The organism is Chromobacterium phragmitis (assembly GCF_003325475.1).
Taxonomy (GTDB): domain Bacteria; phylum Pseudomonadota; class Gammaproteobacteria; order Burkholderiales; family Chromobacteriaceae; genus Chromobacterium; species Chromobacterium phragmitis.
On sequence record NZ_CP029495.1, the window covers coordinates 4730758 to 4787335 of the forward strand.

56 protein-coding genes and 1 pseudogene (1 of these 57 cut by a window edge) are annotated in these 56578 nt (G+C 61.4%); 37 read left to right on the forward strand and 20 right to left on the reverse strand.

What is annotated here, in order from left to right; all coding sequences use genetic code 11:
* From dnaX to hrcA, 3 genes are all read right to left on the reverse strand, one after another.
* On the reverse strand, positions 1-222 hold the beginning of the coding sequence (dnaX, locus tag DK842_RS22450; RefSeq protein ID WP_114063486.1) for a DNA polymerase III subunit gamma/tau. It extends 1716 nt beyond the left edge of the window; the window shows 222 of its 1938 coding nt (coding positions 1-222); its start codon is at positions 220-222; the stop codon falls past the left edge of the window.
* 83 nt (positions 223-305) lie between these two features.
* Entirely contained in the window at positions 306-1346 is a 1041-nt protein-coding gene (mltB, locus tag DK842_RS22455; RefSeq protein ID WP_114063856.1) for a lytic murein transglycosylase B, read from the reverse strand.
* A 35-nt stretch (positions 1347-1381) separates the two neighbouring features.
* On the reverse strand, positions 1382-2401 hold the full coding sequence (gene hrcA, locus DK842_RS22460) for a heat-inducible transcriptional repressor HrcA (protein ID WP_232538560.1): 1020 nt from the start codon (positions 2399-2401) through the stop codon (positions 1382-1384).
* Between the two features lie 161 nt (positions 2402-2562).
* On the opposite strand from hrcA, the gene recA reads away from it, so the two are divergent.
* The 6 genes from recA (at position 2563) to DK842_RS22490 (ending at position 8786) form a co-directional block, all read left to right on the forward strand.
* Complete coding sequence (recA, locus tag DK842_RS22465; protein ID WP_076225772.1) at positions 2563-3615, forward strand: recombinase RecA; 1053 nt, start codon at positions 2563-2565, stop codon at positions 3613-3615.
* Positions 3615-4070, forward strand: a complete 456-nt coding sequence (gene recX / locus DK842_RS22470) for a recombination regulator RecX (RefSeq protein WP_076225771.1) — start codon at positions 3615-3617, stop codon at positions 4068-4070. The genes recA and recX overlap by 1 nt, the downstream gene beginning before the upstream one ends.
* A gap of 3 nt (positions 4071-4073) precedes the next feature.
* Positions 4074-4535 carry an SRPBCC domain-containing protein gene (locus DK842_RS22475; RefSeq protein ID WP_114063487.1) on the forward strand — a complete coding sequence of 154 codons (462 nt, stop codon included), beginning with the start codon at positions 4074-4076 and terminating at the stop codon, positions 4533-4535.
* 63 nt (positions 4536-4598) lie between these two features.
* Entirely contained in the window at positions 4599-7232 is a 2634-nt protein-coding gene (gene alaS, locus DK842_RS22480) for an alanine--tRNA ligase (protein WP_114063488.1), read from the forward strand.
* 111 nt (positions 7233-7343) lie between these two features.
* Positions 7344-7826, forward strand: coding sequence for a GNAT family N-acetyltransferase (locus DK842_RS22485; RefSeq protein WP_131825716.1), 483 nt, complete (start codon positions 7344-7346; stop codon positions 7824-7826).
* 210 nt (positions 7827-8036) lie between these two features.
* Positions 8037-8786, forward strand: a complete 750-nt coding sequence (locus DK842_RS22490) for a substrate-binding periplasmic protein (protein WP_114063489.1) — start codon at positions 8037-8039, stop codon at positions 8784-8786.
* Between the two features lie 50 nt (positions 8787-8836).
* Here DK842_RS22490 and DK842_RS22495 read toward each other — a convergent pair whose 3' ends face one another.
* Positions 8837-9604 carry a sulfite exporter TauE/SafE family protein gene (locus tag DK842_RS22495; RefSeq protein WP_076225766.1) on the reverse strand — a complete coding sequence of 256 codons (768 nt, stop codon included), beginning with the start codon at positions 9602-9604 and terminating at the stop codon, positions 8837-8839.
* A 349-nt stretch (positions 9605-9953) separates the two neighbouring features.
* Here DK842_RS22495 and DK842_RS23230 point away from each other — a divergent pair, with 349 nt between their 5' ends.
* The 11 genes from DK842_RS23230 to DK842_RS22555 all read left to right on the forward strand — a co-directional run bounded on the left by DK842_RS23230 (position 9954) and on the right by DK842_RS22555 (position 22377).
* Positions 9954-10142, forward strand: a complete 189-nt coding sequence (locus tag DK842_RS23230) for a hypothetical protein (protein ID WP_011135152.1) — start codon at positions 9954-9956, stop codon at positions 10140-10142.
* A 407-nt stretch (positions 10143-10549) separates the two neighbouring features.
* A complete protein-coding gene (kdpF, locus tag DK842_RS22510; protein WP_076225764.1) occupies positions 10550-10639 on the forward strand; it encodes a K(+)-transporting ATPase subunit F in 90 nt (29 codons plus the stop codon).
* A gap of 2 nt (positions 10640-10641) precedes the next feature.
* Positions 10642-12450, forward strand: coding sequence for a potassium-transporting ATPase subunit KdpA (gene kdpA / locus DK842_RS22515; RefSeq protein ID WP_114063491.1), 1809 nt, complete (start codon positions 10642-10644; stop codon positions 12448-12450).
* Between the two features lie 22 nt (positions 12451-12472).
* On the forward strand, positions 12473-14587 hold the full coding sequence (gene kdpB / locus DK842_RS22520; protein ID WP_114063492.1) for a potassium-transporting ATPase subunit KdpB: 2115 nt from the start codon (positions 12473-12475) through the stop codon (positions 14585-14587).
* Positions 14588-14615: 28 nt separating this feature from the next.
* Positions 14616-15194 carry a potassium-transporting ATPase subunit KdpC gene (gene kdpC / locus DK842_RS22525; protein ID WP_076225762.1) on the forward strand — a complete coding sequence of 193 codons (579 nt, stop codon included), beginning with the start codon at positions 14616-14618 and terminating at the stop codon, positions 15192-15194.
* A gap of 6 nt (positions 15195-15200) precedes the next feature.
* Positions 15201-17888, forward strand: a complete 2688-nt coding sequence (locus tag DK842_RS22530; RefSeq protein ID WP_114063493.1) for a DUF4118 domain-containing protein — start codon at positions 15201-15203, stop codon at positions 17886-17888.
* Positions 17889-17908: 20 nt separating this feature from the next.
* Complete coding sequence (gene kdpE / locus DK842_RS22535; protein ID WP_114063494.1) at positions 17909-18622, forward strand: two-component system response regulator KdpE; 714 nt, start codon at positions 17909-17911, stop codon at positions 18620-18622.
* A 307-nt stretch (positions 18623-18929) separates the two neighbouring features.
* Positions 18930-19229: a hypothetical protein gene (locus DK842_RS22540; RefSeq protein ID WP_114063495.1), complete on the forward strand. Its 300-nt coding sequence runs from the start codon at positions 18930-18932 to the stop codon at positions 19227-19229.
* An 87-nt stretch (positions 19230-19316) separates the two neighbouring features.
* Positions 19317-20714, forward strand: coding sequence for an MATE family efflux transporter (locus tag DK842_RS22545; RefSeq protein ID WP_114063496.1), 1398 nt, complete (start codon positions 19317-19319; stop codon positions 20712-20714).
* Entirely contained in the window at positions 20711-21736 is a 1026-nt protein-coding gene (gene murB, locus DK842_RS22550; RefSeq protein WP_114063497.1) for a UDP-N-acetylmuramate dehydrogenase, read from the forward strand. The genes DK842_RS22545 and murB overlap by 4 nt, the downstream gene beginning before the upstream one ends.
* 32 nt (positions 21737-21768) lie before the next feature.
* A complete protein-coding gene (locus tag DK842_RS22555) occupies positions 21769-22377 on the forward strand; it encodes an HAD family hydrolase (protein ID WP_168194959.1) in 609 nt (202 codons plus the stop codon).
* Here the strand turns inward: DK842_RS22555 and DK842_RS22560 are convergent.
* Both DK842_RS22560 and DK842_RS22565 read right to left on the reverse strand, forming a co-directional pair.
* Entirely contained in the window at positions 22372-22758 is a 387-nt protein-coding gene (locus tag DK842_RS22560) for an MAPEG family protein (RefSeq protein ID WP_114063499.1), read from the reverse strand. The two genes, DK842_RS22555 and DK842_RS22560, sit on opposite strands and share 6 nt — an antisense overlap.
* A 14-nt stretch (positions 22759-22772) precedes the next feature.
* On the reverse strand, positions 22773-23447 hold the full coding sequence (locus tag DK842_RS22565) for an energy-coupling factor ABC transporter permease (protein ID WP_114063500.1): 675 nt from the start codon (positions 23445-23447) through the stop codon (positions 22773-22775).
* A gap of 129 nt (positions 23448-23576) precedes the next feature.
* On the opposite strand from DK842_RS22565, the gene nadC reads away from it, so the two are divergent.
* Together nadC and DK842_RS22575 are read left to right on the forward strand one after the other, a co-directional pair.
* On the forward strand, positions 23577-24416 hold the full coding sequence (nadC, locus tag DK842_RS22570; RefSeq protein ID WP_114063501.1) for a carboxylating nicotinate-nucleotide diphosphorylase: 840 nt from the start codon (positions 23577-23579) through the stop codon (positions 24414-24416).
* Between the two features lie 60 nt (positions 24417-24476).
* Positions 24477-26369, forward strand: a complete 1893-nt coding sequence (locus tag DK842_RS22575; RefSeq protein ID WP_145964124.1) for a sensor domain-containing diguanylate cyclase — start codon at positions 24477-24479, stop codon at positions 26367-26369.
* Positions 26370-26378: 9 nt separating this feature from the next.
* Here the strand turns inward: DK842_RS22575 and DK842_RS22580 are convergent, their stop codons facing one another.
* The 3 genes from DK842_RS22580 to trxA form a co-directional block, all read right to left on the reverse strand.
* Positions 26379-26990: a CoA pyrophosphatase gene (locus DK842_RS22580; RefSeq protein ID WP_114063503.1), complete on the reverse strand. Its 612-nt coding sequence runs from the start codon at positions 26988-26990 to the stop codon at positions 26379-26381.
* Positions 26991-27107: 117 nt separating this feature from the next.
* Positions 27108-28364 (reverse strand): transcription termination factor Rho, encoded by a 1257-nt coding sequence (rho, locus tag DK842_RS22585; RefSeq protein ID WP_021476377.1) that lies wholly within the window; start codon positions 28362-28364, stop codon positions 27108-27110.
* A 128-nt stretch (positions 28365-28492) separates the two neighbouring features.
* Positions 28493-28819 carry a thioredoxin TrxA gene (gene trxA, locus DK842_RS22590; RefSeq protein ID WP_114063504.1) on the reverse strand — a complete coding sequence of 109 codons (327 nt, stop codon included), beginning with the start codon at positions 28817-28819 and terminating at the stop codon, positions 28493-28495.
* A gap of 204 nt (positions 28820-29023) precedes the next feature.
* On the opposite strand from trxA, the gene fabI reads away from it, so the two are divergent.
* On the forward strand, positions 29024-29812 hold the full coding sequence (fabI, locus tag DK842_RS22595; RefSeq protein WP_114063505.1) for an enoyl-ACP reductase FabI: 789 nt from the start codon (positions 29024-29026) through the stop codon (positions 29810-29812).
* A 75-nt stretch (positions 29813-29887) separates the two neighbouring features.
* On the opposite strand, the gene DK842_RS22600 is transcribed toward fabI, so the two are convergent.
* Positions 29888-30265: a hypothetical protein gene (locus DK842_RS22600; RefSeq protein WP_145964125.1), complete on the reverse strand. Its 378-nt coding sequence runs from the start codon at positions 30263-30265 to the stop codon at positions 29888-29890.
* Between the two features lie 302 nt (positions 30266-30567).
* On the opposite strand from DK842_RS22600, the gene DK842_RS22605 reads away from it, so the two are divergent.
* Together DK842_RS22605 and DK842_RS22610 are read left to right on the forward strand one after the other, a co-directional pair.
* Positions 30568-31089 (forward strand): hypothetical protein, encoded by a 522-nt coding sequence (locus DK842_RS22605; protein WP_145964126.1) that lies wholly within the window; start codon positions 30568-30570, stop codon positions 31087-31089.
* Positions 31090-31203: 114 nt separating this feature from the next.
* A complete protein-coding gene (locus DK842_RS22610) occupies positions 31204-31587 on the forward strand; it encodes a hypothetical protein (protein WP_145964127.1) in 384 nt (127 codons plus the stop codon).
* A 140-nt stretch (positions 31588-31727) separates the two neighbouring features.
* Here DK842_RS22610 and DK842_RS22615 read toward each other — a convergent pair whose 3' ends face one another.
* The 5 genes from DK842_RS22615 to DK842_RS22635 form a co-directional block, all read right to left on the reverse strand.
* Entirely contained in the window at positions 31728-34292 is a 2565-nt protein-coding gene (locus DK842_RS22615) for a TraM recognition domain-containing protein (protein WP_114063509.1), read from the reverse strand.
* A 53-nt stretch (positions 34293-34345) separates the two neighbouring features.
* A complete protein-coding gene (locus DK842_RS22620; protein WP_145964128.1) occupies positions 34346-34771 on the reverse strand; it encodes a hypothetical protein in 426 nt (141 codons plus the stop codon).
* 113 nt (positions 34772-34884) lie between these two features.
* Positions 34885-35655 carry a hypothetical protein gene (locus tag DK842_RS22625; protein WP_145964129.1) on the reverse strand — a complete coding sequence of 257 codons (771 nt, stop codon included), beginning with the start codon at positions 35653-35655 and terminating at the stop codon, positions 34885-34887.
* Between the two features lie 165 nt (positions 35656-35820).
* Positions 35821-36318: a lytic transglycosylase domain-containing protein gene (locus DK842_RS22630; protein ID WP_114063512.1), complete on the reverse strand. Its 498-nt coding sequence runs from the start codon at positions 36316-36318 to the stop codon at positions 35821-35823.
* Between the two features lie 68 nt (positions 36319-36386).
* On the reverse strand, positions 36387-37070 hold the full coding sequence (locus tag DK842_RS22635; protein ID WP_114063513.1) for a hypothetical protein: 684 nt from the start codon (positions 37068-37070) through the stop codon (positions 36387-36389).
* A 92-nt stretch (positions 37071-37162) separates the two neighbouring features.
* Here DK842_RS22635 and DK842_RS22640 point away from each other — a divergent pair, with 92 nt between their 5' ends.
* From DK842_RS22640 to DK842_RS22695, 13 genes and pseudogenes are all read left to right on the forward strand, one after another.
* The gene (locus DK842_RS22640; RefSeq protein ID WP_114063514.1) at positions 37163-38119 is read left to right on the forward strand and encodes a flagellar biosynthesis protein FlhF; all 957 of its coding nucleotides are present in this window, start codon (positions 37163-37165) and stop codon (positions 38117-38119) included.
* A 70-nt stretch (positions 38120-38189) separates the two neighbouring features.
* Positions 38190-38936 (forward strand): bactofilin family protein, encoded by a 747-nt coding sequence (locus DK842_RS22645; RefSeq protein ID WP_114063515.1) that lies wholly within the window; start codon positions 38190-38192, stop codon positions 38934-38936.
* A gap of 27 nt (positions 38937-38963) precedes the next feature.
* Positions 38964-39503, forward strand: coding sequence for a hypothetical protein (locus tag DK842_RS22650; protein WP_145964130.1), 540 nt, complete (start codon positions 38964-38966; stop codon positions 39501-39503).
* A 17-nt stretch (positions 39504-39520) separates the two neighbouring features.
* Positions 39521-39733, forward strand: a pseudogene (locus DK842_RS24320) (ArdC family protein); the annotation flags it as partial.
* 449 nt (positions 39734-40182) lie between these two features.
* Positions 40183-41439, forward strand: a complete 1257-nt coding sequence (locus tag DK842_RS24035) for a hypothetical protein (RefSeq protein WP_232538561.1) — start codon at positions 40183-40185, stop codon at positions 41437-41439.
* Between the two features lie 210 nt (positions 41440-41649).
* Positions 41650-41844, forward strand: a complete 195-nt coding sequence (locus DK842_RS22665) for a hypothetical protein (protein WP_114063519.1) — start codon at positions 41650-41652, stop codon at positions 41842-41844.
* A 139-nt stretch (positions 41845-41983) separates the two neighbouring features.
* A complete protein-coding gene (locus DK842_RS22670; protein WP_114063520.1) occupies positions 41984-42496 on the forward strand; it encodes a hypothetical protein in 513 nt (170 codons plus the stop codon).
* 31 nt (positions 42497-42527) lie between these two features.
* The gene (locus DK842_RS22675) at positions 42528-43232 is read left to right on the forward strand and encodes a hypothetical protein (protein ID WP_145964131.1); all 705 of its coding nucleotides are present in this window, start codon (positions 42528-42530) and stop codon (positions 43230-43232) included.
* Between the two features lie 2 nt (positions 43233-43234).
* Positions 43235-43831, forward strand: a complete 597-nt coding sequence (locus tag DK842_RS22680) for a YcbK family protein (RefSeq protein ID WP_114063522.1) — start codon at positions 43235-43237, stop codon at positions 43829-43831.
* Positions 43832-44089: 258 nt separating this feature from the next.
* On the forward strand, positions 44090-44578 hold the full coding sequence (locus DK842_RS23235) for a hypothetical protein (protein WP_145964132.1): 489 nt from the start codon (positions 44090-44092) through the stop codon (positions 44576-44578).
* Positions 44579-44848: 270 nt separating this feature from the next.
* Positions 44849-45163 (forward strand): hypothetical protein, encoded by a 315-nt coding sequence (locus DK842_RS22685; RefSeq protein WP_114063523.1) that lies wholly within the window; start codon positions 44849-44851, stop codon positions 45161-45163.
* Between the two features lie 50 nt (positions 45164-45213).
* On the forward strand, positions 45214-46179 hold the full coding sequence (locus DK842_RS22690; RefSeq protein ID WP_114063524.1) for a prepilin peptidase: 966 nt from the start codon (positions 45214-45216) through the stop codon (positions 46177-46179).
* A gap of 186 nt (positions 46180-46365) precedes the next feature.
* Positions 46366-46716 (forward strand): H-NS histone family protein, encoded by a 351-nt coding sequence (locus DK842_RS22695; protein WP_168194961.1) that lies wholly within the window; start codon positions 46366-46368, stop codon positions 46714-46716.
* Positions 46717-46788: 72 nt separating this feature from the next.
* Here the strand turns inward: DK842_RS22695 and DK842_RS22700 are convergent, their stop codons facing one another.
* From DK842_RS22700 to DK842_RS22720, 5 genes are read right to left on the reverse strand one after another with little or no spacing between them, the layout of a single operon-like run.
* Positions 46789-48891, reverse strand: coding sequence for a DotA/TraY family protein (locus DK842_RS22700; protein ID WP_114063526.1), 2103 nt, complete (start codon positions 48889-48891; stop codon positions 46789-46791).
* Between the two features lie 8 nt (positions 48892-48899).
* The gene (locus tag DK842_RS22705) at positions 48900-50495 is read right to left on the reverse strand and encodes a hypothetical protein (protein ID WP_114063527.1); all 1596 of its coding nucleotides are present in this window, start codon (positions 50493-50495) and stop codon (positions 48900-48902) included.
* Positions 50496-50505: 10 nt separating this feature from the next.
* Complete coding sequence (locus DK842_RS22710; RefSeq protein ID WP_145964133.1) at positions 50506-51492, reverse strand: hypothetical protein; 987 nt, start codon at positions 51490-51492, stop codon at positions 50506-50508.
* Between the two features lie 16 nt (positions 51493-51508).
* The gene (locus DK842_RS22715; RefSeq protein WP_114063529.1) at positions 51509-52243 is read right to left on the reverse strand and encodes a M23 family metallopeptidase; all 735 of its coding nucleotides are present in this window, start codon (positions 52241-52243) and stop codon (positions 51509-51511) included.
* Complete coding sequence (locus tag DK842_RS22720; protein ID WP_145964134.1) at positions 52240-52917, reverse strand: hypothetical protein; 678 nt, start codon at positions 52915-52917, stop codon at positions 52240-52242. Before DK842_RS22720 ends, DK842_RS22715 begins: the two co-directional genes overlap by 4 nt.
* 375 nt (positions 52918-53292) lie before the next feature.
* On the opposite strand from DK842_RS22720, the gene DK842_RS22725 reads away from it, so the two are divergent.
* Together DK842_RS22725 and DK842_RS22730 are read left to right on the forward strand one after the other, a co-directional pair.
* A complete protein-coding gene (locus DK842_RS22725; protein ID WP_168194962.1) occupies positions 53293-54267 on the forward strand; it encodes an EAL domain-containing protein in 975 nt (324 codons plus the stop codon).
* 648 nt (positions 54268-54915) lie between these two features.
* On the forward strand, positions 54916-56049 hold the full coding sequence (locus DK842_RS22730) for a site-specific integrase (RefSeq protein WP_114063532.1): 1134 nt from the start codon (positions 54916-54918) through the stop codon (positions 56047-56049).
* Positions 56050-56578: the final 529 nt, after the last annotated feature.

Genomic DNA, 56578 nt, shown 5'->3' on the forward strand with positions numbered 1-56578 from the left:
GCCGCAGGGCTCGGCCGTGGTGCCGGTCTCGCAGTTCAGGCTCTTGGCCAGAATGCGGGCGATGGTGGTCTTGCCTACGCCCCGGGTGCCGGTCAGCAGGTAGGCGTGATGGAGCCGCTGCTCTTTCAGCGCGTTGGAGAGGGCGCGGACCACGTGCTCCTGGCCGACCAGGTCGGCGAAGCGCTTGGGCCGCCACTTGCGGGCAAGGACTTGATAGCTCATGGGGGCGGATTTTAATGGCAATTGCCGCGCAAGGCGACAGGTTTCGCCGGCGCGCGCCGGCATTCAAGCGGTGCGCCGCGGGCTTACCAGGCGGCGGAAGCCGGCTCCTGGCGCTGCGCCAGCGTCGCGTAGTAGCGGGAGCGCAGTTGCTCGGCGATTTCCTGCACCGCCTTGGCATACAGCGTGCTGCGGTTATAGCGGGTAATGGCGTAGAAATTATTCAGGCCCAGCCAATATTCGGTGACCCCGGGCGAGCTCTCCAGCGCGAACAGCACCGCAGGCACGTCGTCGGCCAGCGGCGACTGCGGCGCCACGCCCATCTTGCGCAGCTCGCCCACGGTGTAATGCAGGTTGAATTTGTCGGCCAGCAGCTTGTCGACTCGGGCTTCCGGCGCCACGCTGGCCGGCGCCACCACGTCGTCGCCGTGCTTCCAGCCGTGCAGTTGGAAGTAATGGCCCACGCTGCCGATGGCGTCGTGCGGATTGTTCCAGATGTCGCGATGGCCGCTGCCGTCGAAATCCACCGCCCACTTGCGGTAGCTGGATGGCATGAATTGCGGCAAGCCCATCGCGCCCGCGTAAGAGCCTCTCAAGGTCAGCGGGTCCTTGCCCTCCTCCTTGGCCAGCAGCAGGAACTGGGTCAGCTCGCCGCGAAAATACTGGGCGCGGCGCGGATAATCAAAGCCAATGGTGGACAGCGAGTCCACCAGCCGGAAGCTGCCGGTATTGCGGCCATAGTGCGTCTCCACGCCCAGAATGGCGACGATCACCTCCGGCGCCACGCCGTACTGGCGCTCGGCGCGGGCCAGCGCGTCGGCATTGGCTTGCCAGAACGAGACGCCGTCGGCGATCAGCTTGTCGCTGACGGTGGACGCGCGGAACTGGTACCACGGCCGCGAGGTGGACGGCTTGTCCAGAATCCGGATGATGTTGGGCTTGAGCTCGACATTGGCGAACACCGCCTCCAGCTCCGGGCGGTTGAACTGGCCGCTGGCCACTTGTTCGTCGATATAGCGCTGCACGTCTGGACGCGCCAGGAAGGCCGCGTCGGCCTGCGCCGGGGCGGAGGTGAAGGCCGCGGCGGCCAGGGCGGCGGCGATGGCCAGTTTCAACATCGATTTCATGGTTTTGCTTTCTTGCATTGAGCGTAGGCGCGTCGTCACTCGCGGAAGGACAGGGCGTTGCCGACCAGGCGGGCGGTGATGTCTACGATGGGAATCACCCGCTCGTAAGCCATGCGGGTAGGCCCGACCACGCCCAGCGTGCCCACCACCTGGCCGTTGATGCAGTAGGGCGCGGTCACCACCGAGCATTCGTCCAGCGTCATCACTCCAGACTCTTCGCCGATGAAAATGTTCACCCCCTGCGCCTCCCTGCCCTGCGACAGCAGCTTCAACAATTCGGTCTTGCGCTCGAACACGCCGAACAACTCCCTCAGCCGCGACAAATCGTCGGACAAATCATGCACCTGCAGCAGGCGCGATCCGCCGCTGACCACCACATCCTCGTTGCGCTTGGCCAGCGTTTGCTGCCCCAGCTTCACCGCGGCGGCCATCAATTCGGCGATGTCGCCCTGCAGCTGCGCGAGCTCGCTCTCCACCCGCGAAGTGACCGCGTTCAGGCCCTGGCCGGAATAATGCTGGTTGATGAAGTTGCCTGCCTCCACCAGCTCGGACAGCGTGTAGTCGCGTTCGGTCGCCAGCAAGTGGTTCTGCACGTCGCCGTCCAGCGTCACCAGTATCATCAGCACCCGCCGCTCGGACAGGCGCAGGAATTCGATCTGGCGAAAGGCGACGTCGCTGCGCTGCGGCGTCAGCACCACGCCGGCGAAGCTGGTCAGCTCCGACAGCAGCGACGACGCCGCCTGGGCGATGCGCTGCGGGCTGTCCGGCTGCAGCGTGTGCTCCAGCTCGTGCATCGACACCTCGTCCAGCGGCCGTATCGTCAGCAGCCGGTCGACGAACAGCCGGTAGCCGCGCGCGGTGGGAATCCGCCCCGCCGAGGTGTGGGGCGAAGCGATCAGCCCCATGCTTTCCAGATCGGCCAGCACATTGCGCACCGTGGCCGACGACAGCTCCACGCCGGGCAGCAGCGACAGCGTCTTGGAGGCGACCGGCTGACCGTCGGCGATGTACCGTTCGATCAGCGCCTTCAGCAAATGTTGGGCGCGTTCGTTCATCATGCCTCCCATTGTACACATCCTGCACCGAGCCAGAAGGCCCTGGGCGGGGCTTTGCGCGACCGGCATGCGAACGACGGCCGGCAAGCTGCTGTTCGCCCTCTGGTTTTCTGCGATAATCGCCCCCATCATTGGTCCGACCAACCCCATTTGGAGACAGCATGGCTTCCGAAGACAAGAGCAAAGCGCTGGCCGCAGCCCTCGCCCAGATTGAAAAGCAGTTCGGCAAGGGCTCGATCATGCGCATGAGCGACAACCAGATCACCGAAAACCTGCAAGTGATCTCCACCGGCTCGCTGAGCCTGGACCTGGCGCTGGGCGTCGGCGGCCTGCCGCGCGGCCGCGTGGTCGAAATCTACGGCCCGGAATCGTCCGGCAAGACCACCCTGTGTCTGCAGGTGGTGGCCGAGGCGCAAAAACTGGGCGGCACCTGCGCCTACATCGACGCCGAAAACGCGCTGGACCCGGTCTACGCGCAAAAGCTGGGCGTCAACGTGGAAGACCTGCTGATCTCGCAGCCTGACACCGGCGAACAGGCGCTGGAAATCTGCGACATGCTGGTGCGCTCCAGCGGCGTGGACGTGATCGTGGTCGATTCCGTCGCCGCCCTGGTGCCGAAAGCGGAAATCGAAGGCGAGATGGGCGACAGCCACGTCGGCCTGCAAGCCCGCCTGATGAGCCAGGCGCTGCGCAAGCTGACCGGCAACATCAAGCGCACCAACACCCTGGTGATCTTCATCAACCAGATCCGCATGAAGATCGGCGTGATGTTCGGCAACCCGGAAACCACCACCGGCGGCAACGCGCTGAAGTTCTACGCCTCCGTGCGCCTGGACATCCGCCGCACCGGCGGCATCAAGAAGGGCGAGGAGGTGGTCGGCAACGACACCCGCGTCAAAGTGGTGAAGAACAAGGTGTCCCCGCCGTTCCGCCAGGCCGATTTCGAAATCCTATACGGCGAAGGCATCTCCCGTCCGGGCGAAATCATCGAGCTGGGCGTCAAGCACGGCTTCATCGACAAGTCCGGCGCCTGGTACGCCTACAACGGCCAGAAAATCGGCCAGGGCAAGGACAACACCCGCGAATGGCTGAAGGCCAACCCGGCCATCGCCGACGAGGTCGAGCGCAAGATCCGCGAAGCGGTGGGCGTGAAGGTCGAAATCAACGAAGCCCAGGGCGACGAAGAGTTCGCCGACGACGCCTTCGACGCCTGATGGCGGAGCAAGGCAAAAGCCTGAAGGCGCGGGCCGCCGAGCTGCTGTCCCGCCGGGAATACACCCGGCGGGAACTGGTTCGGCGGCTCGCGCCTTTTGCCGACAGCCCGGAACAGCTGGAAGCCGCGCTGGACGAGCTGGCCGCCGCCGACTGGCAATCGGACGGCCGCTTCGCCCAGCAATTCGCGGCCAGCAAGGGCGCCAAGTTCGGCAGCCGCCGTCTGGCGCAGGAAATGCGCCAGCGCGGCGTCGACGACGACACCATACGCGAGGCGCTGTCCGGCCAGGACGACCTCGCCAGCGCGCGCGCGCAGTGGCGCAAGAAATTCGGCCGCCCGCCCGCCGACGCGGCGGAGAAGGCCAAGCAATACCGCTTCCTGGCGCAGCGCGGCTTTCCGGCCGACGTGATCCGGCAAGTGATTGCCGGCGCCGACGACGATTTCCACGAGGACTGAGCCATGGCCACGACGCGCAGCATCGCCACCGAGATCGACATCGCCGCCAGCCTCGAGCAGGTATGGCAGGTGCTGACCGACTGGCGCCGCTACCCGGAATGGAACCCCTTCATCGTCGGCCTGCACGGCCGCCACGAAGCCGGCGCCCGGCTCGTGGCCACCTTGCATCCGCCCGGCGGCCGCCACACGACCTTCCGTCCGCGACTGACCGCGTTCGACGTCCAAACGCGGCTGGCCTGGCGCGGAAAGCTGCTGGTGCCGGGCCTGCTGGACGGCGCGCACCACTTCCAACTGGAACCGCTGGACGGCGGCGGCACCCGTCTGCATCACGGCGAGGATTTCAGCGGCATCCTGCTGCCGCTGTGCGGAGACGGCATGCTGGAACGCGCCCGCCAGGGCATCCTGCAAATGAACCAGGCCCTTAAGCGGCGCTGCGAAGCGCTTGCCAGCCAGGCTTCGGCTTGACACAATCGATGGATTCGTCCCGGCACGGCGCCCGGACCAGATTTTAAAAATTGACCGAAAATCATGAAAACTTCTGAAATTCGCAAGAAATTCCTGGATTTCTTCGCCTCCAAAGGCCACCAGGTCGTTCCCTCCAGCAGCCTGATCCCCGGCAACGATCCGACGCTGATGTTCACCGTCGCCGGCATGGTGCAGTTCAAGGACGTGTTCCTGGGCTTCGAGAAGCGCGACTACACCCGCGCCACCACCAGCCAGAAATGCCTGCGCGCGGGCGGCAAGCACAACGACCTGGAAAACGTCGGCTACACCGCGCGCCACCATACCTTCTTTGAAATGCTGGGCAACTTCAGTTTCGGCGACTACTTCAAGCGCGACGCCATCACCTTCGCCTGGGAATTCCTGACCGGCGAACAATGGCTGGCGCTGCCCAAAGACAAGCTGATGGTGACGGTGTACGCGTCCGACGACGAAGCCTACGACATCTGGCACAAGACCGTCGGCGTGCCGGCCGACAAGATCGTCCGCATCGGCGACAACAAGGGCGCGCCGTACGCGTCCGACAACTTCTGGACCATGGGCGACACCGGCCCCTGCGGCCCGTGCACCGAGATCTTCTACGACCACGGCCCGTCCGTCGCCGGCGGCCCTCCGGGCAGCCCGGACGAAGACGGCGACCGCTTCATGGAGATCTGGAACAACGTCTTCATGCAGTTCAACCGCGACGAAGCCGGCGTATTGCACCCGCTGCCCAAGCCGTCGGTCGACACCGGCATGGGCCTGGAGCGCCTGTCCACCGTGCTGCAGCACGTGAAGTCCAACTACGAGACCGACGCGCTGGCCTGCCTGGTGCGCGCCGCCGCCCGCGAAACCGGCGTGGCCTACAGCCAGGACGTGCCGTCGCTGAAAGTGATCGCCGACCACATCCGCGCCTGTTGCTTCATGATCGCCGACGGCATCCTGCCGTCCAACGAAGGCCGCGGCTACGTGCTGCGCCGCATCGCCCGCCGCGCCATCCGCCACGGCTACAAACTGGGCCAGAAGGGCCTGTTCTTCCACAAGATCGTGGCCGACCTGGCCGCCGAAATGGGCGAAGCCTATCCGGACCTTCTGGAGAAGCAGGCCCAGATCGAAGACGCCATCCGCGCCGAGGAAATCAAGTTCGCCGAAACGCTGGAAAACGGCATGGCCCTGGTGGACGCCGCGCTGGACGGCGGCAAGACCGCGCTGGATGGCGACACCATCTTCAAGCTGTACGACACCTTCGGCTTCCCGGTAGACCTGACCGCCGACATCTGCCGCGAACGCGGCATCCACGCCGACCTGGAAGGCTTCGAGCGCGCGATGGAGGCCCAGCGCGAGCGCGGCCGCGCCGGCTCCAACTTCAAGATGAGCGGCAAGCTCAGCTACAGCGGCGACGACACCCGCTTCCACGGTTACGACAAGTCCAGCGTGGAAGCCAAGGTGCTGGCGCTGTACAAGGGCACCGAGCCGGTTGAATCGCTGGCCGCCGGCGACGAAGGCATCGTGGTGCTGGACAACACCGCCTTCTACGCCGAGGGCGGCGGCCAGGTGGGCGACGTGGGCGAAGTCTCCGCCACCGGCGGCCTGGACGCGCTGTTCGACGTGGCCGACACCCAGAAAATCCAGGGCGCGGTCTTCGGCCACAAGGGCCGGCTTGCCCGCGGCGCGCTGAAGGTGGGCGACGCGGTCACCGCCACCATCGACCTGCACCAGCGCCTGGCCAGCGCCCGCAACCACTCCGCCACTCACCTGCTGCACGCGGCGCTGCGCCATGTGCTGGGCAGCCACGTGGCGCAGAAGGGTTCGCTGGTCAACCCGGAACGCACCCGCTTCGACTTCGCCCACGGCGAGGCCGTGACGGCTGAGCAGATCGCCGAGCTGGAACGCGTGGTCAACCACGTGATCGCCGCCAACTACGAAGTGAAGGCCGAGCTGATGAGCATGGCCGACGCGCAGAAGTCCGGCGCGATGATGCTGTTCGGCGAGAAATACGGCGAAGAAGTGCGCGTGCTGACTATGGGCGATTTCTCCGCCGAGCTGTGCGGCGGCACCCATGTCAAACGCACCGGCGACATCGGCCTGTTCAAGATCGTGGCCGAAGGCGGCGTGGCCGCCGGCGTGCGCCGCATCGAAGCCGTGACCGGCGCGGGCGCGCTGGCTTATATCCAGGCTCAGGACGCGCTGATCAAGGAAGCCGCTGGCGCGCTGAAGGCGCAAACCAGCGAGGAAGTGCTGGCCAAGATCGCCGCGCTGCAGGACAACGCCAAAGCGCTGGAGAAGGAGCTGGCCAAGCTGAAGGGCCAGCTGGCCGCGTCCGCCGGCGACAGCCTGGCCGACCGCGCCGCCGTGGTGAACGGCGTCAAGGTGCTGGCCGCCGAACTGCCGGGCGCCGACAACACCGCGCTGCGCGAAACGCTGGACAAGCTGAAGGACAAGCTGGGTTCGGCCGCCATCGTGCTGGCCGCCAAGGGCGATGGCAAAGTGGCGCTGGTGGCCGGCGTCACCGCCGACCTGACCGGCAAGGTCAAGGCCGGCGAGCTGGTCAACTTCGTCGCCCAGCAGGTGGGCGGCAAGGGCGGCGGCCGTCCGGACATGGCCCAGGCCGGCGGCACTCAGCCGGAAAACCTGGACGCCGCGCTCTCGGGCGTGGAAGCCTGGGTGGCGGGCAAGCTGTAACATCCCCGCTGTTGCAAAGAATGAACGGCCGCATGGAATCCATGCGGCCGTTTTTCATAGGTTCATCATTTTTCATTACACTCGACGGCAGCCCATCCTCAGGAGCACGCCGTGAGCGACACCGCATTCCGCCTTGCCGACTGGAATGATCTCCCCGCCGTCTGCCTATTGCTGCAGCAATCCTTCGGTCCGCTGCAAGCCATGCTGCCAAGCCGTCCCACCGCGCTGGACGAAACCGTCGCCAGCCTCACCGGCCACCTGGCCAGCGGCAGCCAGATTTTCCTGGCCGAGCGCGGCGGCTCTCCCCTCGCCTGCCTGCTGGTGCTCCCGCCCGACGACGGCTGCGCCGAAGTCAAGCGCGTCTGCACCCACCCGGATTGGCAGGGAAGCGGCCTGGGCTCGGCGCTGATGAGCCATGCCGAAGCTCAGCTCAGCCGCCAGGGTGTACGCAGGCTCAAGCTGTCCACCCGGCGCCGACTTCCCGAAAACCTGCGCTTTTATCAGCGGCTGGGATATAGCCAGAGCGCGGTTCAACCCTATCCGGCCGGCGTGGACGACGAGCGCATTGAGCTGAGCAAAACGCTGGCTGCTTAAAATTTGTAAGGAGAAAAACATTCCACACATGGAAAATTTGTAAGTTTGTTTCAAATCAAAGCATGTGAAATCATAAATTACTAATATGTTCATGCTTCTTATGGCTTCTCCTTTGTTGTTTGCTTCGACGCCCCGGTTTCCCCGGGGCTCTTTTTTTATCCCTCGCGCTTATAGTGGGGAGTAAGCAAATGCTCCGCTCGGGAGAAGCCCATGCGCGCAGTCCTCGCCGCCCTTCTGCTTGGTCTTATCTCGCATCCGGCCCGCGCGGAAGCCCCTCCGCCCGAGCTTTACGCGCTGACCGAGACCCTGCCGCCGCTCAGCTACGAGGAGAACGGCGTTCCCAAAGGCTTCGCCAATGAATTGCTGCAGATGATGCTGCGAGACAGCGGGCTGCGCGCGGTGAGGGAAATCAAGCCATGGAGCCGGGCGCTGCGCGAAGCGCAACAAACGCCAAATACCCTGCTGTATCTGACCGTCAGAACGCCTGAACGGGAAACGTGGTTCAAATGGATAGGCCCGGCGCTGCCGCTGCCGATCGAACTCTTTCGCCTGGATGGACCTCACCCCGCCCCCTTCGCGTCGCTGGAGGATGCGCGCCGATCCAAGGTGGCCGTGGCGAAAGACACGCCTGGACAGAAAATGCTGGAAGATCTCGGTTTCAAAGACAACCAGAACCTGGTGCTGACCAATGACGAGGCGCAATCGGCCAGACTGCTGTACGCCCGCCGCGTGGCATTCAGCGCCGGCGTGGCCCTGTTCCAACGCTATGCCGCGCGCCAGCAAGGCCAGGATCCGGAACGGCTGGAGTCGGTTCAGACGCTGGACGACCGCACCCAGTTTTATTTCGCGCTGCAAAAAGACAGCCATCCGGAATACGCCGCCAGACTGCAGGCCGCCTTGGACAAAATCAAGCAGGACGGCCGATACGCCGCTCTGCTGAAACGCTATCACCATCCTTGACGGCTGCCAGCCGAACGCAAGCAGCGAGCGGAACACAAGCAGGAGAACGGTTACAACACGAGCTTGCCTCCAACCAGCGCCAGCATCACCGCCAATGCGGGACGCAGCCAATGATCCGACAAGCGGCCAGCAAGCCTGCTGCCCAGCCAGATGCCTGGCAGCGAGCCGCTTAGCAGCTTCAGCAACAGCACCCAATCCAGATGCCCCATTCCGGCATGGCCAAGGCCGGCCACCAGCGTCAATGGCACCGCATGGGCAATCTCTGTCCCGACCAGACGGGAAGTGGACAAGGCGGGATACAACATGAACAGCGCCAGCGTGCCCAGCGCGCCGGCGCCGATGGAGCTCAGCGTCACCAACACGCCCAGCACCGCGCCCACCAGCGCGGTCGGCCACCAGCGGCCATCGGCGCCCAGCTGGGCCACATGACGTCCAGCCACCTTCAACAGCCAGGGTTTAAGCAGAATCGCCAGCGCGGTCAGGATCAAGGCCAGGCCCAACACGAAGCGGAACAAGGCATCCATCACCTGGGACGGCACATGCATCCAGGACAGCAGGCCCAGCGTCAACAGCGCCGCGGGCACGCTGCCCAAGGCCAGATGCCAGGTGATGCGCCAATCAATATGGCGCTGACGATGATGCACCACCACCCCGCCGGCCTTGGTCAGCGCGGCATACATCAGATCGGTGCCGACGGCGGTAGCCGGCGAGATGCCGAACCACAACAGGATGGGCGTCATCAGCGAACCTCCGCCGACTCCGGTCAGGCCGACGATGAAACCCACGGCCAGCCCCGCCACTGTATATCCCAAATCCATCGGAATCCCCATTCATACTGCAAGATGTCCTTGATGCTACGCGCTTTGCTTATAACAATTTAGACCTATTAGCTACAACAATATGATGAATCAAGCTAAAACCCGTCTTCCATACAGGTTTCATCGACCCGTCAAGCCCACGTAACACGGCCCGGCTATGTTTTCATGTGAACAAAACGACAAGGAACACCACACCCGGCGCCTCATTTACGCCCAAGCGCTTTACAAACCGGAAAATTCGCGTCACCTTGGCATTGTCAGGGCGTTGCCTGACCGCTTGCGACAAACCCATGATTGTCAGCCGCCAGGCCCCCTGAGAAGTCCACGTTTCGAGATCGAAAGGTGCAGGATGATTTCTCGTATCCCCCTGAGCGTTCGCAGAAAACAAGCCCGAGACCAGCATGAAAGCTTCCTCTACGCGGTGGCCAAGCCACAATTGAGCGACGAGGAAAGATCACGCCAGCAAAAAGTCCGCCAGCGCGCGCACGACCGCGACGACGCCCGTTTCCTGGCGGACCGCTGCGACGATCTGTTCTGATCCCACCCCAGGGGCTCGCGGGCCCCGCCGACTCTCCTCTCCCCGAGGCCGGGTCTTTCGTTTTTTCTTTACATCCCCTCTTCCCGGCCCAATGGCCTGTTGAAGCCGATCCGGCAACGCGTCGAAACTAGCCAAAGCATGGCTTATTTACCTAAAGAAAATCCAATAAATTGGCCAATACGCTAATTAATTGAGCAAAAAATTGTTCATCCAGATAATTTTTATATTTTCTTTACGTCGCCACGCGCGCTTTTATCAGGTTTTTGACGTCCGATTGCGTAACTTCCACATCGCACATTACGCATGGAGATTTTCGTTATGGACCTGCTTTGCCTGGGCCTCGCCGCGCTGTTCGGCGCGCTGACCTGGCTCCTGATCGCAGCCTGCGACCGTCTGGGAGAAAAGCGATGACCTTCTGGTACCTGATCAGCGCCGCGCTGGCGCTGGGGCTGTTCGCCTATCTGATCTACGCACTGCTTAAGCCGGAGAACTTCTAATCATGAGCACACCCGCCATGCTGCAACTTGGGCTGTTCCTGCTCGTGCTGATCGCGCTGGCCTGGCCGCTGGGCGCTTACATGACCCGCGTCATGCAGGGCGAGAACGTGGGCCCGCTGCGTTTCGCCGCGCCGCTGGAGCGCGCCTTCTACCGCCTTGCCGGCATCAAGCAAGACGATGAAATGGGCTGGCGCGGCTATGCCGTCGCGCTGATCCTGTTCAACATCCTGGGCGTCATCGCCCTGTACGCGCTGCAGCGGCTGCAAGGCGCGTTGCCCTTCAACCCGCAGGCGCTGGGCGCGGTATCGCCCGACTCCTCGTTCAACACCGCCATCTCCTTCGTGACCAACACCAACTGGCAAGGCTACGGCGGCGAAACCACGATGAGCTACCTGACCCAGATGCTGGGCCTGACGGTGCAGAACTTCGTGTCCGCCGCCACCGGCGCCGCGGTGGTGATCGCGCTGATCCGCGGCTTCGCCCGCCACAGCAGCGCCAAGATCGGCAACTTCTGGGTGGATGTCACCCGGATGACGCTGTACGTGCTGCTGCCGCTGTCGCTGATATTCGCGCTGGCTTTCAGCCAACAGGGCGTGATCCAGAACCTGTCTGCCTATCAGGACGTCCACACCGTCGAAGCCGTCAAATACCAGCAAGCCAAGCTGGACGCCGAAGGCAAGCCGGCGCTGGACCAGAATGGCAAACCGGTGATGGAAGACAAGACCTCCCAGACGCAGACCCTGCCAATGGGACCGGTCGCCTCGCAGGAGGCCATCAAGCTGCTGGGCACCAACGGCGGCGGCTTCTTCAACGCCAACTCCGCCCACCCTTATGAAAATCCGACGCCGCTGTCCAACTTCCTGCAGGTGATCGCCATCTTCCTGATTCCGGCGGCGCTGTGCTTCCTGTTTGGCCGCATGGTGGGCGACCGCCGCCAGGGCTGGGCCATCCTCGCCGCGATGACCATCATGTTCGCCGCCGCGGTATACGCTGTCACCAGCGCCGAGCAGGCCGGCGTGCCGCAATACGGCTCCATGGGCATAGACCAGCGCGCCGGCGCGCTGCAGTCGGGCGGCAATATGGAAGGCAAAGAAGCGCGCTTCGGCGTGATCGACACCTCGCTGTTCATCGCCGTGACCACTTCCGCGTCCTGCGGCGCGGTCAACGCGATGCACGACTCGCTGACTCCGCTGGGCGGCATGGTGCCGACCTTCCTGATGCAGTTGGGCGAAGTGGTGTTCGGCGGCGTCGGGTCCGGCCTGTACGGCATGCTGATCTTCGCCATCCTGGCGGTGTTCATCGCCGGCCTGATGGTGGGCCGCACGCCGGAATACCTGGGCAAGAAGATCGAAACCTACGAGATGAAGATGACCGCGATCACCATCCTGGTGACCCCGACCCTGGTGTTGGCGCTGACCGCCGTCGCCGTGAGCGTGGGCGCGGGCCAGGCCGGCATCCTCAATCCCGGCGCGCATGGCTTCAGCGAAGTGCTGTACGCCTTCACCTCGGCCGCCAACAACAACGGCAGCGCCTTCGCCGGCCTGTCCGCCAACACGCCGTTCTACAACATCATGACCGGAATCGCCATGTTCTTCGGCCGCTTCTTCATGATCGTGCCCATCCTGGCCATCGCCGGCTCGCTGGCCGCCAAGAAGCGCCTGGCCGTCACCGGCGGCACCCTGCCGACCCATGGTCCGCTGTTCGTTGCGCTGCTGATCGGCACCGTCTTGCTGGTGGGCGCGCTGAACTACGTGCCGGCACTGGCGCTGGGTCCGGTGGTCGAGCACCTGCAGATGGTTGCGGGCCGCTGAGCGGCAGGACAAGGAAACTGAAATGAACGACAACAATCATTCCCAAGCCCTGGCGGTCCCCGCCGCCAGCCACAAGAGCGCAGGCAAGTCGCTGTTCGACCCGGCGCTGGTGAAACCAGCCATCGTCGACTCGTTCAAGAAGCTGTCGCCTCGCACCCAATGGCGCAATCCGGTGATGTTCGTGGTCTACGTGGGCAGCATTCTGGCCACCGGCCTGTGGCTGCAATCGCTGGGCGGCCATGGCGAAGCCTCCTCCGGCTTCATCCTGGGCATCGCGCTGTGGCTGTGGTTCACCGTGCTGTTCGCCAACTTCGCCGAGGCGCTGGCCGAAGGCCGCAGCAAGGCCCAGGCCGCCAGCCTGCGCTCCGCCAAGAAAAACGTGGTGGCCAAGAAACTGGCCGGCGGCAATCACGGCGCGGCCAAGAGCATCGTCGACGGCACCTCCCTGCGCAAGGGCGACTTCGTGCTGGTGGAAGCCGGAGACGTGATCCCGGTGGACGGCGAGGTGGTGGAAGGCGTGGCCTCGGTCGACGAATCCGCCATCACCGGCGAGTCCGCGCCGGTGATCCGCGAGTCCGGCGGCGACTTCTCCTCCGTCACCGGCGGCACCCGCGTGCTGTCCGACTGGATCGTGGTCAAGATCACCGTCAATCCGGGCGAAACCTTCCTCGACCGCATGATCGCGATGGTGGAAGGCGCCAAGCGCCAGAAGACGCCGAACGAGATCGCGCTGACCATCCTCTTGGTCGCGCTGACCATCGTGTTCCTGATCGTGACCGTCACCCTGCTGCCCTTCTCCTTGTTCAGCGTGGCCGCGGCCAAGGCCGGCAGCCCGATCAGCATCACCACCCTGGTGGCGCTGCTGGTTTGCCTGATCCCCACCACCATCGGCGGTCTCTTGTCCGCCATCGGCGTGGCCGGCATGAGCCGCATGATGGGCGCCAACGTGATCGCCACCTCCGGTCGCGCGGTGGAGGCCGCCGGCGACGTGGACGTGCTGCTGTTGGACAAGACCGGCACCATCACGCTGGGCAACCGCCAGGCATCGGCCTTCATCCCGGCGCCGGGCGTGTCGGAGAAAGACCTGGCCGACGCCGCCCAACTGGCGTCGCTGGCCGACGAAACGCCGGAAGGCCGCAGCGTGGTGGTGCTGGCCAAGCAGAAATTCAATCTGCGCGAACGCCAGCTGGCCAGCCATGAGGCCGTGTTCATCCCGTTCACCGCGCAAACCCGGATGTCCGGCATCGACTACGACGGCCGCCAGATCCGCAAGGGCGCCATCGACGCGATCCGCCGCCACATCGCCGAGCAAGGCGGCCAGTTCCCGGACGCGCTGTCCAAGAGCGCCGACGAAGTGGCGCGCCGCGGCTCCACTCCGCTGCTGGTAGCCGAGGGCAACCGCGCGCTGGGCGTGATCGAGCTGAAGGACATCGTCAAGGGCGGCATCAAGGAACGCTTCGCCGAACTGCGCCAGATGGGCATCAAGACCGTGATGATCACCGGCGACAACCCGCTGACCGCCGCCGCCATCGCCGCCGAGGCCGGCGTGGACGACTACCTGGCCGAGGCCACGCCGGAAGCCAAGCTCAAGCTGATCCGCAGCCATCAGGCCGAAGGCAAGCTGGTGGCGATGACCGGTGACGGCACCAACGACGCGCCGGCGCTGGCCCAGGCAGACGTGGCGGTGGCGATGAACACCGGCACTCAGGCGGCGAAGGAAGCCGGCAACATGGTGGACCTGGATTCCAACCCCACCAAGCTGATCGAGATCGTGGAAATCGGCAAGCAGATGCTGATGACGCGCGGCTCGCTGACCACCTTCTCCATCGCCAACGACGTGGCCAAGTACTTCGCCATCATTCCGGCGGCGTTCGCCAGCACCTACCCGCAGTTGAACGCGCTGAACGTGATGGGTCTCAACAGCCCGGCGTCCGCCATCCTGTCGGCGGTGATCTTCAACGCGGTCATCATCGTGTTCCTGATCCCGCTGGCGCTGAAAGGCGTGAAATACCACGCCAAGAGCGCGGCCGAGCTGCTGCGCGACAACCTGCTGATCTACGGCTTGGGCGGCCTGCTGGTGCCCTTCGCCGGCATCAAGCTGATCGACATGCTGCTTGGCGCGCTGGGTCTGGTCTGAGCCCGGCGGCAATCGAAAGGAAAACGATATGAAACTGATTCGTCCCCTGCTGGTGGTCTTCGGCGGCCTGTCGCTGATCACCGGCCTCGCCTACCCGCTGGCCGCCACCGGCATCGCCCAGGCGGCGTTCCCGGCGCAGGCCAACGGCAGCCTGATCGAAAAAGACGGCAAGGTGGTGGGCTCGCGCCTGATCGGCCAGAGCTTCGCCGGCGAGCAATACTTCTGGGGCCGCCCGTCGGCTACCGGCCCGATGCCGTACAATGCCGGCAGCTCCGGCGGCGCCAACCTGGGCCCGACCAATCCGGCGCAGTTGGCCGCGGTGAAAGGCAATGTGGAAACGATCCGCAAGGCGCACCCGACTCAGACCGGCCCGGTGCCGGTGGACTTGGTGACCGCGTCCGCCAGCGGACTGGACCCGGAGATCTCCGCCGCTTCCGCCTACTACCAGGTTGACCGCGTCGCCGCCGCGCGTAAACTGCCGGCAGACGCGGTCCGCAAGCTGGTGGACAGCCGCATCGTCGGCGAAACCTTCGGCTTGCTGGGCGAGCCGCGGGTCAATGTGCTGGAGTTGAATCTGGCGCTGGACGATATTTCCAAGAAAGCCTAAATCCGCATGACCGATCAGCGCCCCGACCCGGATGCCCTGCTGGACGAACTGAAACGCGAGGAGCTGGAGGCCCGCCGCGGCCGGCTGAAGATCTTCTTCGGCGCCTGCGCCGGCGTCGGCAAGACCTTCGCCATGCTGGCCGCTGCCCGCGTCAAGCAGCAGGAGGGCGTGCGGGTGCTGGTCGGCGTAGTGGAAACGCATGGCCGCAAGGAAACCGCGGAGCAACTGGAGGGGCTGGCGCTGCTGCCCCCCAGCCGCATCGAATACAAGGGCCGCTCGCTGTCGGAGTTCGACATCGACGCGGCGCTGGCCGCTCAGCCGCAGTTGATCCTGATCGACGAATTCGCCCACTCCAACGCGCCCGGCTCGCGCCATCCCAAGCGCTGGCAGGACGTGGAAGAGCTGCTCGCCGCCGGCATCGACGTATACACGACGCTGAACGTACAGCATTTGGAGAGCCTGAACGATGTCGTCGGCCAGATCACCGGCATCATCGTCAGGGAAACACTGCCGGACCATGTGTTCGACATGGCCGACGAGGTCTCGCTGGTGGACCTGCCGCCGGACGAACTGTTGTCCCGCCTCGCCGCCGGCAAGGTCTATCTGCCGCACCAGGCCGAACGCGCGGTGAAAAACTTCTTCCGCAAGGGCAATTTGCTGGCGCTGCGCGAGCTGGCGCTCAGGCGCACCGCCGACCGAGTCGACGCCCAGATGCGCGCCTACCGCGCCGACCAGTCGATCAAACCGGTCTGGCACGCGCGCGAGCGGCTTTTGGTCTGCGTCGGCCCCGGGCCCGGCACCGAAAAGCTGGTGCGCAGCGCCAAACGGCTGGCCGCCAATCTGGATGCGGATTGGATCGCCGTCTACGTGGAGACGCCCCGGCTGCAACGGCTGCCGGAAGAACAGCGCGCGCGGGTGCTGAAGGGTCTGCGCTTGGCACAAGAACTGGGCGCGGAAACCACGGTATTGGGCGGCAGCCGGCTTGCCGCCACCCTGCTCGCCTACGCCCGCACCCGCAACGTATCCAAACTGGTGGTGGGCAAACCCAACCGCGGCTGGATCGCCCGGCTGTGGGAGGGCTCGCTGGTGAGCGAACTGAGCCGCCTCTCCGGCGACGTCGACGTCTACGTGGTGGCCCACGAGTTGGAAGAAGACGCCGACAAGCGCGGCAAACGCGTGCCCAGCCTGCTGTTCAGCGACAGCGAATCCGGCCACACCGCGCGCGGTTACCTGGCCGCAGCCGCCGTCTGCTTCGCCACCACCGAGCTCAACCACCTCTTGGTGCCCTACTTCGAACTATCCAACGTCATCATGGTGCACCTGCTGGCGGTGGTGCTGATCGCCACCCGCTATGGCCGGGGGCCAGGCGTGCTGGCGTCCTTCCTGTCGGTGGCGGCGTTCGATTTCTTCTTCGTGCCGCCGCAGCTGTCGTTCGCGGTGTCCGACACCCAATACCTGCTGACCTTCATCGTGATGCTGGCGGTGGCGCTGATCATCAGCCAGCTGACCGCCCGCTTCCGCTTCGAGGCCACCATCGCCACCTACCGCGAGCGCCGCACCCGCGCGCTGTACGACCTGGGCCGCGAACTGGCCGGCGCGCTGACCGCCTCGCAAATCATCGAAACCGCGGTCGGCCGGTTGGAGCCGCTGTTCCGCGCCAAGGTGATGCTGTTCATTCCCGACAGCGAGGACCGCCTGCGCGCCGCCACCGAAACCGGCAACGACGCCGACGCCGGCGTCGCGCAGTGGGTGTTCGACAACCAGCAGCCGGCCGGACTCGGCACCAACACACTGCCGTCCAACGCTGCGCTCTACGTGCCGCTGAAAGCGCCGATGCGGGTGCGCGGCGTCATCGCCCTGCAGCCCGAGGAAACCATCCATGCCTTCCTGCCGGAGCAGCAGCGGCTGCTGGAAACCTGCGCCGCCCAGATCGCGCTGGCGCTGGAACGGGTGCATTACGTGGAGGTGGCGCAGGACGCCATCGTGGCGATGGAATCGGAACGGCTGCGCAACAGCGTGCTGTCGGTGGTGTCCCACGATCTGCGCACGCCGCTGACCACCATGCTGGGCCTGGCCAATATGCTGAACGCCCCCACCCTGCCGCCGGGCCGGCACAGCGAGATCGCCCAGTCCATCCAGGATGAGGCGATACGGATGACCAAGCTGGTGACCAACCTGCTGGACATGGCCAAGCTGCAGTCCGGCGTCAAGCTGAACAAGGAATGGCAGCTGCTGGACGAGGTGGTGGGCAGCGCGGTGCGCGCCTGCGAACGCAGCCTGCGCGATCACAAGCTGGAGCTGGACCTCAGCCGCGATCTGCCGGTGCTGGAGTACGACGCGGTATTGATCGAACGGGTGCTGGTCAACTTGCTGGAAAACGCCGGCAAATACACGCCGGCCGGCTCGCGCATCGAGCTGGCCGCCCGCCACGACGGCGACAAGGTCCGCATCACCGTCACCGACGACGGCCCCGGCCTGCCCGCCCACATGGAGCAGCGGGCCTTCGACAAGTTCACCCGCGGCGCGCCCGAATCCACCACGCCCGGCGTGGGGCTGGGCCTGGCCATCTGCCGCGCCATCATAGAAAACCACGGCGGGACGATAGAAGCCGGCAACGCGCAGCCGCACGGCGCCCGCTTCTCCTTCACGCTGCCGGCCAGCCCGCCTCCCGAGCTGCCGCCGGAGGACGCCTAAAACCATAAGAGCGATACACCATGAGCGACGCACCCATTTCCGTAGTGATCATCGAAGACGAGAAGCCGATCCGCCGCTTTCTGTCCGCCGCGCTGGAAGAAGAAAGCCTCACGGTTTACGAAGCTGAGACCGGCAAGCAGGGACAGATCGAGGTGGCCACCCGCAAGCCGGACCTGGCCATCCTGGATCTGGGGTTGCCGGACATGAACGGCATAGACGTGATCAAGAGCCTGCGCGAATGGAGCGACATTCCCATCCTGGTGCTGTCGGCGCGCACCCAGGAGACGGAAAAGGTGGCCGCGCTGGACGCCGGCGCCGACGACTACCTGACCAAGCCTTTCGGCGTGGCCGAATGCCTGGCGCGCATCCGCGTATTGCTGCGCCGCCGCATCCATGGCAGCTCGGCCCCACAGCAAACCTTCCAGTTCGGCGACATCAAAATCGATCTGGTCAATCGCCTGGTCAGCAAGGCCGACGCGCCGGTGCATCTGACGCCTATCGAATACCGGCTGCTGTCCACGCTGATCCGCAACGCCGGCAAGGTCATCACCCACCGCGAACTGCTGCTGGCCGTGTGGGGCCCGTCATTCTCCGAGCACAACCAGTATCTGCGCGTCTACATGGGCCATTTGCGGCAAAAACTGGAAGACAACCCGGCCATGCCACGCCACATCGTCACCGAGACCGGCGTAGGCTACCGGCTGGTGGAAAACGCGCCCGATCCGGCCATCTGAATCGCCGCGGCAACGGGGTTGACAGTCCGCTGACATCAGCATAACCTAACATTCATGCGCCGATTTGACACAGCTTGCGGGCGCTTGATAAATGCCAGCTAAAGCGTATACCGGACCAAACCCGCTTGCGCTTGATGGCCAGCGGGTTTTTTCATGGCTGGCCGGCTGGCGGCATCTTCCGCAAGCCGCTCCGGATCGGTGCGGGCGCCGAGTTAATGACAACTTGCAGGGCGCCGAAAAATCCTGCTAAAGCGTCGCCGGCATCCTGGCCCGGCACGCGCAGCGCGACCGAACCTGGAGAGCCAAAATGTACGACTGCCTGCAAGACAGCTATACCGATTTCTCTTTTGCGATTTTTGATGCCGTGGGAAGACCTCGCCCCCTGTGTGGCAGCCTGAGCGCCACACCGCTGCCGTCCGGCGACGACAGCGCCTTGCATGACCTCGCCGCCTTCGCCCGCGATCAGGGCTACGACCTTGACCGCCGCGAGAGGCTGCTGACCGTCCTCGACATCAGCCTGGCCGACGCGCTGGCGATCAACGCCCGCTTCGGCGAGACGCTGATCATCAGCTGCGACCTGAGGCGCGACCCACCCGTGCGTTTCTGAACGCCGCCGCAAGCGGTCTCCGTGCAGACAGTATGCGGCCCTGACGGCTATAATGGGCAGTTTCCGCCCCAAAATCCGCGAGACCGCATGCTGTTTGAACTCAACCGCGCGTCGCGCGCCGAAATCCTTGCCGAAGCGCGCCAGATCGCAGGCCTCGCCCTGCCGATGATGGTGGCCCAGATCGCGCAGGTGGCCACCAGCTTCGTCGATACCGTGATGGCCGGCCGCGTCGGCACCGACGACCTGGCCGCCGTGTCGCTGGGCGCCAGCGTGTTCATCACCGTTTACGTGACGCTGATGGGCGTGGTCGCCGCGCTCAACCCCATCCTGTCCCATCACCTGGGCTCCCGCGATCAAGGCGCTTTTCGCCGCGACGCGGCTCAAGGCCTGTGGTTCGGCCTGCTGCTCGGCACGCTGGGCGCCGGCTTGATGCTGCTGCTGGAAGCGCCGCTGCGGCACTGGCTGCATCTGCCGCCGGAGGTCACCGACAAGGTGATGCTGTTCATCACCGGCGCCGCCATCGGCATGCCGGCGGCGATGGCCCACCGCGCGCTGCACGCCTATGCGTCCAGCCTGGGCCACCCCAAGGCCATCATGGTGGTCAGCCTGTTGGCGCTGGCGCTGAACATACCGCTCAACTACATCCTGATCCACGGCTTGTTCGGCTTGCCCAAGATGGGGGGCGCCGGCTGCGGCTGGGCCACCGGCATCGTGTTCTGGTTCAATTGCCTGACCCTGCTGGCCTACGTCAGCTGGCACCGCCATTTCCGCGACACCCGCATCCTGGCCGGGCTGGCCGCGCCCGATTGGCGGCGCTTCCTGGCCTTTCTCAAGTTGGGCGTGCCCATCGGACTGTCCTTCTTCGTCGAGGTCAGCCTGTTTTCCTTCATCGCGCTCTTGATCGCGGAGCTTGGCACCGTGGTGGTGGCCACCCACCAGTCGGTGCTGAACTTCTCCAGCCTGATCTATATGCTGCCGCAGAGCGTGGCCACCGCGCTGTCGGTGCGCGTCGGCCACCACGCCGGCGCCGGCGACTACAAGGCCGCCCGCTTCATTTCCGGCGTAGGCATGCTGATGGGCCTGGCCATGGCGGGCTTCGCCATGGCTCTGGTGCTGCTGCTGCGCGAACCCATCATGTGGATGTACAGCGCCGACCCCAAGGTCATCGCGATGGGCACCACGCTGCTGCTGTTCGCCGCCGTCTACCAGTTGACCGACGCCGCGCAAACCGTCGCCTCCGGCGCGCTGCGCGGCTACAAGCTCACCTCGATTCCGATGCTGATCCACATCGTCTCGTTCTGGATGGTGGGGCTGGGCCTGGGCATGCTGCTGGGCCTGACCGACTGGATCGTGCCGCGCATGGGCATCTACGGCTTCTGGACTGCGCTGGTGATCAGCCTCAGCGTGGCCGGCCTGCTTCTGACTTACTATCTGGCCCGAGCCAGCCGCCATCGGCTGCGCCGCGACCAAGGAATCCTGTTATGAGTTTGCAGTTCCGCGCGGACGTCGATCTGCGCCCGCACAACACCTTCGGCATGGCGGCGCGCGCCGCGCGCTTCTGCCAGCTGGAAAACCTGGCCGACCTGCCCGCCCTGCTCGCCCATCCGCTGTACCGGCAAGGCCCCGCCCTGTGGCTGGGCGGCGGCAGCAACCTGCTGCTGACCCGCGACTATCCCGGCCTGGTGATCAAGGTGGCGCTGTCGGGCATTCGCCTGCTGGAAGACATGGGCGACGAGGTGATCGTGGAGGCGGCGGCCGGCGAAAACTGGCACGGTTTCGTCCAGCGCGCGCTGGCGCAAGGCTGGTACGGCCTGGAAAACCTGAGCCTGATTCCCGGCACGGTGGGCGCGAGTCCGGTGCAAAACATCGGCGCTTACGGCGTGGAAGTGAAGGACCATCTGCATGAAGTCGTATGCGCGCAGTTGGACCGGCAGGGCGAACCGCTGGTCCTGTCCAACGCAGAGTGCCGCTTTGGCTACCGCGACAGCGTGTTCAAGCATGAGGCGGCCGGCAAGCTGCTGGTGACGGCGGTGCGCTTCCGCCTGTCCCGCCGCGCGGACCTACGCACCGGCTACGGCGACATCGCCAAGCAATTGGCCGAAGACGGCATCACCAGCCCGTCGCCGCTTGACGTCAGCCGCGCCGTGATAGCCATCCGCCAGAGCAAGTTGCCAGACCCCGCCAAGCTTGGCAACGCCGGCAGCTTTTTCAAGAACCCCATCGTCTCCGCCGCCCAGGCCCAGGCCCTGCTGGCCGACCACCCCCATCTGCCGCACTACCCAGCCGCAGACGGACGGGTAAAGCTCGCCGCCGGCTGGCTGATAGATCAATGCGGCCTGAAAGGCTACCGCGACGGCGACGCCGGCTTGCACGACAGGCAGGCGCTGGTGCTGGTCAACCACGGCCACGCCAGCGGCGAACAGATGCGAGCGCTGGCGCGCAAGGTGCAGGACGATGTGCGGCAACGCTTCGGCGTGGAGCTGGAGCCGGAGCCGCTGATACTCTAGATGACCCGGCAATGCAAACAGTTGGAGAGCAAATGAGCAAGACACCTGAAGTGCTGGTATTCGACCTGGGCGGCGTATTGGCCGACTGGAACGGCATCGATCCGCTGGTGCGCCTGTCCGGCGGCAGGCTGGATCGCGAGGCCGCCCGCCTGTTCTGGATCGGCAACCCCTGGGTGGCCAAACTGGACCTGGGCGAGTGCGAACCGCAAGAGTTCGCCGCCGCGATGACGGACACGCTGCAGTTGGGCATCAGCCCCGAAGCCATGCAGCGGCAGTTGTCGGACTGGCTGGCCGGAGCCTATCCGGGCGCCAGCGAACTGCTGGCCGATCTCGCCCAACGCTTCCCGCTGGCCGCGCTCAGCAACAACAACGCGCTGCACTGGGACAAGATAGAGCGGGAATTCGATCTGCTGCGCCACTTCGGACACACCTTCGCCTCTCACTTGCTGCGCCTGCGCAAGCCGGACGCCGCCATTTACCGCCATGTCCAGGATACGCTGGGCGCGGCGCCGGAGACCATCGCCTTCTTCGACGACAACATCGAATGCGTGGAGGCCGCCCAAGCCCAAGGCTGGCAGGCCTTCCACACCAAGGGCCTGGAACAGGTGCGCGCCGCGCTCGCAGCCCAGGGCTGGTTATGAGGCGATAACCCCGCCGGCCCGCAGAAACAGGTACAGCCCGGCCAACAGGCCGATCAGCCACGACAGCGAGCGCAACGAAGCCTGATCGGCGATGTACAACAGGCCGTGCGCGACGCGGGCGGCGATGAAAACCACGGCCGCGGCGTTCATGTCGGCCGCCGGCACCTTCATCAGCCAGGCCGCCATCACGGCGGCCATCCACACCGGCAGCGCCTCCCAGGCGTTCTGCTGCGCCCAGCCGGCCCGCTGCCGGTGCCCCTCCGCCCGGGCCGCCGCCTCGCGCGGCCTATGGTTGTCCACTCTGGCGCCAGCCTTGGCCACCCCGGCCCACAGCAAGGGCAGCAAGGCCGCCAGCAACAAGCTCCACAACACGAACGGCATTGCGATCTCCTCTTTCAATTCGCTCCGGGCTTGCCGCCCAGATAACGGCTATCCTCGAAAGTCGCCACCCATCGCGGCCGGTACACGATCAACACCGCCAGCAGCAAGCCGGTGGTGAACGCCTCGGACCAGGACAACAGGAAGTAATAAGGCAAGGCCTCCTCCAACAGCGCATCCCAGGGGTAGGCGCCGGCCGCTCCCAAGGCAAGCACGCCGCACAAGGCCGATGCCAGCAGGCTGGCGCCGCCGGCCAGGAAGCCGTTGACGAAGACATAAATGAAAAAATTGGCCGGCAAACGCCGCCGCGCCAGCTCCAGCATGCCGCCCGCCACCGCCACCGCCGGCAAGGCGGTCAACAGCCAGCTCAATCCCAGCGCCCGCCAGTCCGCATGCCCCGCCGCCGCCAGCGCCAGCTGCACCACCGCCAAGGCCAGCATCGCCAGCCACGGCCCCATCAGCAGCGTGAACAACGCCGCCCCCAGCAAATGGAAAGACAGGCCTGGCTGCAAGCCGCCGCGCAGCAGCCACATCGCCAGATCGAGCACGCAGGCGCCCATCCAGGCGTTCAGCGCGGCCGGGTCCAGCTCGCGCCACTTCACCCTCAACGCGGCGAAAACGAGCGCGGCCAGCGAAAGCCCGGCGCTCAGCCAAACCGCCCAGCCGGCAAACAAGGAAGCGGACAAATCCATGACATTGAAATTACGTTTGAACAGGCTCCAGCATAACAGAAGCCCACCCTCCTACCCTTAATTTCACCGCCGCGAAACGCGCCAATTCCAGCGCCTGCCGTTACAATACGCTTTTGGATGGAGACCCGCATGCCCCTGCCCGCCCCGCACCTGATCGCCCAGCAAGTTTCCCTGGCGCTTGCCGAAGACATCGGCGCCTGCGACTGGACCGCCCGCCTGATCGCCGAAGACAAGACCGGCTCCGCCCGCGTGATCGCGCGCGAAGACGCGGTGATCTGCGGCCAGGCCTGGTTCGACGAATGCTTCCGCCAGGTGGATCCGCGCAGCGAGGTGGCATGGCTGGCCGCCGAAGGCGAGAAGGTTGCCGCCGGCAGCGAATTGTGCCGGATATCCGGCCCGGCGCGCGCCTTGCTCACTGCCGAGCGCAGCGCGCTCAACTTCCTGCAACTGCTGTCCGGCGTCGCCAGCGAGACCCGCCGCTACGTCGACGCGGCGGCCGGCCACCGAGCCCGCATTCTGGATACCCGCAAGACGATCCCCGGCCTGCGTCTCGCGCAGAAGTACGCCGTCACTGTCGGCGGCGGCGACAACCAGCGCGTCGGCCTCTACGACGGCATCCTGATCAAGGAAAACCACATCATGGCGGCCGGCGGCGTGGCCGAAGCCATGCGGCAAGCGCTGCAGGACTTGCCGCATGGCGTCACGCTGCAGATCGAGGTCGAATCCCTTGGCCAGTTGGAGGAGGCGCTGCGAAACGGCGCCAAGCTGGTGTTGCTGGACAATATGTCGCTGGACGACATGCGCCGCGCAGTGGCGATCAGCGCCGGCCGCGCCGAGCTGGAAGCCTCCGGCGGCGTCGATCTGGACAGCGTGCGCGCCATCGCCGCCACCGGCGTCGATCGCATCTCGGTGGGCAAGCTGACCAAGGACGTGCGCGCGCTGGATCTGTCCATGCGCTTCACCCTGTAATTGCCACGCAAGTCGCGGGGAGAGCTGTCATACTGAAGTCATGCCAACCATAAGCAAAGCATGGCCCTCCCCTCCATGGACATGACCCCGCGCAGATTCGGCACCCGCTCCGCCCGCCATGCCAAATGGGGGGCGGCATTGCTGCTGCTGGTCACGCTGGCGCTGCTGGCCGTGGACCTTGCCACCAGTTACCGCCAGCTGGAAACCGAAGCCGGCCGCCAGGCCAGCGGCCTCAGCCAGCTGTTATCGGAGCGGCTGAGTTCGGGCATACACGAGGCAGGCCTGATCCTGCAAAGCAGCAATCAGATCCCAGAGGTGCAGCGCCTGCTGCGCAGCAGCGGCCTGCCCCCGGACATGCGCCAGAGCCTGACGCTGAAACTGCAGCAGCAATTGCAGCTGGCGCCCTATCTCAGCCGCATTGAAATCGTGGACACCGCCTGCCAAACCGTATTCAGCAGCAAACCCGACAGCGCATCCCACCCCCACCACAACGAGTTCTGCCGTTGGCTGCACCGGGTGGACCCCAAGGAAAACAATTACACCACGGTGATCCACAGCCCGATCGAGGGCGGCATCGTGCTGGCCAACAAGCTGTACGACAGCGAAGGCAACCTGGTGGGCATGGCCACCGGCCTGATCAAGCACAATTTCATCCAGGACGAAGTCAGCCGGCTGACCGTGGGCGAGCACGGCGAGATCCTGGTGCTGGACCAGCGCCAGCTGACCGTGACGCGCTGGCCGCAAACCAGCGGCGGCGATCCGCAAAGCTACCGCCCGCTGCAGCCGCGCGAAATACTGGCTCACGATGCCGGCCAGATGCTGTTCAACGCGCCCTCCAGCTTCGACGGCGCCGAACGGTTGTACAGCATGCGCCAGACCGGCAGCTACCCATTCCAGGTCGCGGTGGGACTGTCGCGGCGGGACTTCACCCGCTTCGTCTGGGACAAGGCCTGGCTGGCCATCCCCGGCTGGCTGTTCGTCGCCGCGCTGACGCTGCTGGCGCTGCGCAAGCACCTGTCCAACCTGGAGCAGCACCGACAGCTGCTGCAGGGCAACGAACGCATACGCGCGAGCGAAGAACAGGCCCGGCTGATCCTGGACACCGCGCCGCTGGCGCTGCTGCTGGTCAACCCTCAAACCATCCGCATCCAACACGCCAACTCGCTGGCGCGGGAAATGCTGAGCCTGCCGCCGCGCGATCCGGAGGAAGGCGCCAGCAGCGAACTGAATCTGCCGCTGAAGCTGCGACCAGTGGAACAGTGGCTGCTGGAAGACGAGGAAGTGCTGCAGCAGGAAGTGGAAGTGGAGCTGGAGGACAAAAGCAAGCTATGGGTGATCGCCTCGCTGCGGCGGCTCGGCCACGACAAGCAACCCTCCGCGCTGATCGCGCTGTACGACATTTCGGGCCGCAAGCAACTGGAGCAACAGCTGCACGAAAGCAACCAGCAGCTGGCCGAAATGGCCGTCACCGATCCATTGACCCGGCTATACAACCGCCGCCACGCCGACATGGTGCTGCGCGACGAGATCAGCCGCTGCGAGCGCTACGGCCAGACCATGGCCATCGCCGTGTTCGACATCGACCATTTCAAGCGCTTCAACGACCAGTACGGCCACCAAGCCGGCGACGACGTATTGGTCGCTGTCGCCAACGCGCTGCGCGACACCACCCGCAACACCGACATCAACGCGCGCATCGGCGGCGAGGAGTTCATGGTGATCTTCCCATACACGCGGCTGCGCGACGCGCACAAGGTGATGGGCCGGCTGCAGATGGCGCTGACCCACACCACCTTCCCCTTCGTCGAGCAACGCATCACTTTCAGCGGCGGGGTCACCGACTGGCGGCCTGGCGATTCCCCGACATTGATGATGGCGCGCGCCGACAAGCTGCTGTACGAAGCCAAGCAATCCGGACGCAATGTGGTGCTGGCCGATCAGGAAGAAGCATAGCCGGCGGAGTCAGACGCCGACCACGCCCAACGCGTCAGCCAACATCCACATCATCGCGGCTGTCGCCCCCCAGATGGTGTGCTTGCCCCACTGCAGCGACAGGTATTGGCCGGCCACGCCTTCGCGCACGTAGTCGTGGCGGCTATAGGCGTCGCGGTTCAACAGCAGGGACAACGGCACCTCGAACACCTCCGCCACCTCGTCCGCCGCCGGAGCCAGGAGCAATGGCGGGTTCAGCAGGCCCACTACTGGCGTCACCACGAAGCCGGTGATGGTCACATACTCCGGCAGACTGCCCAGCACCCGCACCGAAGACTCCGGCAAACCCGTCTCCTCGCGGGCTTCGCGCAAGGCCGCTGCCTGAGCCGAAACGTCGCTGCTCTCCAGCTTGCCGCCCGGAAAGCTGACCTGCCCGGGGTGGCTGGATAAATGATCGGTGCGGCGGGTGAACAAGACGGTGGCGCCGTCGCCATGCCACACCAGCGGCATCAGCACCGCCGCCTCGCGCAAGCCCGGTGAAATCGCCCGGAACGGCATATCCGCCACCCTGCCCGTGAAATCATAGGACTGGAGCCGCCCGGCTATCAGTTCGGCGGCCTTGTCTGCCTCCATCGACCACATGCCCGTATTCCTTTTGTCTCCCGGCGCCCGCTCTTCGCGGCGGGGCTCCTCCCCAATGTATCAAAAAAAATGCCAGACCGGCACGGTCTGGCATCTTGTTGGCGGAGCGGATACCGCTCAGCGGCGCATCGAGTCGAAGAAGGCCTGGTTCGACTTGGTGGCCTTGATCTTGTCCTGCAGGAATTCCATCGCTTCCAGATCGTCCATCGGGTACAAGAGCTTGCGCAGCACCCAGATGCGTTGCAGCTGATCCTGCGGAATCAGCAACTCTTCGCGGCGCGTGCCGGAACGGTTGATGTTCATCGCCGGGAAGATGCGCTTTTCGGCCATCTTGCGATCCAGATGGATTTCGCAGTTGCCGGTGCCCTTGAATTCTTCGTAGATCACGTCATCCATGCGGCTGCCGGTATCGATCAGCGCGGTGGCGATGATGGTCAGGCTGCCGCCCTCTTCCACATTGCGCGCGGCGCCGAAGAAGCGCTTCGGCCGTTGCAGCGCGTTGGCGTCCACGCCGCCGGTCAGCACCTTGCCGGAAGCCGGCACCACGGTGTTGTAGGCGCGGGCCAGGCGGGTCACGGAGTCCAGCAGGATGACCACGTCCTTCTTGTGTTCAACCAGGCGCTTGGCCTTCTCGATCACCATTTCCGCCACTTGCACGTGGCGGGTGGCCGGTTCGTCAAAGGTGGACGACACCACTTCGCCGCGCACCGAGCGTTGCATTTCCGTCACTTCTTCCGGACGCTCGTCGATCAGCAGCACTATCAGCACCGCATCCGGATGGTTGGCGGTGATGGCGTGCGCGATGTGCTGCAGCATCACCGTTTTACCGGACTTCGGCGGCGCCACCAGCAGCGCGCGCTGACCGCGACCGATGGGGGCGATCAGGTCGATGATGCGGCCGGTGATGTTTTCTTCGGCGCGGATGTCGCGCTCCAGCTTGAACTGCTCGGTCGGGAACAGCGGCGTCAGGTTCTCGAACAGGATCTTGTGCTTCGAATTCTCCGGCGCCTCGCCATTGACCTTGTCCACCTTCACCAGCGCGAAATAGCGCTCGCCATCCTTAGGCGTGCGGATTTCACCCTCAATGGAATCGCCGGTATGCAGATTGAAGCGGCGGATTTGCGACGGACTGACGTAGATGTCGTCAGGACCGGCCAGATAGGAGGTATCCGGGCTGCGCAGAAAACCAAAACCGTCCGGCAACACTTCCAGCGTACCCTCGCCGAAAATGCTCTCGCCCTTTTTAGCCTGGTTTTTCAAAAGCGCAAAGATCAGATCCTGCTTGCGCAACCGGTTGGCGCCGTCGATCTCGTTGGAAATGGCCATTTCAACGAGTTCGGATACGTGAAGATGTTTGAGATCAGATAAGTGCATAGCGGTCGTGAGGTCGACTCGGTAGATAGTAAGTGAGGCGGAGCGCCTGTCGGGGGTATGGAAGCGTAAACGAAACGGGCGGCTTTTATGCCACCCGTCTTGAAGATTGTGCGTGGAGAATAGACGCTTTACAGCTGGCTGTCAATGAAGGCGGTCAACTGGCTTTTGGACAGCGCGCCCACCTTGGTGGCGGCGACTTGGCCGTCCTTGAACAACATCAGAGTCGGAATGCCGCGGATGCCGAATTTAGGCGGAGTCTGCTCGTTCTGGTCGATGTTCAGCTTGGCGATTTTCAGCTTGCCTTCGTACTCTTTGGCCACTTCATCCAGAATGGGAGCGATCATCTTGCACGGGCCGCACCATTCGGCCCAGTAGTCTACCAGCACCGGAAGATCGGCCTTCAGTACGTCGTTTTCAAAAGAATCGTCGCTTACGTGATGGATCAGATCGCTCATGGCTTCCTCGTCGAAATTGAAATGCGTGTGCTTAATCCCGGATGGTAGCAAGCGACGGGGGCCGCGGCAACCCGGAACACGCCGAGCGCCCACCCCTCCGCCGCAAGGGTTATCCTTGCAGGAACGGGCAGTTAGCGCGCGGCGCTGCTGCAAATCGTCGGCATTCGGTATAATGTCCGGCTGTTTACATGAGAAGGACACCAAATGGGCTTTCTGCAAGGCAAGAAAATCCTGATCACCGGCATGATCTCCAACCGCTCCATCGCCTACGGCATCGCGCAAGCCTGTCATCGCCAAGGCGCCGAGCTGGCCTTCACCTACGTGGTGGACAAGCTGGAGGATCGCGTCCGCGAGATGGCGGCCGACTTCGGCTCCAAGCTGGTCTTCCGCTGCGACGTGCAGAACGACGACGAGATCAACCAGCTGTTCGTCGACTTGGGCAAGGAATGGGACGGCCTGGACGGCCTGGTGCACTCGATCGGCTTCGCCCCGCGCGAAGCGCTGGAAGGCGACTTCCTGGATTCTCTGAGCCGCGAAGCGTTCCAGATCGCCCACGACGTGTCGTCCTACAGCTTCCCCGCGCTGGCCAAGGCCGCGCGCCCGATGATGCAGGGCCGCAAGGCCGCGCTGCTGACTCTGTCCTACCTGGGCGCGGTGCGCGCGATCCCCAACTACAACGTGATGGGTCTGGCCAAGGCCAGCCTGGAGGCATCGGTGCGCTTCATGGCCGCCAGCCTGGGCAAGGAAGGCATCCGCGTCAACGGCATTTCCGCCGGCCCGATCAAGACCCTCGCCGCCTCCGGCATCTCCGGCTTCTCCAAGTTGCTGAACATGGCGTCCAGCCAGGCTTGCCTGCGCCGCAATGTGACCACAGAAGAAGTGGGCAACGCCGCCGCCTTCATGCTGTCCGACCTGTCCTCCGGCATCACAGGCGAAATCACTTACGTTGACGCTGGCTACAGCGTCAACGCGCTGAACGTGCCGGAAGAGTAAACGCGCGCGTCCCACGTTTGAAAAACGCAAATGCGCGACTGCGCATTTGCGTTTCCACTCTCGCCCCCCTCCCTGCTAGCCGGGAAACCACCAATTGTCCCTGTAAGCATCGGCAATTCGCGACCGTTCCAGGCTGCCAGTCTGCATTTGTCTCGCAATCAGCGCGAACCGCAATGCCAGCAACACGCCGGTGCCCGACATCATCAACAAGTTGTAAGCCATCAGCGCAGGCAAGTCATAAACAATAGCCAAGCCCGCCAAAACAGGACCGACAAAGCTGCAGTACCATAGAATTCTCGACGTCCTCGCGGCCGTCTTGCGGATTTCGGCATGATTTCCCGGGCGAGCCCAAACTTCACCCTCCGCCCTTTTAGGCTTGGCCGCATCCTTTATCGTCGCCAGCGCCCGAAATGGGGCCGTCAGCGGCGCCAACATGAAACGAAAGAATCTCATCAATATCACCCATCACGTTAAAAAATCGCCCGCCGCAGCACCAGCAGACGCGCGCGCACCCATGCGCGCTATCGAATGCCCACTCTTGATGGCAGAAAAGGAGCCGCTTCCATCGCATAGGCCGCCACCCCCGCCAATCATATGAAGCATGGCGAGTAGGATCGGGGTCGATGCACACCTAAATTAAATTATATAGTATGATTGCAATCATAAAGAACTTTTTCAAAAATAACTTTTCAGTCAGCGATAGCGAAACCCAAGCATTGCGCGCAATGCTGACTCTCAATTGAGAAGGAGCCATGATGAAAGCGACATCCAGCTCGGAAAACAGCCAAAACCCGGCTCAGAAAATCGAGCCCCTTCCCGACGCCGACAGCAATGGCCATGCCGCCATGCGCCAAGCAAACGACAAGAAGGGGATCAAGCAAGCCGCGACGGAATTGGCCGCGGGCGCGGTAGCCGGACTGGTCGCCAAAGACTCCATCAGCAAGCCTCTGCTGCAAAAATTCGTGGTCAAGGGTATGGAGGCCATGGAAAAAGGCAACGAGCTCGGTTTTTCAACCCTGGATAAAGCGTCCCCTTTCTCCTCAGTAAAAGACTCGCTCCTGAGCAAGGCGAGCGAATCGCTCTCCTCGCAAAGCGGGAAAGCATTCGAGCGCCTTGCCGAAGAGACGCTCAGTCTGGACGATCGGGACAGTTTCCTGAAGCAAGCCAAGGCGGCAGCCAAGGATCTTTCCATGCGCCACTCGGTCGAATCCGTCATGGAACCAGACCTGAAACCCGGCGCGCGCCCCAGAAACCCGCATCCGGACCATTCATTTTGAACGCGGAAAAAGCCCGAGGCCCATCCTCTTCAACACCGACAAGCCCCCAAGCCGGCCCCCGCCGCCTGTGATACCCATCGAAAATGGCGCAAGCACCACAAAGCGAGATCGCGCATGCCTGATCCTGAACGAATCCTGATGTTTCAGAGGGTCAACCACACCCTGCTCTGCTCATCGCATGACGCAAATATCGAGTTGCTTTCCGTCCGGGAGCTATCGAATCAGGCAACGATCCACATAGAAATACTTAATGACAAAGGCGTTTTTCATGGCGCGGTAGCAACCCAGCTCGCCTTTGAGCAATTAGACATCAATTTCCTGCTTACCCACGGCACCGCCGAAGATGTGGGACACATGCTGGATATCTGCCAACGCATGGCGCGCGACATCCTCCTCCCCCACCCCGCCAGCTTACCCCGCCCCACGACATGGACTCGCCACCTGCCCTCGATAACGGAACTGCTGGCATCCAAATGGGTTTTGAAGCCTGACGCCTGATGACGCACAGGGCTTCCGCCAAACAATAGACGCCCGGAAGCTTGCAAGCCCCCCCCCAGCGCGGCTCTGTCTTGCTCATTGCTCAGCGCCTGATGAAAAGCCCCTGGCGCGCCCGGCCAGGCACGTCTTCCAGCCGCCGGTCACCGCTGTCCGCCCGCCACCTCCTCCAACAAGCAGTCCAGGAAATCGCCGCGCCTCTCGTCACGAAGCAGCTGTCCCGCCGCCTTGTCCATGCCATCGATTTCCATTAAGGCACTCTCCTCATCGCGCGGCAGCATCGACGCGATCACGCGGGCCACTCGCTCCAGCCTGCCCAACAATGCCTGCTCATCCGTTTCCTGCCAAACAGGCTCGCCCTCCTCGCGCAAAGATGCCTCCTCCGCCCCTCCGCCAAGAAACGCGGCTGGCGAGAACCCTGTCAGAGGCAAGCCGCCGCCATCATGCGGCTCAGGCATCGCCGCCGGCGCCTCATCCAAGTCATCGGCACCGAGGGCGATCGTCTTTTCTTGCCACGCCTGATCCAGAAGACTCTCGACAAACCCGGACAACTCGCCCGATGCCAGCCTTTGCAGCGACGACTCTTCGCACGGCAGCCTCCGATCCGCCCCCGGCGCAGCCATCATGACGTCCGCCACCGCCCGCGCGACCGCCGCTACCCGCTCCATCAGCGCCCTCTCGGCCCTCTGCGACTCGCGTCCGCCAAGCCCTCCCCCATCCGTTCGCATGCCTGCCGCGACGACGCTCTCCAGGGCCTCCAGGCTACCCGGCACCTCAGCCGTTTCCGCAGCGTCAAACAGCAAGTCCACGTCCGCAAACCCTCTGCGCTTCAACTTGATGGTTCTCTCTCCGGACGGGCTCCTCTGCGGCACGCCTACAACTTCGCGCATGATGCGCGAGGCGCCCGCCATCTTGGCCAGATCGGTTCCCAAAGGGAAAAAGGTATTGTGCTTGGCCTCCTTCGCCACCTCCCCATCAAGCTGCACATAAAATGTATTCATCTTGATGAGGTGGTTGCGGCTCATGAACCAAGCCTGCCCCTCAGCCATATCCACCAGATCCAGATAGCTCAGCCGTTTCTCCTCCCTGTATTGGGCATCGCCGGTATCCACCATCTTGCCGGAGCCCTCGGACATGCGCTTGCCGCCGGCCCACGCATACACCCCTTCGCCAGCTCGCTTGATGGCGATATCCGCAGTCTCCTGATCTTCGGTTTTCAGGAATATTTTCATCCCCGTGTTAGCCAGAATCCGGGAAGCCTCAATCTCCGAACCCTTTTTAAAGGATGGATAGTCCTGCCCAGCGAAAATCACGCTCACGCCCAAAGAGCGCGCCTGGGCCGCGACATCGCCAAACCCCTCGACCGCGTAGCTGCCATACTCATCCATGATGGCGAGCAAGGCCGTATCCGAATTGGTAGGGCGGGAATCCACGATATCCCGCTTGCTGCCGGTCAGTTGCCCCTTCAATGAAACCGACAAGGCATTCTTGATTCCAGCCACGGTCAACCGCCCCAGGTTGGCAAGGGACGACGGAGCCTTCTCCAGAGCAGGCAACATCACATACAGAATGCGGCGGTTGAAAACCACATCCTGGAAATCGACATCCCCCCACTCCACATTGCAGATATGCCCGTAGGTGCCGGACAACAACCCCAGCAACTCGGTGAATTGCATGGTGAGAAAACCATGCTGCTTGGCCGCCTGCTCCCAGTACTGGGCATAAGCGGATGCATCTCCTTCCTTGACCGCTATCGCGTCCCGATAGCCCGGCAGCTCATCCAGATAGCCTGTCAACTGTTCCCGAGCATAAGCGGGAATGGTTTCATCCGCCTCCAGTTGCCCAATCTTGTCCAGCTTCATGTAATCGCGCAGCACCTGCACCGAAAGATTCAGCCTCCCCGCGTCGCGCAACGCCACCAAGCCGCGCATCAAAGAGCGGATCATGGCTTCCGCCCGGCCCCGCCACATGCCGTCCCCCCCGCTCTCCGGCCGCATCAAGCCGGCCACAAGCTCCGTCAGCGTGTCTGCGGAGCCGTGGGTGAACGGGTTGAAAGTGTTGGAGTGTATCTGCCCCAACAAATCCATCTTTCCCCTTCCCTCCTCGGCGCTTTCATCCAGCAGAGCCAGCTTCTCGAACCCGGTGGAGGAAATGAAATTAAGCACCAGCAGATCATCCTCGCGGCCATACATCTTGGCCATGGTGACGATGTCGAACCACGTCTTGGGATCCGACTTCCCATCCACCATGATCACGCCGGAGCCATGGCCTATCGCCTGGCAGATCAGTCCCTCCAGCGCGACGGTCTTACCGCCGCCAGTCGTGCCGAAAAGGGCGGTATGAACACGCATGGCGTCATCGGTAATCCAGATTTCTTCCCGCGTGTCCATGGCGTTGCCCATGCACCACACCCCCTTGCCGCCCTTGTCCGGCGGCCCTTCCATCCTCGTCCATGCAAGTTTCTTGTCTCCACCGGCCACCGGTTTCCAGAATGGTCCCTTGGGGTGATCCACCACCCGACTTCTTGCAAGCGCGACCAACACCGCTGTTCCGATGACGGTAAACAAGGGGAAAATCGGACAGATCAGGTATCCCACCCCCACCGCCGACAGAAAACCTGGCTCATTGCGCCGGATCCAGCCCAACACCTTATGCGAGAATGGAACCACATCGCGCACCACCTGATTTCTGCGCATTGGCATTGACATCAACCACCTCCTAAAACCTGTTCACCGCTCCGGCAATCATTCTTCGTCGCCACTCATCGCGAGGCCGCGGATGATGCATCCTTCGCCACCTCGCGGGCCGGCTCTTGCGCTCTGCGCAGGGCTTCCCGCATGGCGGAGACAAGGCGCGGATCCGCCCGATCCAAAATGCGGTCGAATGCCTCCGCCTTGCCGCGTTCGACCTGGCTGAGCCTGGCCTGCCGGGCAAGGGCTTCCATTCGGGCCTCCTGCGCATACCACGCTCCAAGGCCGACCGATATCGACAGCATCAGCGCCACAATGGCCACGCACATGCCGAACTGGGGCAAGAATCTCTGGACCGATAGATGGCTGGTCGACAGTTGCTTTTGATGCGCCTCGGCCATATTGAGCAATCTGGCCAATCCATCCTCCACACCCATGAAGCGCTCATCGATCAAACCGACGAGTTCACGCTCCAGCCTATCCACTTCATCCCTCACTTGCGCCTCCATAAATTATATTAAAGATATTATTATAATAAATAATTATTAATTAAATAAGAAACGCTCGCCAAGAAGACATGCGTTTCCCCACCCCATTCCCTTCCGTTGTCTCAGCTGGCCGAACCCGCATCGTCCTTCAGCTTGACGCCTTTGCGCCGCGGCGGCGGCGATGGAATCAAGGCCGCATTCAAAGCGGCGATATCCATGAACTCATGCAGCATGTCGAGACTTCGCGGAGTCAAATCCTGCTTCACCGCCACATTCTTTGCCTCCAGCTCGATCGTCTCGCGAATCATCAGCAGGACGTCTTCTTTATCCTCCAGCCCCGGATCCCGGGCAATATCCTCCAGCCGCCCCAGCAGCCGCTGCAAAATCATCGCCGCGCTATCTCGCTCCTGCTCGGCCTGCTTCTCGTAAGACTTGAGCAAATCATCCATTTCGCGGGCGATGATCTGCACCTGTGGCTCAGGCCTGACCTGTTTTCTTTCCCAATGTGAGACTGCCACCTTCCTGCGCCCGAACAACTGGGCAAAGGAATCCTGATTGATCTGGAGGCGCAAGCGCAAGGTGGGCATATCAACCTGTCCGAACGGGAAGCGTTCCGGATGGGCGGCGTACCAGCGGACCAAGTTGGCTATCGCCCCGTCAACCGGGGTATCCGCGCACTTTTTGACGATGGTTGACCAGCGGCCATGCGTCTGGATGCCCAGCGCAGCCAGAGCCTGCGCCACCGTTGCGCCGAAATAATCCTTGAATGCATCCAAATCCTTGCCAAGGATAGGCCTATCCTCAGGAAAACTCAGCACAGCCGGACGCCCGCCGGCGGAGACGCTTCCGCTCTCAGCCAGCTCAGGCGGAAGAAGAGATGCTTGTTGTGTCATTTCAACCCCAATACATATTTTGCGTAAAACGGATTTCGCGAATGGCCGAAGTATACCCCAGGGGCCGCGCCCACACCGCAGCCAGCGACGCGCCCGCCAAGCGGCCCATGCATCGCACGTTCCTCTCCGCATCGGCACACTCGCTCCGCCGCCGAGCAAGAACGATCACCCCCATCCCGGGTATTCACGCTTCAACTTCGCCCAGAGCTTCATGACATGGGCCGCATACGCCCGCGCCCGCTCCCGATTGGGACTGTGATACGAACCGATGCCACCCTCCCAGCTCCCCTTGCGCCTGACCTCGTTCCCCAATAGCCAAGCCGCGACATGGACATTCACGCAGGGATCATACAGACGCGCCCTGTCTATGCCATAAGGCGCCAGCTTAGGCAGCCAGAAATCATTTATCTGCCAGAAGCTGATGTCCGATGTGCCATTGCCGTTGCGACCGGTCACGTACGGATTCGAAAACTGCGTCCCCGACTCCTTCACTTTCACCGCCATCAGCAGCAAGTAGGGCACTTCGAAGCGACGAGAGGCATCCAGGGCGCAGTTGGCCGTCCTCGCGACGTCGAAGTGCTCCGGCGGGGCCTCCGCCCTGGCCCGAGGCATGCTCAACGCGCTCGTCGTCAACAATAAAAATAAAGCTTTACGCATCGTCATCGTTTGATTTTGGGCCTCTCATCCTCAAGATAGCCGCGCCGGCCAGGCGCCCTGGCAAAAGCGATTCGCTACGGTTTGAACATTCCAGGATAGGGGGCGGAATACAAGGGCAACGCCTCGCCTGTGTCCGCATAGGTCATACTGCCGTTCAAACAATAGCCGGCCATCCCTTCCGAAAGCTCGAAACGATGGAACAACTTGCCCCGCCTGCCAGCAACCAGCACCTGGCCCGCATCGTTCAAGGCCTCCAACACCTGCGCCCCCGCCTGTTGCATGCCATAGCCCTTGCTCTTGAAAAGAGCCGAGCCCGAATCGAACATCAGCGCCGGCAAATTGCTCATGTTCGCCTGGCGCTTGCCCTGCCCCCTCTCCCACGCCTCACGCCAGATACCCCCCATCCAGATTCGACGCACCGCGTCGCATGCCTGCGCGCCAGGCGCGCCTTTCGATTGGAAAACGATCCGGTCTCCGATTTTCCAGTACATGGAGATCTCGGCAGCGGCGCCGCCATCCGCAAGCAACGCCAGCTTGGTAAACCCCAACCCCGCCTGCAGCCGCCCCTGGTTGGCGATATAACTGGCCCTGCGGACCTGCAAAGGCTGGCCATCCAGGTTTTTCTGGAGGTTCGCCTTAGCCATGTCGACCGACCGTAGCCCTGACTTGACCAGAATATCTCGCGCCTGCGCATAGCCCGCAGGCGCTTCGGCCCGGTAAGGCATAGTCAGCGGATTGGCCGCCAATGCATCCATCATCAGCACCTCTTAACTATAATGTTTGATTTAATATATACTTCAATATAACATATATCCAAATGAATGCGTTAACCAGTCAGCAAAGGGGCAACATGAGCACAGGACTGCGCGATCAAAATTTTGGCGATGCGGAAAGCCTTGCCTTGGACGACATGCTGCACTCGGGAAGCGAGGAGCCGCCTGCGGCGCGCGGCGCGCAGCGCCATCTCGCTCACGAGGAAGTGCTGAGCTTTGACGAAGCAGAGGAACAACTAGACCCGAGCCACACCCCGCACAAACAGAACAATGTCCAACGCATCGCGTTGCTGGCATTGATCGGCTGCGCCGCCGCCGCCATGGTCGGCCATTCCTTGTGGCAAAAATTCGCGGCGGCTTCGCCGGCAGACGCGCCCGCCGCGACGGAGTTTCAAGCCATCGCCCACCCTTCAGTGAGCAAGACAGAAACCTCTCCGCCATCCCATGAGATCAATGCGGTCGCACCCGCCAAGGAAACCATGGCCAGCGATGGCGCGATGCAGGCTCAACCGGCCCCTCCCGCGCAAACCATCTCCATGCCGCAAATCCTGCCGCCATCCGCAAAGCCGCTCGCCCAGAGGGAAACAGGACAAAGCGCATCGATGCCCACCCAGACAGCCGCGCAAGCGGAACAGAGCAAGGCGCAACCCGACTCGAATACCTCTCAATCCAGCCCCACGCTCTCCGGATCAGCGCAAACCGCTCGGGAAGCTTCGTCCGGACAGGCTGAGTCGCCTGAGGAAAAAATTGCCCGGCTGGAGAAGGAGATCAGCCGGCTCAGGGCCGCATCCCGCCCCAAGCCGCACGGCAGTCAAACCGCCAAAAACGTTCGCCCGAAGAAAGCGGAAGAGCAGCCCGGCACGAGCAAAGTCCTAGGCATGTCAGCCACTTCGGTATGGGTAAGACAGAAAAACGGCAAGGCGCTTGAATTAAAGGTAGGCGACCGCTTCAAGAACGGGGAAGTGATCCAGCGCATCGACCAGCAGACCCAGGTAGTCGAAACGGATCGCAATCGTTACCAGGTGAATTTCTAGCCGCCGCCATGCGGCTGAATGAAAGCCCTCGAGCCAGCCTTTCCACATCGAAATCCAAGGAACACACGCCATGCGTAATTTTTTCGCCAAGATGCTGCTTGGCACCGACACGATAAGCAAGCTGCAAAAAATCCAGCAAACCGAGGTTCTGGAAGCGGAAGCAGGAAAGAAACCGGATGGATCCATTGCGGAGACGCCCAAAGTCAGCTCTCCGACCATTACTCGGGAGCAGATCCGCTCCCTGATCGAAATCGACATGGAAATCCATGGGGACGTGTTCATCGGCCGCGGGGTCAAGGTTTCCGGGAGAGTAAAGGGCAACCTGATTCCCAATGGCGCCATCAAGGACTGCGACCCCATCGTCATCATCAGCCAAGGCGGGAACATCGATGGCGACTTGCACGCCAGGGTCGTTGTGGTGGCCGGGAGCCTGGACGGAGACATTCATGCCGAACACGTTCTGCTTATGCCCACCGCAAAAGTCAACGGCAATGTCAACTATCGCCATACGCTGCGGCAGGATATCGGCTCGGCGCTCGCCGGCATGGTGCGCAGGGTGGATGGCGTCCCCCTGCTGGACCACCCGCCCATGCCGGCAGACCGCGCCAAGCCCGCCATCACGCAAATTCAAGCGATAGAGCCCATCCCCGCCATGCCGCCGCAGGCGGAAGAATCGCGACAAGCCGCCGATGCCTCGGCGATCCCTACGCTGATAAGGACGCCCATCGCGATCCAGCAAAGCAATGCCGATATCGAGCACTTGTATCAGCGCCTGGACATCAGCGGCATCGGCGAAAGAGCCACCGGCACCGCCTGACCTCGCCGGCAACCATGCCGTCCCTCCTTGAAGCGGCTGACAAATTTCCATCTCACGCCAGAGGCAAGTAGGCGCAGCGCAGCATCAGGATTTTTATTAGCCGCCCTTAACGACGCAACCACCCAAAAACAGCAAATAGATCATATGGACAATGCCTGGATGCCATCGAGCCATGTCGCCGCCCAAGACACCCCTCGCGCGCCCAACCCTGACCGATTCTTTTCCGAAGCGGAGGCGCTAGAAATGGGCGTGGCAGAAAATCTCCCTCCCGAAGCGCGGGACGAGGAGGAAGACGCTCGCTGGGCGATGATGCCGTTTCTGGCGCTGGCGATCGAGCGCATGTGCGTCATGGCGGTGCTGGCCGAAGACGACGAGATGGCGCCCCCCTTGGGCCACTGGGAAGAGATTCAGGCCCTGGCCACGCCCGATGGATCGGTCGACCCCGTTCTCGCTCGGGCCGCCGCCGACTATCTGTCGGCGCTCACTACGCTTGCGTCAGCAAGCGGACGAACCGGCGCCAACTGGCATCAAGGCATCCGCGCCCTGTATCTGGTCGAGGGGAAATGATGCCACAGCAAACCATAATGCAAAGAAACTACGGCCCGGAAGCCGCGCGATTTCTGCTCCTGAGGGCAGGCCAAGCCTCAGCCGCAGGCAATCCATATCCATTCCGCCACTCAGCCTGCGAATTGCCGCCGTTCAATCCGGTAAGCGGGACCGTGTACCAAGGCATCAACCACCTGTTGCTGGAAGCCGCGCTGCCGGCCGGCTCTTCCGATCCCCGCTGGCTAACGCTCAAACAGATGATGTTCCTGCAGCAGAGCCACCCGTCTCTCGCGCTGAAGCCAAACGCCATTGCGGCCACCGTCGTCTTCGCCCACCCCGCAGCCGCCCACGCCGGCAACCAAGCCGCGCCCCTGGGGCGCGAACCGCTTTTCGCGCTCAAAGGCTGCACGCTCTTCAACGGCTCCCAATTCAAGGGACTGCCGCCGCTCAAGCCTGGCGGCTATACGCCCGCCGGCAGCGACTTCGGCACCGAATGGCTGCGGCGCATGCATTCCGAAATGAAAAACCGCGCAGCCGATGCTGCCTGCTCCTTGCCCCACGCCGCCCCCCCCAAAGTTATCCACCCGAGACGGAACAAAATGCCGGAGCCTGGCTGCGCGACCTTATCCTGCAAGCCGCGCCGGAGCCAGACGCCGCGGCTCCTGCGATGCAAGCGTTGCGAATCACAATCGCGGCATCCATGCTCAGCCAGATGCTCGGCCTGGAACCCGCCCCGGCCTCGCCCCTGCTTCCCATCGACTGGGACAGACTGGCAGAAACGGATTTCCGCTTCATCTTCTCCGCCGCCCACGATGGCGAGCGCATCGTGGAGCGCATCGCAGACGCTTCCCCGACGCTAGGCCATCGACGCCAGCAACTGCTGCGGCGAATCCAGGAAAACCTGCTCGCTTGCGCAACGCCACCGCGCGAACAAGCATGCGAGATTGTCGACATATACAGTCATGGAACCGCGCGGCGGGAAGCCGATCCGGATGCCCGCTCATTGAAAAGCTCGCCCGACTCCCCGCCCCCCCCCTCTCGGCAGACCGCAGCCGATGCGGCAAACCCTGCGTCCCAGCAGCCGACCGGCGACGAACTGGCGGCGCGCCGCCACGCGCTCATGCTGGATGTAGACCTGCTTTCGCCAAACGAGTTGAGCGCCTTGCTCTGCGGCGATCATATGCCAGATGGCGCGCCCGCCGAGCTAGAGGCGGAAATCCACCGCCAATTCGCCACGTGGGCGCACGGCAGGATTCATGAAGGCGCGTTCGATCATCCTCAACTGAGCAGCAGGGAGCTGTTTCTGCAATTTTGCGCCAGTCATCCCAGCCTCATTGAAAAAACACGCATCGCCATTGACGAATCCTTGCGGCGGCGCAGGATAGAGGGCGCCCTCAATACGGCGCCCTCCTCTCCCGCTCGCCTCTCTCCGCCCCGCGACGACATTCCCGCCGCCGCCCCCTCTCCGCGGCGGATCGCCATTCACCCTTTCCGCGATGAAAAGGGCGGATGGCTGAAGGTATCCCATCAGGACTTCATTGATCTTGGCCTGGCAGGCCTCGTCAGCGGCGAAGGCTCCAAGATGACGCCCAGCGGAATCTATCTGGCTTTCGACGAAGCCAACCCCCGATGCGACGCTCAACGGCTTGTCGAAGCAATGGAGGCCGCGGGCCGGCATGCGCATTGCCATCCCCAGATAGAGTCCCGCGAATCGCAAATCCGCAGTTACGCCTCATATTTCGCCCCCCTGGTCGGATACATGCCCAAAATAGGCGACACGCTCAAGCTGGTTGAAGGCATCGCAAGAATCGAAGCCAAATCGCCAAACGGCAGTTGGCTGGCCGTGTTTGAAAAGGCAAAGACGAAACAACGCGCCCTCAGCAGCGGCCGCTTCTACGACTTCATCGAAGAGGTCATAACCGGAGACTTTCTGCAAGCGAATCCAGCAAACCCGTAGCCGCTGGCGAGCAAATGCAATACCTGTTGCGCGAGACTCTACGCCCCAAGACCACAAATCGACTGGCGCCAGACGGCCCAGTCGATTCATCGCCTGGATAAGCGAGACGGCAGCCGCCAGCCGACTTCGCCAACCAAGCCGCCAACGCCGGCCAAGCGGCGGAGTGCCCATCGTCAGCTCCGCGTCAGTCTTCGACATCGAAAACGGAGCATGGCCGCCCGCCTCCGCAACCCCGCTCCGCATGCGCGCCGGCATGCGAAAACGCATTCCACGCTCATCGCGTTTCCCAGCTTGGCTGAAAGAGCCTGGTCCGCGGCCAAAATGAATTTCCGCATGAATATTTCGCAAAACAACATGGCCACGCCCGCGCAAGGCATGGCGCAATGGCCTGGCAAAGACTTGTAATTATTGATGGCGCAGTTTAAACCGTTTTTCTTTACCTTTGTGATACACTGCAGTAGTAATGAAACTAAAATACCAGATTATTCCGATGGCCTAAAACATCATATCTGGTCACCTGAAATGTATGGTTAAGGATACTTGCATGTACGATGATGGCCGCATATTTCTCGTGGCAGGCTATTGGGCCAAATTGAAAAAGGCTTTTGCATCCAGCTCGGTGTACGTCATTGCTGACACCGCGACCATCGCAACCAGCCTGGCCAAGCGCTGCATGCCGCAATTCCAGCCCGCCGGCGTCGTCAGCCTCTCTGAAATCAAGCGTTATGTCGCCTATATGGAGCGCATCGTCGCCGGAGAGGAAATCTGCCTGGCGCAGGAGGGCATCCAACGAAGCCCTCATGGCAAGTTGGCTCGCGACCAGGTCTTTGTCGTTGTCGGATTTTCCAAAAGCCATTCCCCAGACAGGGACCCGATAGTAAACTTTGTCGCGGCCAACGGCGAGGCGGAAGCCGCCACGCTCCAGCAAGGAGCCCTGCCGGGCCTGACCGTCTCGGGGGTCAGCAGCCTCCCCAAGTTGCTTGATCTGCAACGCAGGATGGAGCGGGTCGCCATCGGCGAGCTCCCCGCCCTCAAAGAGCAAGGTGTCATTCGGTAATGATCGGAACTAGCGCAAGAAGGTGTGAAAGATGTCGACTGTAAACATACCTGTGTATGAGCGTCAGCTCGCTGCGGTCCTGCCGGAAGAGTTGCGGACTTGGTACTTCAAAGGCGAAGTGCCCGAGCCGATGAGGGATGACTTCCAGGCGTGGAAAGACAAGGCATTTCTGGAAGGCGGCCCGCCCGCCGCCATGACCGAGAACAACCTGGCCAAGTTCTATCTGCGCTCGGAAGCCTTGAAATCCCAAAATGCGCTTGGCGATCTGCCGATGTCGATGTTGTTCCCGATGAGCAATGCCCCCGTGTCGGCACTGCACGCGCCGTCTGTTCGCCGAGCCGCCATAGCCGGGCACACCAGCCTGACGCGACAGGTGGTCGACATGGCCATCGAGCCCGCCGACATCACCCCGATCACGGCGAAAGATGCCCAGAAACTGGCGGAAACCATCCAGGCCAACCAGTCCAAACCCGAGCCCCAGATCAACATCGACCAAAACCTGCTCGAATTCTTCAAGATGCGCGGAAACGCCAAGTTCCGCAAAGATCTGATGATCAACGTCTCCCTCGAAGAAGCCCACGGCGCCAAAGGCCTTGCAGAGCGGGTCGAACGCCGAATGGGGGCGCTGGGGGAAACCGAGCAAACCCAGATTCGCCGCCTGCTTGCCGGAGAGTCCCCGGAATCCGTGACCAAGGCCATTCGCCCGCCCAAAGCGTCCCCGACCTTGGCGATGTAGCCATGAGCCTCTCAAGACGCGCCTTTCTTCTCCAGGCCGGACAAGCATTCGCCATGCTATCCGGCCTTTCCGCCCTGCCCGAGCGCAGCGACGCGGAAACACAAGCAGCGAGAAGCGCCACGGACAATCCCTTCGCCGCGATCTGGGATCGTCCGCGTGAGATCGTCATCCATCGGCAAGTCACCGGCGAAAGGCGCCGGCTGCTGCTATGGCACCCCCAAGAGGGATGGTGTCGAGACGGCTATTCGGAAGCCTGCCTGCTGCTGAGAGACGTCGTCGCCAACGAAGTCAGACAAATTGACCCAGGCCTGTTGAACATGCTGTACGCAATACAAAGCTGGTACCTGGCCAATCAGGTATTCGAACCCCTGATCATCACCTCTGGCTACCGCAACGCCATTCGCAATCAAGGCATAGAAGGCGCAGCCAAAAACTCCATGCACACCCACGGCAAAGCGGTGGACATGAAAGTCAGAGGGCTTACCACCACTCAGCTTTGGCAAATGGCGGCCGCCTTGCGATCCGGTGGGGTCGGCTACTACCCAGGCAAGGGGTTCGTTCACATCGATACAGGAAGAATACGATACTGGCAAGGATGAAAATATTTATTAAAATATTAATTTAACAATAAATTATATGAAAAACATCCACACCGACTGGATGCATGCCATGGAGCAGTCCGAGCTGAAGATAGGGGAAAAACCCGCGCCGCTCGCCCGGCTTCTCCAACAACAAGGGCAAAAACCCGAAGCCATGATGAATATCATTGCCGGGCTCCCCCCCGCCCAAGACGCGGAAAATTCTCGCCGCAAACGCTGCTCCTCTCACTTGGCGCCTTGCTGTTTGCCTCATTGGCCATGCTTGCCTGGCACCAGGCCATCTCCATCGCCAGCCTAGCCATGACGCTATGGGCCGGCCGCCTGGCATTGGCATCGCGAAGACAGGACTCGGAAAAAGCGGGCATCCTCCATCGCCTGGAAACTGCCAAGGCACTATTCGAACGCGAGCAACAAGTACGCCAGGAATTGCTCTCGAGAAATGCCGTCCGCGCGCAAAACGCATGGGAGCAGCTAAAAAATCTCAACTCTCCCGCCAACCTCCGTTCTCACAGAGCCTGCAACCTGGAAATAGATGTGGAAGAAGAACTGAGCGAACATGACCTTAATTTATTCTTTGGCTCTCTGAGCCAAGCCCAGAACGACACCCCATCCAACCCGCCCCCTCCCGCCCAGCCGCACAATTGCCCTGAAGATGCGCCAACCACAGAAACGATAGCCAAGCTGTTTGGAGTAGACGGCAATACTTTGTTTACCCCGCCGGGGAAAGCGTCTTCATCAGACAACTAGCCCCGCCAAGCCCGCATCAGCCAAAAACCTCCATGATCATCAAAAATTGATGTGCTTTAATATCTATTATAGTAAAACATTTATTCAGAGATGTGCTATCCTAGCCTCGCCTGACAACCTCGAGCAAACGCTACATGGCGAGACATCTCCTCACATCCTGCGATGCCCATCCTTTGCCGAGCCGGCAAGGAAGCATGAATTCATCAAGCAGAGCTGATGACTACCGCAACGCTCGCGCCTGGACAACAATCGCTTGATTAAAGGTTACTCATGAAGAAGATCCAGACCTCGCTGACGGAAATCACTCAAAAAACGATGTCATTGGCCAACTTGATCGACGAGGCCGTCAAATCAGGGATGCTGACGCAAGAGAAGGCCAACAGCCTCGCTCGAGGCATGCTGGCGCGAAACCACCTGACCCACAGCCTGGAAACCATGACGTCCTGGTCATCGAAAGACTTCAATGATCCAGCGCTCACCGAAGAGTTCATGGAGCTGGCGATCAGCATCCGCGACTTCCTCGCCTGGGTGGATAAAACAACGCAAAACTTGCTGCATGTCATGGAGAAAGCGACAACGGAGTAGCCCTTGCCCACGCATTGAGCGCCCCCCGACCTCATCATGAAATTCTCGCCATGGATCAATCGACACCAAGTTATCCTTGCAGAGTCCAGCGCCTCAAGAACGCACTCGTCTTCTCAGGCAGTTCGATCGCATTGCTTGCGGCATTCACTCTCCTGAAAATATCGGCGCCTCCTCACGCTCAGTCAGCGGGAATCATGCTGGCACTGGGGCTCGCTTTCGGCAGTTTCCTGAATGCGCTTGCCTATCGCCTGCCTATCATGATCGAGCAAGCTTGGCTGCGCGAATGCCGAGAAGCCGTTGGGCTCGCGACAGCCGGCCATGCCCGCGTGACGCTATCCCGCCCTCGCTCTCATTGCCCGGCCTGCGGCCACGAGCTGGCCCTCTGGGAGCTGATCCCGGTCATAAGCTATATCTGGCTGCGAGGCCGCTGCCATTCCTGCGGGCGAACAATTAGTCTGCGCTATCCCGCCGTAGAACTCGCCATTGCCTCATGCTTCGCGTTGATTGGCTGGACTTACGGCTTTCAGCTCCAAACTCTGGGCCTGGCTGTTTTCGTGTACTTTCTTGCCGCGCTGGCGCTGATTGATCTGGATGCCCGTCTGCTGCCCGACGCCTTGACACAGCCGCTGCTTTGGCTCGGTTTGCTGGCCAATACTTTTCAATTGCAATCCAGCCTGAACGAGGCTGTCATCGGCGCGGCCGCGGGCTATGCGCTCATGTGGTCCATCGCGGCCCTCTCTCGCCTGGCCACGGGCAAAGACGGCCTGGGAGAGGGCGACTTCAAGCTCGTCGCCGCCATGGCAGCCTGGCTGGGATGGCCGGCCCTTCCCCTGATCATCCTCCTCAGCTTCAGCACCAGCGCGGCTATCGGAACCATGCGGATCAAACTTCGACTCGCGCAACCAGACAGCCCCCAGCCCTTCGGCCCCTACCTTGTCGCCGCTGGCCTTGTCTCCCTGATATGGGGACGGCAAATCATCGATTGGTATTTGCGAATCGCCCTAAGCGGATACTGATCTCAAACCAGCGCCCGCCACTCCGCACATCCGCCCATTACCGCCCCGCCCCCAGACAAGCCCTCGCGGGGCAATGCGCGTATATAATGACAGGAAATGCATGGCCTCCATGTTGACTTACATGGAATCAACACGCCATCTGCCAGGGTTCTCTCCAGCCAGAAACCCCGCCTTTCAAGGACCAGCATGGATTCATTATTGACCGAGAGCGATCTCGCAAACCTCAGCATCGCAGACCTGCAGCGCTTGAAATCGATCGTCGAAAATGCATTGCAAAAAAAAATCAGCGCGGAGCATGCTGACGCCAAACAGAAAATCATGGCCCTGGCCGCGCTTCAAAACTTGACTCCACAAGAAACCGCCCACGGTCGCGACAGAAAAAAGCCGCAGAGCCAACCGTCTCAAAGCCCTCCCAGATATCTTCACCCCGATGATGAGTCACTGACCTGGACTGGCCGAGGTCGGCAGCCTAAGTGGGTGTCGGAATGGATTCACGACGGCAACTCCCTGGAAAGCCTCACGATCCAGAAACCATAAAAAGCCGGGCGTCTCCGCCCGGCCTTTTCGGCGCCGCAAATTACGGCGCCAATGCGGTTCCCCGCAAAATCTTTAACGCTTGCCAAAGATTTTCGGCATCCAGCTCCTGGAGCCCGGCCCGGCGCCCGCCCTCCCTCCGCTCAGTTCCGCCGAATTCATGCCCGTGAGCCTCGGGGCCGTAATGACCCCCAGCTGCCCCTTGCCCTCTTGAAGGCTGTCGCTCTGCGGATGGATGTTGATCCAGGTAGCCAGGCGATGGGGCAGCGAGATAATCAGGCTCATGGTCAGGAAAGTGGTGCCAATCACGACAGCAGCCATCAATATCGGCTTGAACAGAATATCCATGGTGGCGCCTGCAGTCGACGAGCTGCTGATCGACATCATCATTTCAAACGCAAACGGTATCGCCACATTGAACAACGTCATCGCGGCTCCAAATCCCAGCACCACGAACAACGGGAAAAGCGCGATATAGGCAAGCAAGCCCCAACCGGTTTCAGCGCGGTTGTTCACCAGGCTATCTCCATCCGGCAGCATGTGAAAAATCATCCACAGCGGCGACGCCATCGCAGCCACAATCAACCAGATCACCCACTCCATCGTCATCAGGACAAAATAGATAGTCGGCAGCGACGGCAGCAACGTCGTCAACACCAAACCCGCAAGCATCGCCGGCTTGGCCATCATGCGCAGCATGTCTTTCATGCCGTTTCCACCGGCCAATACCTTCAAGCCGTCTGCCAGGCTACTGCTGACGGATCCGGAGTCCTTGGTCTCTCCGGACTTCTCATCGATGCCTCCCTCGCCATCCGACGCTTCATCGCCCGCATACTTCAGTGTGAGCGCGCCGGCCACGTTCATGTATATGCCCAGCCGTTGCACCGCATCCATGGCGCCAACATCAAAAGCGCTATTCCCTACGCCAAATATCATGTTGCGCAGAATCGTGTTCTCCACGCCTTGCGCCGACAGCACCAACCTGGCCGCCGTGCTGTCCGCCCCAGAGGCCACGGCGCCCAGCGACCTTAACGCCCCCTCCCAAGTGTAATCAAATACGTTTGCCGCCCGCTTGAACGCCATCTGGCTTTGGTCGCTGAGGGCCATGCCGGCTTGTGTCGCATCGCCGATATTTTTGAAATCGAACTTGGGGTTGGCCGAGTGGTAGATATAGTTGTCGAATTCGCCGCTAGCCGCCGAATATTTCTGGAAGAAATTGCCCAAGCCAGGCCAGCCCATCTTCTTGACCGCTTCGGCATTCTTCGTGATCACCTCGCTCAAGTCCGGATTGATGGCCCTGGTCATGGCATCCCGGTATTGCTGGGCCAGATCGAACATGTCCTGATCGGCTAGAATCCCCCTGTTCGACTGAAGCCTGGCCTGGACCTTCCCGCGGAATTCCTGATTGACACGCTGCACCGCATTGCAGACCGAAGGATACTCCGTCGCGCCGCAATCCATCACATCAGTGGGATAACCCGGATTCGACCCCCCGGCCCCGCCGACTTGCGCATTGCCGCAAATAGCCGACAGCGGGGTGGTCACCGGGCTGACGCCGCCCTTTGCCCCCGTTTCCGTACCCCACAACGCCTTCGCTGCGGATGAGCCGCCGCTCGAGGCGCCTCCAGCCGAAGTCCCTGTGCCGTAGCCCAGGTTGCGGGCCGCCATCATGCACACTTCAGAGGCCGTCAAAGCGGCGAAGGCATTCGCCTTCGCGGTATTGTCCGTCAATGGCGCGCTCATTCTTGCCTGGACAAAACCGGAACCTGGCTGATAGATCTTTTCCGCCAGAACATTGGCGGCCTCATTGCCGATATAGTTGCCCAACAGCCCCAAGCCCACGACGAATATTTGGATAGCCGACAGACCGCCAGGGACAACCGGAGCGGAAAACAGCAATCCCCCCACTCCCCGCAACGGCACGATGACCGCCGACCAGCGCTTCCCAAGCACGGTCCCCTCCTGAGAGGAATACAGCAAACCCATGCCAAGAATGTAAAATGTGATCAACGGCATGAACCACAGCGCAACATCCGCCGCGAGCGCCATGCCCGAGGTCATGGGGGCGGAATTGACCCCGCTGGCCTGAATGCCGAAATACCCCAGCGCTTCGGAGCCAAGCAATCGCTCCAAAAATACATAACCAATGCCTTTCGCACCTTCGCTCAAAGCGCTCATAGTCCCCCCTATTGACCCGCAATCGCGCCCACCGGCGCCCCTTGCCCCAGCTCGCGCAACTGATTCTCGCGCACCAATTTCGCTTCCAGCCCCATAGAAGAAGCGCGCAGACGCTCGAACCGCAGCTTCGACTGGAATATCTGCATTTGCACTTCGGCAGACAATTGATGCAGCATCGCGCCGCAACCATTGGTCTGGCCCACGCTCAGGCCATCTATCACTTGCGGCGTGAACATCTGCAAAGTGCTCATCAATTGATTCATGCGGTCCTGCGCCATCCACCCCTTCACATATCCGTCATAACTCTGCGTCAACACCGAAGCGTACTGGGCCCGAATCGCCAACTCCTCCTGAAAGCCCGCCGCGCCAGTCCGTGCCGCAAAGGGAGGCAAAGGCTCGATGCCAAGAGTCAGCCATGCGTTTCGTCTGACATTCTCCTTATCCGCCTCCGACGATTTAACCGGCTTCCCCTCCGCATCCAGATTCGGGCCAATTTCATAAGGCGTCATGATCTCCTTCCTGCGCTCAGCGGGATAAGCGGCCAACCAACCATAGAAAGAAACAGGTTGATCGCCATAAAACAGCCATTCAGCCAAAGAACCGCGATCCTGATTCGCGAACTGCTCAATCACCCGCTGGTTCGCATTCATTCCTCCCGATGTTCCATATATGGAAGAATCGATCTCGCGCGGATAGCCTGGCAGCGGCTGCTTGCCCCAGATCATGTCCGCCTCTTGCCGCTTCATTTTGTTTTCATATTCTATTTTTTTACGATCCAGCTTGCCTTCTTCTTTTTTCTGCTCATTCTGATGAGTCTGATTCATCCACTTTTGCCGCTGAGTCATGTACCAGCTCAAGTAAGGACCGATATAAGGAATATTTTTTACCGTCTCCGATGAGATTTTTGTCGTTATGTTTTCCCGGATCAGGTTTCGTATCCACTCTTTGAAATAATCTTCCACCTGCTGCTTTACATAATCCTTCACCGAGCTCGTCACGGACTGGATAAATTCATCTTTGTTGACTTTATTCAGATACTGAATGACTGGATTATTCGACGTATAGACAACATCTCCGCCAACTTGCGATGCCACCCCCGGAAAAGACTTTCCCATTTCTTGCAAGATTCGTTCATTGGAGAGCTTTTCCAGCTCTTCGGCAGAATACTTTCGCGCCAAATCCTGTATCACTCCCGCCTTGGCCTTGCGTATCAATTCATTCGCAATTGCTTGCGGCTGACCGTAATACCCCAGGCTGGCCGCCTCGGAAATTGGCGCCTTCGCCCACGAAAAGTCTCCAACCGCATCTCTGAAAATCGCCGCCTCGGGGGAGTTCTTCAACTGCTCGGCATCCCTGGCCATCTTTTCGATTTGCTGGCGCAGGTATTCCTGCTGCAGCTTGGCGTAATCGCCCAAAACCTGGCTTTCAGCCAGCGCATCCAGCCGCTGCGCCAGATCCTGACCGACCCGAGCCCCCGCCGCCCGACTTTCCGCCCGGGCAACCGCAATAAAGGGCGCAAGTCCCGGCAGCATTTGAAACCCGAGCAGGCACGCCAACACCGCGCCGCCTGCCCTTTGCAGCCATTTCGAATGGCGGGCTCTCATTCCTGCGTCCTCACTTCGCATAACCTTGCACCGACTGCCCCTGAGCCAGCTTGCGCAAACGTTCCTTCATCGCCATCTTGGCATTGTTGGATGCCATGACGGCCAGCAGCCGCTCTTGACGCAATGACGACTGATATTGACTCAGCAGCAGCCCGGATTGAATGGCCAGCAACTGCACTTGGGCTTTCATCGCCGTTCCGGGATTCATCCCCTCGATGGTTTCCTGGGACATCGACAACAGCACATCATTGACGGCCTTCACCTCTTCCGCCGACATGTCGTATTGACGATAACTGTTGTATGCCGCCAATTGGGCAGAGTTATACCCAAGCCGGCGCGCCTCATACTCTTGGGCAGCCGGGTTCTTGTTGATCTGATCCTGTGATGCGGGAATGCTGGGTTCCAGGCCGATGGTCAATTTCGCGTTGTAATCCGCCATCTGGTTTTCTTGAGGCGTCGGAATGTAGCCAGGCTCGAACGAGGGCGGCTGCATGGCCTGCCGGCGTTCGTCCGGGCTCGCGGCCTGATACCAGCCGGTAACCGCGCCGTAGTAGCCCTGAATAGCCGTGGAGTGATCCAGATTGTCCGCCATGCTGCCCGTAATGGCCTGCAGCTTCGCCGTGGACTCCCTGCGCGCGGCTACCGCGGCGCCAGGAGAGCCGGTCTTTTGAGCGTCATTGGGCACCGTTCCCGGATTGGGCAGCTGCTTGCCGCACCAAAAATCGCATTGCTGCTTGCGGTTTTTCTCCTCCTCCTGCCCGATTTTGTCCCGATTCTTTTCTCCCTCTTCCCGCGTCAAGACCGCCTGCTCGATCTGCGCTTTCAGCTGCGCGTACTCTTGCTGGAGAATCTGCGTCACCGCGTTCAGGATTTTTCCCAAAATGTCGCCCCAGTCGGCATATGCCGCAACCGGCGTCATGATCAAGACGCCGCCAAGCGCAATCACGACTGCCTTTTTCCTGAGTGATGATTTATTTAAGTTTCGTAAAATATTCATTTAATTAAACCTTTCATCAGTAAGGCTTGCCCTTTCGCTCAGGGTCGTCCAAACGCCACTCCTGAGGCTGCATGGCTGGCGGCTGAATGGGACACGCCTCCCAAGCCGGATCCGGCCCATCCGAATCTTGCGGCCACTTCACCGTTTCAGCCGGGTCGCCCGTTTCCTTGGCTTCTTCCTGCGGCTGAGCCGGGGGAGCGCCTTGACACAACATATAAGTGGGTCCAACCGGCGGAAAGGGCTTCTTGTAGACAGGAATATGCGCCTCCCAGTGCAAATGGGGCCCTGTGCTGACGCCACCCGTCATGCCGGAATAACCCAGCAACTCGCCGGTTTTCACTCTCTGTCCATTTCTGACCGAAATGGAGTTCAAGTGCAGATAACGCGTCAAATAACCGCTGGGATGCTGGATATTGATGTAATTGCCCGCCCCTGGCCGATTCCGAGCCACCGTCTGAATCACGCCGTCGGCAGGCGCATAAATCGGCGTATTGCTTGGCATGGCTATGTCGTCGCCATAGTGGGGCCTGTATTGCCCTGTCGTGGGCTGTTCTCTCAGCGGGGTGGCATGGCTGCTGATGCGCATGGGAATCGTAAATGGCTTGGCGAAGCAGAAGCCCGATTTTCCGCCCCCTCCGTTGCCGCCCGCATCCGCAGCGGCTCCCGCCGGCAGCGACATGCCGACAACGCCAAGGCCGCCAATCGAAAGCGCAACCAGCGTCAGCGCAAAGCACGATAGAAACGTCTTCATTTCTCGAGTTCATCCATCTTGCGCCAGACTGAGCGGACGGCGTCAATCGCGGCGCGATGCCGCGCATAATAGGCCTCGTCGGTCTTGTCATGCTTCAAACCGGCGAATAGCGCTTCGCTCATGCGGTCCGCCATGACGCCGCATGCGGCATTATCCGGACGCTGCAGCGCAGGATCGTAGAGATCCAGCCCCGGAGACGTCACCGCCGCCACATAGTCGAACCGATTGAACTTTATCGTCGACAAAAAGGCGTTCCGTTTTGACCTCGCCTCTTCCGCCTGCATAGCCAACCGGCTCCAAACCGCCTGTTGCCGCTTCGCCTGCCTGGGAGGTTTGCCACAAGGCCTCTTCGAAGCATCTCCATCGTCCGGCAACACCACGCACCACTCCGAGCCAGCGCCGGCCAACTTTTCGAACTTGGCACGCGTAGCCTTGTCCTCCGCTTGATCCAACGGCGTGTTCTGATAGTTGTAGCGAAAATAATCTCCCGCCATTTGCTTGCAACCCGCCTCATACATCAAGCCAGCCATCACCATGACCGCCTTGCTTGGCCTGCTGCGGATTTGCCCCATCAAACCATTGGCTCCATTCTTGGCCAAGAATGCATTGAAAGCTCCGGAGGGATGAAAACGCGTCAGTCCATCCCTGGCCGCCCGTTCGATGGCGCCAGTCATGATGGACTCGGCTTGCGAACCGGAGACTTGGCCAAACGTCATGGGAGCCGCTACGGCCAATATCGGAAGCAAGATGGCAAAACGAGACATTTCAGCACCAAAATGATATTTAGTTTATTAAAACACATTCTATATCAAACATTTTTTAAAGTAAATGCAAAAGTACCCTGCTCACTCCCGCAACCACACCAATCTGCGCCAGCCTAGCGCGCCGCGAGCACGCCACGGCAGCACACTGGATGACGCACCGCCCAGACGCACGGCAACACAATGCCTGCACATCTTCATTCGCCTTATCAATTTTTGATATTATTTACTATAGTATGTATGATATCAAATCTTTATCAAATGCAGTCACTTCCCATCGAGGGCGACATGATACCCAGTGAACTAGTGCGCTCAACACCGACAAGAGACACCCTTGATGCGGCCTTGCGCAATAACGAGTTCAGACTTCACTACCAACCACAACTCAGCTGCTCCAGCCTGCAACTCACCGGCGCGGAAGCGCTGACGCGATGGAAGCAATCGCCATCCTCATCCAAGCTGACCAACCCCTCCCACTTCATCCCGCAAGCGGAAGAAAACGGTTTCATCATGGCGTTAGGCGATTGGTGCCTGCAAACCGCCATCCAGACTACCAGCGCCTGGGAGCGCGGCAGCCTGCCGCCTCATTTCCGAACCGCCATCAACCTGTCCGTTCGACAAATCACACCTGAGCTTCCCAAACGGATTGACTCCCTCATCCGCGAGGCGGGCCTAGATCCCTGGCGAATCGAGCTGGAGATCACTGAATCTTTCTTGTTCCAGGACTTGCCGACCATGACGGACATCGCTCGGCAGCTCCGAAACCTAGGCGTCCGAGTCGCCATAGACGACTTTGGAACCGGTTTTTCCGTTCTGGAACACCTAAGGCACATCCCCGCCACCACGATCAAGATCGACCGCAGCTTTACCCAGCGAATGCTCCGCATAGAGCGTGACCACATCATCATGCGCAATTTGATACGCATGATCCGGGACCTGGGCATGGAAAGCATTTGCGAAGGCGTGGAAACGGCGGAACAGTTGAAAGCTGTCCAGGATATGGGTGCCGACCACTGGCAAGGATTTCTGTTTTCGCCCGCCATCCCGGCAGAGAACCTCACCTTGCTTCTGCCCAGCGAAAGCGACACTCCCCCTCCCCCAGAGCAGCCAGGGCAAATAACTACCCCTGAGACATTTCAAAATGCTGACCGGCGTCACTCCCCAGGCCCCGAGAGGGCGCAAACATGGGAATTACAACTAAAACAAAATATGCAAAAAAGGAAATTAAGTAAATATACGAATGTATATGCATTTAAAATCTGAGTACCATTGCCCTATATTTAATAAAAACTTACAAATGCAACGAAAATGGCATGGCACTTAGAAGACAATGCTGGCGTTGTGCTGTCTGGACACGAGGACATATGCACATCATGGTTTCACAAGATCCGACAGCAAGATGGAAGCGTGGATGTCAACATTCGAGGCATTCTGCGGCTGATCAATCATAACGGCCTCGTGGTCGCCACGTTCCTGGGCCATGATGAGAAACACGCCAGCGGGAGACTGCGCGCCAAGACCCCCGCATCTCAATCCTGACCGCCGCCAGCGGGAGAGGCGCCTCTGGAACCATCGCCAGCAGGCGCCCTCCCCTATGCTCAAGCCCCAGGCTCAACGCGGCGCTCCCGCCAAGACCGTACATCCTAACTGTGATATTCTTCACAGCCAATTTCCCAAGAATGAAATGCGCCAGTTGGCGCCGTAAGAAAATCTTGCCGCCAACACAGAATAGGCGCCCCGCTGCGCGCGCATGCTCAATCCAAGCCCCCATGGAATTCAGCAAAGTCCAGGAAGGGCTTCGCCCATCCGGCAGCCACGCTCCAGGCTGAAAAGATCATCTCGCGTTTCAAAGCTTCTGGCATCACGCTACCGGTCCTTGCTGCTTTGAGGCTGACAAAGACAGAATAATTGATGGATAAAACCCAAAAACTCAAAGAAACGCTGGATCACTACCGCAGGCGTGTCTCCATCCTGAAAAAAGGATACGCTCAGGAGCGTTACCGCATCGACCAGCTCAGCCGCTCATTCCTTGGCCAGTTGGTGACGAATGAAATCAGCACCGTGGATGTGGCCACGTATCGGGACCAGCGGCTTGCCCAGATCAACCCCAAGACCAACAAACCCATCTCGGCGGCCACCGTGCGGCTCGAAATGTCCTTGCTCAGCAACTGTCTGGATATCGCGCGAATTGAATGGGGCGTCTGCGATGGCAACCCTGTGAAAAATGTCAAGAAACCCAAAACCCCGCCAGGCAGGGAAAGGCGGCTAACCGCTCGCGAAGAGCGCCTCATCCTGCGCTACTGCCACAACCATTCCAATCAAGAGCTGTACTCGATCGTGGTGCTTGCGCTGGAAACCGCCATGCGACAAGGAGAGATCCTCAAGCTGGAGTGGGAGCACATCAATCTGAAAACACGGATCGCCCATTTGCCGGATACCAAGAACGGCTCGAAGCGAGATGTCCCTCTCTCAGTCAAGGCCAGGGACGCATTGATCAGGCTGGGGGTCAAATCCAAAGGCCGGGTCATGAGTTACGGCCCTAATGGTTTGAAAAGCACCTGGCGCTTCATGGTGATCAAGCTAGGAATTGAAGACCTCCATTTTCATGACCTGCGTCACGAAGCCATCAGCCGCCTGGTTGAGCTCGGCACGCTCGATCTGCTCGAAGTAGCTGCGATCAGCGGCCATAAATCGCTGGCCATGCTGAAACGCTATACCCATCTCCGAGCGCAAAGACTGGTTCGAAAACTTGAAGGCAACAAGCACAAAGGCAAGCAGGCGGTGCTGGACCACCTCATCCCCTACCCCGCCTGCATGGAAGAGCGCAATAACCATATTGAATTGAGATTGCTGGACTTTGACAATCTGGTCACGCGCGCGGCGACGGAAGAGCAGGCCATACACTCGGCGCAAGACATCCTGCTAAGAACCATTCTGACCTCCATGAGGGATGCGAAGCCCATTCCTCAACCAGATCAATACCTTGAAGCAATAGATGAAAGAAAAGTGATCATGATCGACCCCCTGGCCAGCCAGCATGCTTAACACTTTATTTTAAATAAACTATCAAAAAATCAAATATATCCCATTGATTTAAAAGGAAAATAAAAGCGACAAACACGCTTGTCAATCCGGTAGCTGGAAAACTGTAAACAATGCGGTGAAAGGCTCATATAAAAACTTGGGTTCGGCAACAGGGACGTATAGTGGATTTAACGATAGCGCTCACGCGATCATAATTCAGGCTTTGGGTGGCGCTTGTTGGAATAAGTATTCACTGGTAGCTTCGGTTGAAGGCGTCGGAACTGTCGCATCGAACATCGATAACAATAATGAGTGGTGGAAAATGACAACCCTCTCATTCCCAGTCCCTGCCTACACCTCCTATAGAATTGATGCTTACCCTTTTGAGTGCGGCGGCGCAGCTTACAGTATACTTCAGTTTAATATTATATAATTGTCAATCCGGCGTGTGGCAACCTCCAACGAGACCCTTCGAAATCCCATGCTTTGATTATTACAAAAGAGCCCCCGTTTATAATGCTTGGTTGCAGACCTATGGCAATAAATGGGA

Excerpts from the sequence above, each read along its gene's own strand:
- mltB (WP_114063856.1), bottom strand. The coding sequence starts at position 1,346 with ATGAAATCGATGTTGAAACTGGCCATCGCCGCCGCCCTGGCCGCCGCG.
- hrcA (WP_232538560.1), bottom strand. The coding sequence starts at position 2,401 with ATGAACGAACGCGCCCAACATTTGCTGAAGGCGCTGATCGAACGGTAC.
- recA (WP_076225772.1), top strand. The coding sequence starts at position 2,563 with ATGGCTTCCGAAGACAAGAGCAAAGCGCTGGCCGCAGCCCTCGCCCAG.
- recX (WP_076225771.1), top strand. The coding sequence starts at position 3,615 with ATGGCGGAGCAAGGCAAAAGCCTGAAGGCGCGGGCCGCCGAGCTGCTG.
- DK842_RS22475 (WP_114063487.1), top strand. The coding sequence starts at position 4,074 with ATGGCCACGACGCGCAGCATCGCCACCGAGATCGACATCGCCGCCAGC.
- alaS (WP_114063488.1), top strand. The coding sequence starts at position 4,599 with ATGAAAACTTCTGAAATTCGCAAGAAATTCCTGGATTTCTTCGCCTCC.
- DK842_RS22490 (WP_114063489.1), top strand. The coding sequence starts at position 8,037 with ATGCGCGCAGTCCTCGCCGCCCTTCTGCTTGGTCTTATCTCGCATCCG.
- DK842_RS22495 (WP_076225766.1), bottom strand. The coding sequence starts at position 9,604 with ATGGATTTGGGATATACAGTGGCGGGGCTGGCCGTGGGTTTCATCGTC.
- DK842_RS23230 (WP_011135152.1), top strand. The coding sequence starts at position 9,954 with ATGATTTCTCGTATCCCCCTGAGCGTTCGCAGAAAACAAGCCCGAGAC.
- kdpF (WP_076225764.1), top strand. The coding sequence starts at position 10,550 with ATGACCTTCTGGTACCTGATCAGCGCCGCGCTGGCGCTGGGGCTGTTC.
- kdpA (WP_114063491.1), top strand. The coding sequence starts at position 10,642 with ATGAGCACACCCGCCATGCTGCAACTTGGGCTGTTCCTGCTCGTGCTG.
- kdpB (WP_114063492.1), top strand. The coding sequence starts at position 12,473 with ATGAACGACAACAATCATTCCCAAGCCCTGGCGGTCCCCGCCGCCAGC.
- kdpC (WP_076225762.1), top strand. The coding sequence starts at position 14,616 with ATGAAACTGATTCGTCCCCTGCTGGTGGTCTTCGGCGGCCTGTCGCTG.
- DK842_RS22530 (WP_114063493.1), top strand. The coding sequence starts at position 15,201 with ATGACCGATCAGCGCCCCGACCCGGATGCCCTGCTGGACGAACTGAAA.
- kdpE (WP_114063494.1), top strand. The coding sequence starts at position 17,909 with ATGAGCGACGCACCCATTTCCGTAGTGATCATCGAAGACGAGAAGCCG.
- DK842_RS22540 (WP_114063495.1), top strand. The coding sequence starts at position 18,930 with ATGTACGACTGCCTGCAAGACAGCTATACCGATTTCTCTTTTGCGATT.
- DK842_RS22545 (WP_114063496.1), top strand. The coding sequence starts at position 19,317 with ATGCTGTTTGAACTCAACCGCGCGTCGCGCGCCGAAATCCTTGCCGAA.
- murB (WP_114063497.1), top strand. The coding sequence starts at position 20,711 with ATGAGTTTGCAGTTCCGCGCGGACGTCGATCTGCGCCCGCACAACACC.
- DK842_RS22555 (WP_168194959.1), top strand. The coding sequence starts at position 21,769 with ATGAGCAAGACACCTGAAGTGCTGGTATTCGACCTGGGCGGCGTATTG.
- DK842_RS22560 (WP_114063499.1), bottom strand. The coding sequence starts at position 22,758 with ATGCCGTTCGTGTTGTGGAGCTTGTTGCTGGCGGCCTTGCTGCCCTTG.
- DK842_RS22565 (WP_114063500.1), bottom strand. The coding sequence starts at position 23,447 with ATGGATTTGTCCGCTTCCTTGTTTGCCGGCTGGGCGGTTTGGCTGAGC.
- nadC (WP_114063501.1), top strand. The coding sequence starts at position 23,577 with ATGCCCCTGCCCGCCCCGCACCTGATCGCCCAGCAAGTTTCCCTGGCG.
- DK842_RS22575 (WP_145964124.1), top strand. The coding sequence starts at position 24,477 with ATGGCCCTCCCCTCCATGGACATGACCCCGCGCAGATTCGGCACCCGC.
- DK842_RS22580 (WP_114063503.1), bottom strand. The coding sequence starts at position 26,990 with ATGTGGTCGATGGAGGCAGACAAGGCCGCCGAACTGATAGCCGGGCGG.
- rho (WP_021476377.1), bottom strand. The coding sequence starts at position 28,364 with ATGCACTTATCTGATCTCAAACATCTTCACGTATCCGAACTCGTTGAA.
- trxA (WP_114063504.1), bottom strand. The coding sequence starts at position 28,819 with ATGAGCGATCTGATCCATCACGTAAGCGACGATTCTTTTGAAAACGAC.
- fabI (WP_114063505.1), top strand. The coding sequence starts at position 29,024 with ATGGGCTTTCTGCAAGGCAAGAAAATCCTGATCACCGGCATGATCTCC.
- DK842_RS22600 (WP_145964125.1), bottom strand. The coding sequence starts at position 30,265 with ATGAGATTCTTTCGTTTCATGTTGGCGCCGCTGACGGCCCCATTTCGG.
- DK842_RS22605 (WP_145964126.1), top strand. The coding sequence starts at position 30,568 with ATGAAAGCGACATCCAGCTCGGAAAACAGCCAAAACCCGGCTCAGAAA.
- DK842_RS22610 (WP_145964127.1), top strand. The coding sequence starts at position 31,204 with ATGCCTGATCCTGAACGAATCCTGATGTTTCAGAGGGTCAACCACACC.
- DK842_RS22615 (WP_114063509.1), bottom strand. The coding sequence starts at position 34,292 with ATGTCAATGCCAATGCGCAGAAATCAGGTGGTGCGCGATGTGGTTCCA.
- DK842_RS22625 (WP_145964129.1), bottom strand. The coding sequence starts at position 35,655 with ATGACACAACAAGCATCTCTTCTTCCGCCTGAGCTGGCTGAGAGCGGA.
- DK842_RS22630 (WP_114063512.1), bottom strand. The coding sequence starts at position 36,318 with ATGACGATGCGTAAAGCTTTATTTTTATTGTTGACGACGAGCGCGTTG.
- DK842_RS22635 (WP_114063513.1), bottom strand. The coding sequence starts at position 37,070 with ATGATGGATGCATTGGCGGCCAATCCGCTGACTATGCCTTACCGGGCC.
- DK842_RS22640 (WP_114063514.1), top strand. The coding sequence starts at position 37,163 with ATGAGCACAGGACTGCGCGATCAAAATTTTGGCGATGCGGAAAGCCTT.
- DK842_RS22645 (WP_114063515.1), top strand. The coding sequence starts at position 38,190 with ATGCGTAATTTTTTCGCCAAGATGCTGCTTGGCACCGACACGATAAGC.
- DK842_RS24035 (WP_232538561.1), top strand. The coding sequence starts at position 40,183 with ATGCTCAGCCAGATGCTCGGCCTGGAACCCGCCCCGGCCTCGCCCCTG.
- DK842_RS22665 (WP_114063519.1), top strand. The coding sequence starts at position 41,650 with ATGGCCGCCCGCCTCCGCAACCCCGCTCCGCATGCGCGCCGGCATGCG.
- DK842_RS22670 (WP_114063520.1), top strand. The coding sequence starts at position 41,984 with ATGTACGATGATGGCCGCATATTTCTCGTGGCAGGCTATTGGGCCAAA.
- DK842_RS22675 (WP_145964131.1), top strand. The coding sequence starts at position 42,528 with ATGTCGACTGTAAACATACCTGTGTATGAGCGTCAGCTCGCTGCGGTC.
- DK842_RS22680 (WP_114063522.1), top strand. The coding sequence starts at position 43,235 with ATGAGCCTCTCAAGACGCGCCTTTCTTCTCCAGGCCGGACAAGCATTC.
- DK842_RS23235 (WP_145964132.1), top strand. The coding sequence starts at position 44,090 with ATGCTTGCCTGGCACCAGGCCATCTCCATCGCCAGCCTAGCCATGACG.
- DK842_RS22685 (WP_114063523.1), top strand. The coding sequence starts at position 44,849 with ATGAAGAAGATCCAGACCTCGCTGACGGAAATCACTCAAAAAACGATG.
- DK842_RS22690 (WP_114063524.1), top strand. The coding sequence starts at position 45,214 with ATGGATCAATCGACACCAAGTTATCCTTGCAGAGTCCAGCGCCTCAAG.
- DK842_RS22695 (WP_168194961.1), top strand. The coding sequence starts at position 46,366 with ATGGATTCATTATTGACCGAGAGCGATCTCGCAAACCTCAGCATCGCA.
- DK842_RS22700 (WP_114063526.1), bottom strand. The coding sequence starts at position 48,891 with ATGAGCGCTTTGAGCGAAGGTGCGAAAGGCATTGGTTATGTATTTTTG.
- DK842_RS22705 (WP_114063527.1), bottom strand. The coding sequence starts at position 50,495 with ATGAGAGCCCGCCATTCGAAATGGCTGCAAAGGGCAGGCGGCGCGGTG.
- DK842_RS22710 (WP_145964133.1), bottom strand. The coding sequence starts at position 51,492 with ATGAATATTTTACGAAACTTAAATAAATCATCACTCAGGAAAAAGGCA.
- DK842_RS22715 (WP_114063529.1), bottom strand. The coding sequence starts at position 52,243 with ATGAAGACGTTTCTATCGTGCTTTGCGCTGACGCTGGTTGCGCTTTCG.
- DK842_RS22720 (WP_145964134.1), bottom strand. The coding sequence starts at position 52,917 with ATGACTGGCGCCATCGAACGGGCGGCCAGGGATGGACTGACGCGTTTT.
- DK842_RS22725 (WP_168194962.1), top strand. The coding sequence starts at position 53,293 with ATGATACCCAGTGAACTAGTGCGCTCAACACCGACAAGAGACACCCTT.
- DK842_RS22730 (WP_114063532.1), top strand. The coding sequence starts at position 54,916 with ATGGATAAAACCCAAAAACTCAAAGAAACGCTGGATCACTACCGCAGG.